At 69.6% G+C, this 54,177-nt stretch carries 58 protein-coding genes and 2 pseudogenes (1 of these 60 only partly in view); 30 read left to right on the forward strand and 30 right to left on the reverse strand.

Going from position 1 to position 54,177, the window contains the following annotated elements:
- Window positions 1-3,501 precede the first annotated feature (3,501 nt).
- Entirely contained in the window at window positions 3,502-3,642 is a 141-nt protein-coding gene (locus tag ABFX55_RS18250) for a hypothetical protein (RefSeq protein WP_346122541.1), read from the reverse strand.
- A gap of 1,976 nt (window positions 3,643-5,618) precedes the next feature.
- Between ABFX55_RS18250 and ABFX55_RS18255 the strand changes: the two genes are divergently transcribed.
- Both ABFX55_RS18255 and ABFX55_RS18260 read left to right on the forward strand, forming a co-directional pair.
- Window positions 5,619-5,741 carry a hypothetical protein gene (locus ABFX55_RS18255; RefSeq protein WP_346122543.1) on the forward strand — a complete coding sequence of 41 codons (123 nt, stop codon included), beginning with the start codon at window positions 5,619-5,621 and terminating at the stop codon, window positions 5,739-5,741.
- Between the two features lie 1,272 nt (window positions 5,742-7,013).
- Complete coding sequence (locus ABFX55_RS18260; RefSeq protein WP_346122545.1) at window positions 7,014-7,193, forward strand: hypothetical protein; 180 nt, start codon at window positions 7,014-7,016, stop codon at window positions 7,191-7,193.
- Window positions 7,194-7,447: 254 nt separating this feature from the next.
- Here the strand turns inward: ABFX55_RS18260 and ABFX55_RS18265 are convergent, their stop codons facing one another.
- From ABFX55_RS18265 to ABFX55_RS18280, 4 genes are all read right to left on the reverse strand, one after another.
- The gene (locus ABFX55_RS18265; RefSeq protein ID WP_346122547.1) at window positions 7,448-7,786 is read right to left on the reverse strand and encodes a hypothetical protein; all 339 of its coding nucleotides are present in this window, start codon (window positions 7,784-7,786) and stop codon (window positions 7,448-7,450) included.
- A gap of 1,214 nt (window positions 7,787-9,000) precedes the next feature.
- The gene (locus ABFX55_RS18270; RefSeq protein ID WP_346122549.1) at window positions 9,001-9,357 is read right to left on the reverse strand and encodes a hypothetical protein; all 357 of its coding nucleotides are present in this window, start codon (window positions 9,355-9,357) and stop codon (window positions 9,001-9,003) included.
- 2,186 nt (window positions 9,358-11,543) lie between these two features.
- Window positions 11,544-11,978: a helix-turn-helix domain-containing protein gene (locus tag ABFX55_RS18275; protein ID WP_346124088.1), complete on the reverse strand. Its 435-nt coding sequence runs from the start codon at window positions 11,976-11,978 to the stop codon at window positions 11,544-11,546.
- Window positions 11,979-13,448: 1,470 nt separating this feature from the next.
- The gene (locus ABFX55_RS18280) at window positions 13,449-13,679 is read right to left on the reverse strand and encodes a hypothetical protein (protein WP_346122551.1); all 231 of its coding nucleotides are present in this window, start codon (window positions 13,677-13,679) and stop codon (window positions 13,449-13,451) included.
- Between the two features lie 381 nt (window positions 13,680-14,060).
- Here ABFX55_RS18280 and ABFX55_RS18285 point away from each other — a divergent pair, with 381 nt between their 5' ends.
- Complete coding sequence (locus ABFX55_RS18285) at window positions 14,061-14,492, forward strand: hypothetical protein (RefSeq protein WP_346122553.1); 432 nt, start codon at window positions 14,061-14,063, stop codon at window positions 14,490-14,492.
- A 22-nt stretch (window positions 14,493-14,514) separates the two neighbouring features.
- Here ABFX55_RS18285 and ABFX55_RS18290 read toward each other — a convergent pair whose 3' ends face one another.
- Both ABFX55_RS18290 and ABFX55_RS18295 read right to left on the reverse strand, forming a co-directional pair.
- Complete coding sequence (locus ABFX55_RS18290; RefSeq protein ID WP_346122555.1) at window positions 14,515-14,856, reverse strand: ArsR/SmtB family transcription factor; 342 nt, start codon at window positions 14,854-14,856, stop codon at window positions 14,515-14,517.
- A 57-nt stretch (window positions 14,857-14,913) separates the two neighbouring features.
- Complete coding sequence (locus ABFX55_RS18295; RefSeq protein WP_346122556.1) at window positions 14,914-15,213, reverse strand: hypothetical protein; 300 nt, start codon at window positions 15,211-15,213, stop codon at window positions 14,914-14,916.
- A gap of 489 nt (window positions 15,214-15,702) precedes the next feature.
- Here ABFX55_RS18295 and ABFX55_RS18300 point away from each other — a divergent pair, with 489 nt between their 5' ends.
- From ABFX55_RS18300 to ABFX55_RS18310, 3 genes are all read left to right on the forward strand, one after another.
- Window positions 15,703-15,948, forward strand: a complete 246-nt coding sequence (locus ABFX55_RS18300; RefSeq protein ID WP_346122558.1) for a nuclear transport factor 2 family protein — start codon at window positions 15,703-15,705, stop codon at window positions 15,946-15,948.
- A 184-nt stretch (window positions 15,949-16,132) separates the two neighbouring features.
- Window positions 16,133-16,240 carry a hypothetical protein gene (locus ABFX55_RS18305; RefSeq protein WP_346122560.1) on the forward strand — a complete coding sequence of 36 codons (108 nt, stop codon included), beginning with the start codon at window positions 16,133-16,135 and terminating at the stop codon, window positions 16,238-16,240.
- 1,054 nt (window positions 16,241-17,294) lie between these two features.
- The gene (locus tag ABFX55_RS18310; RefSeq protein ID WP_346122562.1) at window positions 17,295-17,447 is read left to right on the forward strand and encodes a CPCC family cysteine-rich protein; all 153 of its coding nucleotides are present in this window, start codon (window positions 17,295-17,297) and stop codon (window positions 17,445-17,447) included.
- A gap of 47 nt (window positions 17,448-17,494) precedes the next feature.
- Here ABFX55_RS18310 and ABFX55_RS18315 read toward each other — a convergent pair whose 3' ends face one another.
- The 3 genes from ABFX55_RS18315 to ABFX55_RS18325 form a co-directional block, all read right to left on the reverse strand.
- A complete protein-coding gene (locus ABFX55_RS18315) occupies window positions 17,495-18,067 on the reverse strand; it encodes a tetratricopeptide repeat protein (protein WP_346122564.1) in 573 nt (190 codons plus the stop codon).
- A gap of 638 nt (window positions 18,068-18,705) precedes the next feature.
- Window positions 18,706-18,843 (reverse strand): YibE/F family protein, encoded by a 138-nt coding sequence (locus ABFX55_RS18320; RefSeq protein ID WP_346124089.1) that lies wholly within the window; start codon window positions 18,841-18,843, stop codon window positions 18,706-18,708.
- Between the two features lie 135 nt (window positions 18,844-18,978).
- On the reverse strand, window positions 18,979-19,314 hold the full coding sequence (locus ABFX55_RS18325; RefSeq protein ID WP_346122566.1) for a YibE/F family protein: 336 nt from the start codon (window positions 19,312-19,314) through the stop codon (window positions 18,979-18,981).
- Window positions 19,315-20,679: 1,365 nt separating this feature from the next.
- Between ABFX55_RS18325 and ABFX55_RS18330 the strand changes: the two genes are divergently transcribed.
- The 3 genes from ABFX55_RS18330 (at window position 20,680) to ABFX55_RS18340 (ending at window position 21,897) form a co-directional block, all read left to right on the forward strand.
- Window positions 20,680-21,243, forward strand: a complete 564-nt coding sequence (locus ABFX55_RS18330; protein WP_428834769.1) for a YibE/F family protein — start codon at window positions 20,680-20,682, stop codon at window positions 21,241-21,243.
- A 42-nt stretch (window positions 21,244-21,285) separates the two neighbouring features.
- Entirely contained in the window at window positions 21,286-21,591 is a 306-nt protein-coding gene (locus ABFX55_RS18335) for a hypothetical protein (RefSeq protein ID WP_346116620.1), read from the forward strand.
- 183 nt (window positions 21,592-21,774) lie between these two features.
- Window positions 21,775-21,897, forward strand: coding sequence for a hypothetical protein (locus tag ABFX55_RS18340; RefSeq protein ID WP_346116618.1), 123 nt, complete (start codon window positions 21,775-21,777; stop codon window positions 21,895-21,897).
- A 75-nt stretch (window positions 21,898-21,972) separates the two neighbouring features.
- Here the strand turns inward: ABFX55_RS18340 and ABFX55_RS18345 are convergent, their stop codons facing one another.
- Window positions 21,973-22,356 (reverse strand): CPCC family cysteine-rich protein, encoded by a 384-nt coding sequence (locus ABFX55_RS18345; protein ID WP_346116616.1) that lies wholly within the window; start codon window positions 22,354-22,356, stop codon window positions 21,973-21,975.
- A 162-nt stretch (window positions 22,357-22,518) separates the two neighbouring features.
- Here ABFX55_RS18345 and ABFX55_RS18350 point away from each other — a divergent pair, with 162 nt between their 5' ends.
- Window positions 22,519-23,358 (forward strand): alpha/beta fold hydrolase, encoded by an 840-nt coding sequence (locus ABFX55_RS18350; RefSeq protein ID WP_346122570.1) that lies wholly within the window; start codon window positions 22,519-22,521, stop codon window positions 23,356-23,358.
- A gap of 37 nt (window positions 23,359-23,395) precedes the next feature.
- Here the strand turns inward: ABFX55_RS18350 and ABFX55_RS18355 are convergent, their stop codons facing one another.
- Window positions 23,396-23,605, reverse strand: coding sequence for a heavy-metal-associated domain-containing protein (locus tag ABFX55_RS18355; protein ID WP_346122571.1), 210 nt, complete (start codon window positions 23,603-23,605; stop codon window positions 23,396-23,398).
- On the reverse strand, window positions 23,602-24,033 hold the full coding sequence (locus ABFX55_RS18360) for a nuclear transport factor 2 family protein (protein WP_346122573.1): 432 nt from the start codon (window positions 24,031-24,033) through the stop codon (window positions 23,602-23,604). The genes ABFX55_RS18355 and ABFX55_RS18360 overlap by 4 nt, the downstream gene beginning before the upstream one ends.
- 83 nt (window positions 24,034-24,116) lie before the next feature.
- On the opposite strand from ABFX55_RS18360, the gene ABFX55_RS18365 reads away from it, so the two are divergent.
- On the forward strand, window positions 24,117-24,716 hold the full coding sequence (locus ABFX55_RS18365) for a TetR/AcrR family transcriptional regulator (protein ID WP_346122575.1): 600 nt from the start codon (window positions 24,117-24,119) through the stop codon (window positions 24,714-24,716).
- Between the two features lie 57 nt (window positions 24,717-24,773).
- Entirely contained in the window at window positions 24,774-25,115 is a 342-nt protein-coding gene (locus tag ABFX55_RS18370) for an ArsR/SmtB family transcription factor (RefSeq protein ID WP_346122555.1), read from the forward strand.
- 125 nt (window positions 25,116-25,240) lie between these two features.
- On the opposite strand, the gene ABFX55_RS18375 is transcribed toward ABFX55_RS18370, so the two are convergent.
- Entirely contained in the window at window positions 25,241-25,873 is a 633-nt protein-coding gene (locus ABFX55_RS18375) for a TetR/AcrR family transcriptional regulator (RefSeq protein WP_346122577.1), read from the reverse strand.
- A gap of 74 nt (window positions 25,874-25,947) precedes the next feature.
- On the opposite strand from ABFX55_RS18375, the gene ABFX55_RS18380 reads away from it, so the two are divergent.
- Window positions 25,948-26,355, forward strand: a complete 408-nt coding sequence (locus ABFX55_RS18380) for a RidA family protein (RefSeq protein WP_346122579.1) — start codon at window positions 25,948-25,950, stop codon at window positions 26,353-26,355.
- Here the strand turns inward: ABFX55_RS18380 and ABFX55_RS18385 are convergent, their stop codons facing one another.
- Complete coding sequence (locus ABFX55_RS18385; protein WP_346122581.1) at window positions 26,356-27,078, reverse strand: NIPSNAP family protein; 723 nt, start codon at window positions 27,076-27,078, stop codon at window positions 26,356-26,358. It abuts the gene before it with no gap.
- Window positions 27,079-27,201: 123 nt separating this feature from the next.
- Between ABFX55_RS18385 and ABFX55_RS18390 the strand changes: the two genes are divergently transcribed.
- Window positions 27,202-28,149, forward strand: coding sequence for a helix-turn-helix domain-containing protein (locus ABFX55_RS18390; protein WP_428834770.1), 948 nt, complete (start codon window positions 27,202-27,204; stop codon window positions 28,147-28,149).
- Between the two features lie 84 nt (window positions 28,150-28,233).
- Here ABFX55_RS18390 and ABFX55_RS18395 read toward each other — a convergent pair whose 3' ends face one another.
- Together ABFX55_RS18395 and ABFX55_RS18400 are read right to left on the reverse strand one after the other, a co-directional pair.
- Complete coding sequence (locus ABFX55_RS18395) at window positions 28,234-28,878, reverse strand: LysE family translocator (protein WP_346122585.1); 645 nt, start codon at window positions 28,876-28,878, stop codon at window positions 28,234-28,236.
- Window positions 28,879-28,918: 40 nt separating this feature from the next.
- The gene (locus ABFX55_RS18400) at window positions 28,919-29,119 is read right to left on the reverse strand and encodes a hypothetical protein (protein WP_346122587.1); all 201 of its coding nucleotides are present in this window, start codon (window positions 29,117-29,119) and stop codon (window positions 28,919-28,921) included.
- A 61-nt stretch (window positions 29,120-29,180) separates the two neighbouring features.
- Between ABFX55_RS18400 and ABFX55_RS18405 the strand changes: the two genes are divergently transcribed.
- The 3 genes from ABFX55_RS18405 (at window position 29,181) to ABFX55_RS18415 (ending at window position 32,741) form a co-directional block, all read left to right on the forward strand.
- Window positions 29,181-30,239 (forward strand): LacI family DNA-binding transcriptional regulator, encoded by a 1,059-nt coding sequence (locus tag ABFX55_RS18405; RefSeq protein WP_346122589.1) that lies wholly within the window; start codon window positions 29,181-29,183, stop codon window positions 30,237-30,239.
- A gap of 445 nt (window positions 30,240-30,684) precedes the next feature.
- On the forward strand, window positions 30,685-31,275 hold the full coding sequence (locus ABFX55_RS18410; protein WP_346122591.1) for a TetR/AcrR family transcriptional regulator: 591 nt from the start codon (window positions 30,685-30,687) through the stop codon (window positions 31,273-31,275).
- 185 nt (window positions 31,276-31,460) lie between these two features.
- Complete coding sequence (locus ABFX55_RS18415; RefSeq protein ID WP_346122592.1) at window positions 31,461-32,741, forward strand: MFS transporter; 1,281 nt, start codon at window positions 31,461-31,463, stop codon at window positions 32,739-32,741.
- Window positions 32,742-32,823: 82 nt separating this feature from the next.
- On the opposite strand, the gene ABFX55_RS18420 is transcribed toward ABFX55_RS18415, so the two are convergent.
- Window positions 32,824-32,994 (reverse strand): WCX domain-containing protein, encoded by a 171-nt coding sequence (locus tag ABFX55_RS18420; RefSeq protein WP_446686016.1) that lies wholly within the window; start codon window positions 32,992-32,994, stop codon window positions 32,824-32,826.
- Entirely contained in the window at window positions 32,970-33,182 is a 213-nt protein-coding gene (locus ABFX55_RS49825; RefSeq protein ID WP_379478954.1) for a DUF2795 domain-containing protein, read from the reverse strand. The genes ABFX55_RS18420 and ABFX55_RS49825 overlap by 25 nt, the downstream gene beginning before the upstream one ends.
- A gap of 301 nt (window positions 33,183-33,483) precedes the next feature.
- Here ABFX55_RS49825 and ABFX55_RS18425 point away from each other — a divergent pair, with 301 nt between their 5' ends.
- Entirely contained in the window at window positions 33,484-34,518 is a 1,035-nt protein-coding gene (locus ABFX55_RS18425) for a TerC family protein (protein ID WP_346122596.1), read from the forward strand.
- Between the two features lie 224 nt (window positions 34,519-34,742).
- Window positions 34,743-35,981 (forward strand): NAD(P)/FAD-dependent oxidoreductase, encoded by a 1,239-nt coding sequence (locus ABFX55_RS18430; protein ID WP_346122598.1) that lies wholly within the window; start codon window positions 34,743-34,745, stop codon window positions 35,979-35,981.
- An 18-nt stretch (window positions 35,982-35,999) separates the two neighbouring features.
- On the opposite strand, the pseudogene ABFX55_RS18435 reads toward ABFX55_RS18430, so the two are convergent.
- The 3 genes and pseudogenes from ABFX55_RS18435 to ABFX55_RS18445 form a co-directional block, all read right to left on the reverse strand.
- A pseudogene (locus ABFX55_RS18435) lies at window positions 36,000-36,116 on the reverse strand (ABC transporter substrate-binding protein); the annotation flags it as partial.
- A 278-nt stretch (window positions 36,117-36,394) separates the two neighbouring features.
- A complete protein-coding gene (locus tag ABFX55_RS18440; RefSeq protein ID WP_346122600.1) occupies window positions 36,395-37,363 on the reverse strand; it encodes an aldo/keto reductase in 969 nt (322 codons plus the stop codon).
- Window positions 37,330-38,187 carry an EamA family transporter gene (locus ABFX55_RS18445; protein WP_346122602.1) on the reverse strand — a complete coding sequence of 286 codons (858 nt, stop codon included), beginning with the start codon at window positions 38,185-38,187 and terminating at the stop codon, window positions 37,330-37,332. Before ABFX55_RS18445 ends, ABFX55_RS18440 begins: the two co-directional genes overlap by 34 nt.
- Window positions 38,188-38,221: 34 nt before the next feature.
- On the opposite strand from ABFX55_RS18445, the gene ABFX55_RS18450 reads away from it, so the two are divergent.
- On the forward strand, window positions 38,222-38,728 hold the full coding sequence (locus tag ABFX55_RS18450; RefSeq protein ID WP_346122604.1) for an Lrp/AsnC family transcriptional regulator: 507 nt from the start codon (window positions 38,222-38,224) through the stop codon (window positions 38,726-38,728).
- A gap of 158 nt (window positions 38,729-38,886) precedes the next feature.
- Here ABFX55_RS18450 and ABFX55_RS18455 read toward each other — a convergent pair whose 3' ends face one another.
- Window positions 38,887-39,801 carry a LysR family transcriptional regulator gene (locus tag ABFX55_RS18455; protein WP_346122606.1) on the reverse strand — a complete coding sequence of 305 codons (915 nt, stop codon included), beginning with the start codon at window positions 39,799-39,801 and terminating at the stop codon, window positions 38,887-38,889.
- 190 nt (window positions 39,802-39,991) lie between these two features.
- Here ABFX55_RS18455 and ABFX55_RS18460 point away from each other — a divergent pair, with 190 nt between their 5' ends.
- The 4 genes from ABFX55_RS18460 (at window position 39,992) to ABFX55_RS18475 (ending at window position 43,192) form a co-directional block, all read left to right on the forward strand.
- Window positions 39,992-40,513 (forward strand): SDR family oxidoreductase, encoded by a 522-nt coding sequence (locus ABFX55_RS18460; RefSeq protein WP_346122607.1) that lies wholly within the window; start codon window positions 39,992-39,994, stop codon window positions 40,511-40,513.
- 44 nt (window positions 40,514-40,557) lie between these two features.
- A complete protein-coding gene (locus ABFX55_RS18465) occupies window positions 40,558-41,754 on the forward strand; it encodes an MFS transporter (RefSeq protein ID WP_346122608.1) in 1,197 nt (398 codons plus the stop codon).
- A 129-nt stretch (window positions 41,755-41,883) separates the two neighbouring features.
- Complete coding sequence (locus tag ABFX55_RS18470; RefSeq protein WP_346122610.1) at window positions 41,884-42,444, forward strand: MFS transporter; 561 nt, start codon at window positions 41,884-41,886, stop codon at window positions 42,442-42,444.
- Between the two features lie 241 nt (window positions 42,445-42,685).
- Window positions 42,686-43,192 (forward strand): DUF4142 domain-containing protein, encoded by a 507-nt coding sequence (locus ABFX55_RS18475; protein WP_346122612.1) that lies wholly within the window; start codon window positions 42,686-42,688, stop codon window positions 43,190-43,192.
- 198 nt (window positions 43,193-43,390) lie between these two features.
- Here ABFX55_RS18475 and ABFX55_RS18480 read toward each other — a convergent pair whose 3' ends face one another.
- Window positions 43,391-44,038, reverse strand: coding sequence for a response regulator (locus ABFX55_RS18480; protein WP_346122614.1), 648 nt, complete (start codon window positions 44,036-44,038; stop codon window positions 43,391-43,393).
- Between the two features lie 103 nt (window positions 44,039-44,141).
- Window positions 44,142-45,245 carry a sensor histidine kinase gene (locus ABFX55_RS18485; protein ID WP_346122616.1) on the reverse strand — a complete coding sequence of 368 codons (1,104 nt, stop codon included), beginning with the start codon at window positions 45,243-45,245 and terminating at the stop codon, window positions 44,142-44,144.
- Between the two features lie 86 nt (window positions 45,246-45,331).
- Here ABFX55_RS18485 and ABFX55_RS18490 point away from each other — a divergent pair.
- Window positions 45,332-45,976, forward strand: a pseudogene (locus ABFX55_RS18490) (ABC transporter ATP-binding protein); the annotation flags it as partial.
- Window positions 45,977-46,032: 56 nt separating this feature from the next.
- Complete coding sequence (locus tag ABFX55_RS18495; protein WP_346122617.1) at window positions 46,033-46,779, forward strand: ABC transporter permease; 747 nt, start codon at window positions 46,033-46,035, stop codon at window positions 46,777-46,779.
- Between the two features lie 20 nt (window positions 46,780-46,799).
- On the opposite strand, the gene ABFX55_RS18500 is transcribed toward ABFX55_RS18495, so the two are convergent.
- Window positions 46,800-47,405 (reverse strand): TetR/AcrR family transcriptional regulator, encoded by a 606-nt coding sequence (locus ABFX55_RS18500; protein WP_346122619.1) that lies wholly within the window; start codon window positions 47,403-47,405, stop codon window positions 46,800-46,802.
- 74 nt (window positions 47,406-47,479) lie between these two features.
- On the opposite strand from ABFX55_RS18500, the gene ABFX55_RS18505 reads away from it, so the two are divergent.
- Window positions 47,480-48,328, forward strand: coding sequence for an alpha/beta fold hydrolase (locus ABFX55_RS18505; RefSeq protein ID WP_346122620.1), 849 nt, complete (start codon window positions 47,480-47,482; stop codon window positions 48,326-48,328).
- Window positions 48,329-48,496: 168 nt separating this feature from the next.
- Complete coding sequence (locus tag ABFX55_RS18510; protein WP_346122622.1) at window positions 48,497-49,090, forward strand: hypothetical protein; 594 nt, start codon at window positions 48,497-48,499, stop codon at window positions 49,088-49,090.
- A gap of 42 nt (window positions 49,091-49,132) precedes the next feature.
- Here ABFX55_RS18510 and ABFX55_RS18515 read toward each other — a convergent pair whose 3' ends face one another.
- Window positions 49,133-50,179: a hypothetical protein gene (locus ABFX55_RS18515; RefSeq protein ID WP_346122624.1), complete on the reverse strand. Its 1,047-nt coding sequence runs from the start codon at window positions 50,177-50,179 to the stop codon at window positions 49,133-49,135.
- 407 nt (window positions 50,180-50,586) lie between these two features.
- Between ABFX55_RS18515 and ABFX55_RS18520 the strand changes: the two genes are divergently transcribed.
- Both ABFX55_RS18520 and ABFX55_RS18525 read left to right on the forward strand, forming a co-directional pair.
- On the forward strand, window positions 50,587-50,976 hold the full coding sequence (locus tag ABFX55_RS18520) for a Tn3 family transposase (protein ID WP_346122626.1): 390 nt from the start codon (window positions 50,587-50,589) through the stop codon (window positions 50,974-50,976).
- A gap of 182 nt (window positions 50,977-51,158) precedes the next feature.
- Complete coding sequence (locus ABFX55_RS18525; RefSeq protein ID WP_346122627.1) at window positions 51,159-52,268, forward strand: hypothetical protein; 1,110 nt, start codon at window positions 51,159-51,161, stop codon at window positions 52,266-52,268.
- A 149-nt stretch (window positions 52,269-52,417) separates the two neighbouring features.
- Here ABFX55_RS18525 and ABFX55_RS18530 read toward each other — a convergent pair whose 3' ends face one another.
- The 3 genes from ABFX55_RS18530 to ABFX55_RS18540 form a co-directional block, all read right to left on the reverse strand.
- Window positions 52,418-52,630, reverse strand: a complete 213-nt coding sequence (locus ABFX55_RS18530) for a hypothetical protein (RefSeq protein WP_346122629.1) — start codon at window positions 52,628-52,630, stop codon at window positions 52,418-52,420.
- 132 nt (window positions 52,631-52,762) lie between these two features.
- On the reverse strand, window positions 52,763-53,011 hold the full coding sequence (locus ABFX55_RS18535) for a hypothetical protein (protein ID WP_346122631.1): 249 nt from the start codon (window positions 53,009-53,011) through the stop codon (window positions 52,763-52,765).
- Window positions 53,012-53,807: 796 nt separating this feature from the next.
- Window positions 53,808-54,177, reverse strand: partial view of a MarR family winged helix-turn-helix transcriptional regulator gene (locus ABFX55_RS18540; protein ID WP_346122633.1) — the 3' portion only. The gene runs 95 nt beyond the window's last position; 370 of the gene's 465 nt are visible here — the last part of the coding sequence; its start codon lies beyond the right edge, outside the window; it ends in the stop codon at window positions 53,808-53,810.

A 54,177-nucleotide genomic window follows, 5' to 3' on the forward strand; every position in this document is an offset into this window, starting at 1 on the left:
CATCCGTCCGGACATCTTCCTGCGAGGGGAACCTGTTCTGTGTCACTGGAGGCCGATCCCCGGCCGACGGCACCCGGCCCTTCGTGGCCCCGCCGTACGCAAAGTAGGAGGACTGCCCTGATGATGGGCGCCCGCGGGAAGGGGGTCTGCTGCTGGCCACTGAGACGGCTGGAGTCGCTGGCCAGGTCCCGGGACGAACGTTCGGTGGCCGGCCGGTCCCGACGCTCCCTCGAGCTCGCGCCGTGTGGACGCCCCGAGGCTCCGCAACGCCTCTGGTTCGCACGAATGATAGCGAGGTTCCGCAAGGTTGACCGGCTGGTGAGCGAGAAAACCCAACGACCTGACGGCAGCGCAAGACACACCCCGGGTGCAAGCCGGGTCATGCCGATAGTGGGTGGTGCGACCCCGACAGCCTGCCGCCGTCGCGGCCATCTCCGGGCTGAGGGGCACGCCGGGAAACCGTCGGCCCCGACCAGGCAGGGCCTCGCACCACGATTTGTGCGCCGCTCACATGGCTGTCCGCCTGCCCCTGGCGACGTCCAGGGGCAGGGGACGGATGGGGCACGGGGGCGACTGCAGGAGAGGTGGTCGGTCCTGGCGAACCGTGCGGGTGAAGCGGGCGAGGATGGGTTCGCGATCCTCGACGCTGCCGAAGGTGGGCGATGAAGAAGAAGCAGTCGTCGCCGGTGATCCGATTGTGGCACTCGACGATCTGCGGGATCTCTTCGGCGATCTTGGGGGATGAGGTGCAGCTCGCGCAGGGCGGGACGGGACGCGACTGAGCACGCTGATCGGGAAACCCCAGAGCCCGCTGATCACCGCGGCGTGTCAGCCGACGATCACCCCGTGTCCTCGAGCCGCTGCACCCGTTTCGGCCACGGCAGGGGCCGACATCCCTCCTCCCCCCCCCCCCCCCCTTCTCCCATTTCCTCCTCTCTACCCCCCCCTCCTTCCTCTCGTCGACCCTGCGGGCCCAGCCTGGGCGAGGCTCACCCTGGATATCCCGCTGGAGCTCCATGAGGATCCGAAGGTCGGGCTGTACTGCCGCCTTGGTATTTTTCAGTTGTAGTTTGTTTTCGCGGCCCGGTCTGCCCCTTCTGTTCGTCATTCTCCCAACGTAGGGTTTGCAGGAGGATACGGCCATGGCCTTTCCGCGTGGGTTCTTCGCGGCAGCGCCGTACTTCCACTACCTGGGACCGTCCTTCGCGGTGCTGCCTGGTCGGCCGCCTCGAGGCCCCCCCCCGCTCCGCGGTGGCGGGGTTTGTCGCAATCTGGAGCGCGGCCCTGGGTTCGCGCTGTGGCGCAGGGGACCTGCCTTGAGGCGGATCGACGCGGACCGTTCTTAGCCCTGGGAATGGTCCTGGCGCCTTTTTTATTGAACGTGACGTTCTATCCTGGCCGATCGCGCGACTAGCTCGCTCGCACCGTCGCGCGCGATCGAGTTCCTTGCCGGTGATCGCGCTGCGGCGCTCGGGTGTCAGACGGTCCGCAACCTCGCGGCGCCTCGCGGCGGCGGTGGCGGGGTTCTACCTGCGACCGACGGAGGCTGGCGGGGGAACGCGGGGATCCTGCTCGCCTCGCGAACGCGGGATTCTGTTCGCCCTTACATCGTCCTCGCGCACGGGTGCCGCCCGTCCAGGCGGGCGGCGTGGAAAAAAAAAGGACGCGCTGGCCCACGGCCGATTGCTGGTGGCAGGGCGTGTCGTGATCCCGCGGGCTCTGGCGCAGGGGCGAGCCCGGTACCATGACGGGACCCGGTGGTGCTCGCCGCCGGGCTCGGCGTCGGGATCACCTCCTCGGTCGATCCCGTACGTCTTCGACCAACTCGCCATGGCCCGCATGGCGAGGGCCCACGTACGCCCTGATGACTCCCTGCTGACGGCGACCGCAACGGTCGTCGGAGTGCTCGTGCTCGGCCGCAAAGCTACCCGCGCCGCCGAGGCGGGGGGGTGGCCCTGGTGGATCAATCGGCGTCGCCATCGCAACAGCACACTGCTCCAAGGAGACGACATGGAACAGACGCGTGCACGGATCGTCGGGAATGAAGGTCTCGCGCATCTGCCTCGGAATGATGAGCTACGGAGAGGACCCTGCGAGCTAGGGCGTGGCACCTGGAGTGAGGACGAGGCCGAACCGATCGTCAGGCGGGCGTCGAGGCCGGCGTTGACCTCTTCGACATACCGCCGCATGTACTCGGACGGCGGAGTACGGAGGAGATCACGGGCGGCTGCTCGCCAAGCTGTTCCTGCGGTGCGGCGGAGGACTACCGTGCTTGGCCATCCAAGTATACTTACCGATGGGCCCCGGGGCCCAAACGACAGAGGCCTGTCGCGCAAGCACGTGATGTCCGGCCGTGACGCCGCCCCGCTGCGCGCCGCCTGGGCACGATTTCTCCGTGGATCTGTACCTATGATCCCCCGCTGGGATAAGAGACGCGACGAGGAGACCATGGAGGCGCTGCACGACGTGGTTATCAAGTGTAGGGCAAGGCACGTTTACATTCGGGGCCCTCCAGCCATGTCACGCATGGCAGTTCGCCAAAGGCGCAGCACTGCGCCGCGGACGGAAGTTCTTCGCCATCGCAGAACCATTACAACCTGGTCTACAGGGGAGGAGGAGCGGGAGATGATCCGCTCTGCCTCGACCAGGGGGTGGGCGTCATCCCCATGGAAGCCCCCTGGGAGCGGGGCTGCTCGCGGGCCAACCGCGGGCGCAATGACGGCGCCCGCCGTACGGCTGGGCGGGCAGCGATCACGATGGCGGACGAACATGTACGAGGACAGCCCGACTTCGACGTGTTGGACGCCGGTCCCCGCTGAGTTCGCGCCGAACGTGAAGGTGCCACCGGCCATGGTTCGCCCTCGCCTGGCTGCTGGCAGGCGGGGCCGTGACGCGCCCGATCGTCGCGCGACCTCCCTGCGGCACATTGAAGACGCCTTAATGCGCCGGAGATGACGCTGCCGAGGAGGAGAAGCGAAGGATGGAAGCCCCCTACCGCCAGCATCCTATCCTCGGCCATCCTGACGCATGAATTCTGACAAACCATTCAGCCTTTGCGATGCTCTCGATCAGAGGAGTGCCTAAGCGACCTTCTCCACCAGCACACCGCAGAAAGGCCGGCCCCATGCCTCCGTCGCCACGACGTCGGTGGCGCCTCCTGAGACGCGATGCCCAGGCGCGGGGGATCCCGCCCGCGCGGCGATCTGGCGGCCGGTCTGCGCCGTGCTGGGCGTGGCGCTCCTGGTTTCCGTCGTCGTGGCGGTACGGCTGGGCCGCCTGCGATCCCGCGGGTGAGACCGCCCGCGGTCAATAAGGACAAATTCTTCATCCTCGACATACAAACGAGCGGCATCAGCGGTCGAGCAACGTGACGGCCTGGAGAGTTCGACACCTATCTCCCCCGGTCACCTCGATCGCTGACGAGCACGCCTTCCCTAGACTCACTCGATGACCGGAGGCGGCGCTGCGGCGGGCCGCCGATGTATCGCCACAGGAAGCTGGTCAGCAACGGCGAGCCTGCCCGAGCACCAGCCAAAGATAGGCCACGTGCAGGCCGATCCAGGCCAGCCAGCGCCACCAGGCCGTGGAAGGTCCAGCAGTTTGCAACTGCAGCACGGCCTCGCAGCGGCCGACCGTCGCCATGATAACGGGATCGCGCTACTAGAAGCGGCTCGACAGACGGCCAGCCACGCCGCCGAGACGACTGACGCCCACGTGCAGAACCCATACGGAGGGCGAGCTGATGCGAGGCCGGTGGCGCGTCAGCGGGCCTGCCGAGGTCACCGCGACGAAGATCTCGGGATGGTCCTCAGGTTGAGCGCAAATGCGTACCGACAGATCCAGCCCCCTCGCCCTGCGGCAGGCCACCACTGAGAGACCGACTTTGGAGCGGTGAACTCCAGCGCCCCAGACGGTGACGTCGCTGGGCAGGCGGGTGCCGTCGGCCAGATGGACCGCGTCGGGTGATGTACTTCGCCACCGTAGGCGCCGAGCCGCAGGTGAACGCCACGCTTGCGCAGAGCGCGCGCAGCCTGTCGCGCAGCCTCGCTGTACGCAGAGAGCACGTAGTAGAACCGCTCCGACAAGGGTCGACGCTCGTCTGCTTGGGCGACAGCTCGGGACAAGTCAGCGGGATCGTGCGGCGGACGCCAGCTCGGCCAGAGAGCCCGCATCTCACGCCGTGCGCGCCACCGCCGACCACCCACGACGTGGACGCTGTACGCTCCGCCGGTCGCCAGCCTCCTCCAGACGGCGCCGCAGCAGCTTACGCAGCGCCACCCGCGTCGTGACCGAGTAGATGGGCAGCGCGTTCTGATAGCCCCTCGATGTTAGCCAGTCGTCGTGAAGCGCTGGTCAGCACCATGTAGTCTTAAGTCCGACGTGCTGCCGTCGTCAGCTCCACCCCCGCCTACACCGACGGACCCGTACCCCGCCTCAGCGCGGCTCGCGGGTGCGCACCGTCCGGTACCTGGCGGCGAAGGCTCGGCATGGGGAACGACACGTCACCGGGACCGAGCCCCGCCAGTCGCCACATGGTAGAGCAGGGCCTGCAAAGGTGGTGTACGGGTACGGTCGATCAGGGTGACCCTAACCCCCGCGCGAGCGAGTAGCCGGGTGGCGAAGAGGCCGGCGAAGCCCCACGAACACGACAGAAGTTCGGCCGGACGGAGCGCGAGTGCGTGACGGTCACAGGTGTCCTCGCTGCAAGTGATGCTTCAGTGCATATGGCAAACAGGGAGCCGTCTAAACCCTCATTCCGTACGCGTGAAAGCTTCTTCTTCGGAGAGGGGCGTGATGCCCTGCCCTGCGGCCCTCGCGTGATCTGGCGTTCGACACCGCGTGCGACGGCCTACATGTAGTAGGTCCGAGGCAGGCTCGCCGCCGGTCGGCGAGCCCTGCCTCCGGTCAGTTGCGCGCCGGTCGGCGGGCTCGGTACACGGACGGCTCGGCGGCCTGGCAGGGGCTGTCTGTCGCGCTGGACCTGAGCAGGCTGCCATCCGTCGTGACGGCAGACCCCGGTGACGGATGACGGCCAGCGAGATCCAGTTGTTCGATCTCAGGGATCTCAGGTGACGTGATCGCCGCGTTGCTGAACGCAGCTCGTTCTCGTGCAGGCGTGCAGGACGAGCGTTCACGCGATGAAGCGAGGATATGACGCAGCAGGCCGGTAGGTGAGGTAGACGAGTTCTCACCAGCCCGCGAGCAGGAAGTACAACTGTCGCAGCCCCATCACAGTCCGCGCACGCGTGGCGCGAAGACCAGGTAGGCGTCCTGGCCTTTGGTGATGCCGAAGATCGCGGGGATCGAGCCGACCGCGAGACAGATCGCGCGTCAAGCGATGCGATGATGACGATGAAACCATGGGGTCAGCAGGCGGCTGCCCCACAGCCGTCTTGTTGGATGCGTCAGCGTGAGCCGTGGTAGTCGTCCGGTGACCGACGAACAGCCTGCGCGCCAGCGTACGCCGCCGCCGTGGGGTCGTACTCTCGTCTTTCGTTGCATGTGAGGCGAATTTCCACGCGGTGTAGATGAGGATGCCGCGAAGAGCCAGAACACCCAGCTGAAGCGCTGTACGGCCTGCGCGACCACGCCGAGAGATCCGCGCATCCTTTTTTCTTATGACCAGCGCCATCACGACTCCGATGAGCAGCACGCGAGTGCTGGTGGAGCGCGCCGGCGAAGTTCGCCATGATGAGCATGAAGATGAACAGGTTGTCGCCACGCTCAGCGTGTACCGGTGACTGTAGCCGGTGAGGTAGATTGCCGCCGCTGTGTCATCGCCGCGAAGATCACACGCCTGCGCCGATAGCGACGGCACAACCGATGTACAAGGCGATTCCACCGCGCCGACTCGCCGATACGTGACCTTGTCGGGCGTCTCTGTTGGCGACGATGATCAGATCGAGGAAGATGAGCCCGCAGCAGCGGCGGCGATGGTCGTGCGCTCCCACAGCCAGGCGGCATCGACACTAGTGGGGGCATGAGGCGCTCTCGACTGGCGTTGACACGTCACCCGTGTCGGAGGTCTTCTCTCGCCCGCGGCGCTCGTTCGCGGACGACCGCACCGGCCCGAAGCGGGTCGTGATGACGACGACTGGCCGCGAAGGAGTACTCCACTCCACTTCGCCTGCCGATCATACTTACCGAATGACAGTAGCCCATAATCCCCTCGCAACGTCCAACCCGACAGGCCCGGCGCCACTCGCCGTCACGCCGGACGGATTCCATCGGGCGAGCGCGCGCCCGCCACGCTCCCGCGCGACCCTCGGCACGAGCCGGTTCGACCGAGGGATCGAGCTCGTTGCAGGTGCGGCGGTTCGCAACGAGCTGTACAGGTGCGATCAGCGGAAACACAGCGCGCCTTCCCGACAGACCGCGACACGTCTGATCTGGAACGCGCGCATGCTCCCAGTCGGCCCTGCCGACGGACTGCTCGACGGCGATCCGGTCACTGCCCGATCGCGTCTCTACGACAATCGCGGGCCGCCCGCGCGACACTGGAGGACGAGCCCGAGTGGACGAGCGTGCACCTCACCTACCCACGCCTCGAAGCGTTCGTCACTGCTGCAGTGCGCGCCTCCGTCGAGCCGTGACGGCCACTCCCGAGGCCGCGCGGAGCTGCTCCGCGCCTGCCCGCGAGATCGCCGAGATGTACGGCGCGCTCTGATCCGCGCGGTCTCACAGTGCGGCGTCGTAGAGATCGTGCGGGGCGCTCTGAGCGAAGAACGAGTCGAGCAGACGGGGGCGTTCAGGCAGAGCACCGCTGCTCGGAGGCCGCGTCTGAGCAGGGCGGGCAGGCACAGCACGGTGCCCAGGCGCGACCCACACGAGGCGGACAGGCCGCGAGAGCTCGTCATGCCGGCCGCCGCTGAGGCTGCCCAGCGCGATCGCGCCCCAGCAGCAGGAACTCTGCACCGAGCCGACCCTGACCCATATGCAGCTCGCGGCGCGGCTGCTCATCACGTCTGGCGCAGGGTGATCGAGCGTCGGGCCTGAAGGCGCCTCGCGACGCAGTGGACGATCCGCTGCCCGCCACCAGGCCGATCCGGCGCGACAGCACACCGATCGACGCCCTGAGCGCGGGCATGCTCAACGATGCCGAGCGCGTCACGTGCGTGGCGCCGGCTGTGAGCGTCCTGATGCGCGCCGAGGCGGCGGATCAGGCGCCGACAGCAGGTCTGCCGACCGGGTAGCGCGCCGCCGCCGCGCCGATCACGACGCCGATCCAGCCGGCGACAGGCCCAGGACGTCGCGCGTGTAGAGCTACAGGCTCGTCACTCCACCATGGACAGCGAACAGCACGTAGACCGTGCGCACGCCAGATGGTTATAGGCTGCACGGATCGGGTGACGGCGCGCGCGAAGGCGCAGCGCCGACGGCGATGTCGCGGCGCAGCCAGCCTGGCTGCCGGACGGCGGCAGGCCCATCCGCGGCTCCCTATGCCGGATCAGGGCCAGCGAGACGAAGTGAGGCGGCGAAAGCTGAGCAGCGTGGGCGCCGCACGATGCGCGCCGACCAGGCCGAGCGCGACGATGAGCGGCCCGCGCCATGGGGCCAGCGCTTGGAGGTGGGGACTCCGACAGCGCGAGACGGGCTGTTGTCCGTCGTGCAGCTCGTGGGCGTCGCCGTACAGGCTGGGCAGCGTAGAGTGTAGGCGCACCTGGAGAACACCACCGCGCACCCGCTCGATCAGGATCAGCCCGAACAGCAGGGGGAAGGTCAGCACGCGCCGGTGGCCGCAGACACGCATGATCGCGGCGAACGCGCACGCCTGCACGCGTCGCACACCTATGCATGACGGGTTCATGCGGGGCAACCTGTCGACGATGGCGCCGGCCGGCAGGCCAGCGGCAGGAACGGCTACGAACAGCGCGAACTGCAGCAGCCGCGCTGCGCACGGGGAGGAGCGAGCGGGTCACGGCACGAGGGCAGCGACGCGTGGTCATGGAACTGGGCACCGAAGAGTTATGAGAAGCGACTGGCGCGGCCCAGAGCAGCCGAAGTCGCGCGCCGCACCGACGGCGGGTTCGGCCTGGGGAGCGACCCTGACGGTCGGCGTGCGATGCTGGTCGTCATGAGGCGGACTCCCGCCTGATCGCGCCGGAGCCCGCGGGCGATGCCGCGTGCTGCCCTCGGCGCTCTTGGCGATGACCGTGGTGATGTCGAACACGTCGGCCCATTCCTTCCGCCGACCGGCGCCACGATGACGGCGGCAATACGGACCTCGCACTGGCACCCGATCGACGCGCGCGGTGGGCCGGTTCTATCGGCGATCAGCCGCGGCCGGCTGTCTGATCGCCGTCGGGCAGGATGTCCAGCCAGCCGATCGAGCCGCTCGCTCCTGCCGCGTCAATGACGGCGGGCTCGCGCAGCGTGGCCAGCAGCGATCCTGCCTGGTGTACGCGCTCCTACCAGCTGTCAGGGCGAGCCGTCGGGGTCGTGGCAGACCCCGAGACTCGCTTTTGGGAACTGCGCTCTGGTCCTTAGTCCAGCAGCTAGGCCGGATGACCCTGCCGGCCTCTGGCGTCGATGACCGCCCTCGCGCGTCGCTTGATCCAGCTCGCACGGCCAGCGCTGTCCGTCGGGCAGCCGTAGCGGGCCTTGCGAGGTCGCGCTGGCTGACCCACGCCGTCACACAGTGCCTTGTAGCTGCCTGTCACTCCACTCTCGGGGTCGGCGAGAGATCAAGGCCGCCCGTTGAGCATAACCAGCTGCGGGATCTTCAGTGCTCGCCGAGGGCGGCCGCCACGAGCTCGTCTTGGTCTTGTAGTAGTAGGACTCACATTGCCCACGGGGACGTCGGCCCGCACGCGATGTCGGCGTGTGGTGCAGCGTCGCGCCTGCTGCGTGGACGACCTGGCGGCAGCCTCATCCATACAGCCGCTGCGCTTGGCGTCCCGCGGTCCTCACCCGGATCCTTCGAGTCAGTCACCTGACTAAGCATAGTGCGGTGTGATGCGGTCGAATCTTGCACCGCGTGAGGCGGCCGAGCCCCCTGATCTACTCGACTGCGCGCTCCGGCGAAGCGGAGTGGCGCGCGGCGACGCCGAAGACCTCATCACGACGCCGGCTCTTAGCTTTTTGACGTGCGCGCGCCGGCTTCGCCATCCGATCCTCGACCGGGTCCGTGCTGGTCAGCACCGGCAGGATACGCGGGACCTCGGAGGCGGCCGGCCTCGGACGGCCTTCTTCTCGGGACGGCACGCACTTCTGGCTCGGCACGGCCTTCGACGCGGCGACGGCGAGGTCTGCGGCGGGGAGCCGGTGTCGGACGCGCGGGCTGAGCTTGTGTGTGGGACGCTCAAAACCGCCGGACGACGTCGTCGAGAAAGGCTTCAACAGACCGTCGTCACCCACCGATGCACCTCGGCGGGCGACGGTTCAGTGAGTGGAGGGGCGCGCGTGCGGTGCTCCGCGCACGATCAGCTCGTGCGCTAGGATCAGCCGTTTTCGGGCTCGTTTGCCCCGCGGTGGCAGGCCGTGACAGCAGGTCATGCGGCCCGCGTCTGCCGATGAGCTGACTTGGGCTAGCCTGATCGTCGTGAGATCGGCCTCCTCGGCGCCGACTGTCGGAGAAGTCCGCACCACCTGGACAGGTCCTCGGGGACCTTCACTGCCGCCTCGCCGCCGCGTCGAGCACACCGAGCGACTCACGTCGGTGTTGCACAGGAGTGGCGAGTCGGCCGCGCGCGCGCCAGCAGGGCCCGTCCCCGCTTCCTCGCGACCGGACTCCGGGCGTTGCCGCCACATCGTTGGACGGCACGCTCGCCCAGTCCAGCCCCGCCCTGCTCGCCCGCCAACCGGTAGCCCTCGACCCCTGGTCCGCATCGCCTCGTACTCCGCGCTCCGCTGGCGGCGCAGGTCGGCCCAGCTCGTGCCGGCCGTCCTGGTGCAGGCCCACCAGCGCGAGTCCGAGCCTGCGATGCCCCAGATCCACCACATGCCGTACGGCCTCGCCCGCGGCGGCCAGCTCGTCGATTGCCGATGAAGGGCAGCCCGGACGTACGGCTCGTCGACGAACACGGTGGGGAGCCTGCGCGCCAGCACCGCGTCCAGCGTGGCGTGCCCGTCGGGCAGGGAGAAGACGGCAGAAGGCGTCCACCACGGCGTTGCGCACGATCTCGGGGCGCTGTCACCCCTGGCGGCTGCTGGAGGATCAGCAGACACCGACCGCGGCCTCCTCCGCGGCCACGGCCAGACCCTGCAGGAACCCGATCGAGTAGGGTCGGCGAAGGCGTTACGGCAGCGTCTCGGTGAAGATCAGCCCGAGCGCCCCCGCCCTGCCCAGGCGCAACGAGCGCGCCGTCGGGTTGGGCCTGCGTAGCCGAGCTCGCTGGCCACCCGCAGGATCCGTGCGCGTAGCTCCTCGCTGAGCTGGTCGACGGGAGAAGGCATAGGAGACGTCGCGCGGGACACTCCGACCCGGTCCGACGATGTCTGCAGGGTCACTCGCTCGGCACATGCCCCAACCCTAGCGTTCGCCTCTAATCCATTAAGCTCTTAATTGATTAAGGAGGAACCATGGACGCCATGCAAGTACTCGCCACCGGACGGCGATGGGCTACGAGGACGGCCTCCGCTCGGCGTGCCCGGCGCGCCGAGACGCCGGACCATCCGAAGGCGGCGCAGACCAGGTGCGGCTGGCTCGCGCGCTCCGGCAGGCCGCCGACCGCCTCGACCCTGCGGGAAAAAACCGCCGCCCGGCGGACAGCACTGCTAGCGCGGACAGGTGCTCACTGTCCGGCAGCATTCGGCATGGTCATCGACCCGGCGTCGTCGCGCCTTCTGTCTCGCAGCATTGATCATCTCTCTGGTCCTGGGCCGGACCTGCTCTTCATCACCGCCACCGGTCTGGCCTCAGGGCCGCGGGCGGGGTCCTCGCGGCCGTCGGCATGTCCGCGGGGCTCGCCGTGCACACCGTCGCCGCCGCATCGGTCTCGGCACCTCTTCCAGGCCTTCCCCACGGCCTTCCACGTGCTGCGGGTGGTCGGCGCCTGCTACCTCGTCTACTGGCCGTCACCTCCTTCAGAGCCGCGGCGCGGGCGGACGGCCTCGATCAGGCTCACGCGGCGGCCGAACGCAGGAGCTCGGCCCGCCGCGTCTTCGGCAGGGCGCTGCTGACCAACCTCGCCAACCCAAGGTGATCGCTTCTATACTGGCCTTCTTCCGCAGTCATCGACCCGGCCAGGGGGAGCGTGGACAGCGCAGTCTTCCTGTTCGGAGCGCTGTCATCGTCGTCGGCTGTGCGTCGACGCGAGCGCGGGTGCCTCCTGGCCGACGGCTGGCCGACTTCGTCCGCGGCCGGCCATCCGTCAGCGATGGATGCACGCGTGTCGGGCACCATCTTCGACCGCAGCTCGCCGTCCGCATGGCACCGACCAGCAATAGACACGCCGCCGGACCGAGTTGCGTGTCCGGGGGCCTAACGTTCAGGACGGTGACCACCACCTGATCACGCCTTGGCGTGTGGTCAGGCCGGCGTCGCTCCCCGCGTGTCCCGGCGGAAGGTGTGCGGTAGCCGGTGGGCGTCACGCGAGGTGAGGCTAAGTGCCGGCGCAGGTTGGCGCCGAGCCCAGCCCGCTGTGCTCCGCGACCTGATCGATCGGCAGATCGGTCGACTCGAGCAGCCGTCGCGCACGGATGAGGCGCTGGTTGAGCAGCCACTGCAGCGGCGTGGTGCCGACCGCGGAATGGAAGCGGCGTGCGAACGTCCGCGGGCTCATCCCCGCCCTGCGAGCCAGAGCGTCGACGGTCAAAGCGGCATGGTCGAGACGGGTGCCCGCCCATTGCAGCAGCGGACGAGACTGTCGTCGTCGGTGTCCGGTATGGACAGGTCGACGTACTGCGCCTGGCCGCCGGTGCGTGTGCGCGGGCATCACCATACGGCGGGCGACCTGGTTGGAGACTTCGGCGCCGAGGTCTTTCCGCACCACGTGCAAACACAGATCCAGCGCCGCGCCTCTGCCCGCGCTGGTCATCACGGTCGCCGTCGTCGACGTACAGCACCGACGCGTCCACCCGCACCTGCGGATGCAGCATGGACAGCGTGCCCGCGTACAGCCAGTGAGTGGCCGCCCGCTGCCGTCGAGCAGTCCGGCGGCGGCCAGGGCGAAGGCGGCCGGTGCACAGGGAGATGACACGCGCGCCGGCCGACGCCGCCGCCCTGAGGGCTTCGACCAGCGCCTGGGGAACGGGCAGGCCGGACTGCACGCACGCGTACGGCAGCGCGGGCACGATCACCGTCTCCGCCTCGGCCAGTGCGTCGAGGCCCATGGCGCGTGTGCTGGAGGAAGCCGAACTCGCTCCTGGTGCCCGCCGGTTTCTCCGCGCAGAGCCGGAAGTCGTACCACGGGTCGGCCAGGTCGGTCCGTTCCGGGCCGAACACCTCGCAGGCGATCGCGACCTCGAACAGGGGCATGTCGTCGACCAGAGCCAGGGCGACGGAACCGGCGGCGCACGTCCCCCAGCGTACGGCAGGAATTTTGCGAACAGTGGCACTCCTGCCACTCGCGGCCCCTTCCACGCGTTGGCATCGTTCAGGCGTGAACATCATCGAACTCAGGCAGTACACCTGCGCCCAGGGCAGCGTGACCTTCTCATCGACCTGTTCGACAGGGAGTTCGTGGAGAGCCAGGAGGCCTTGGGGATGCGTGTCGTCGGGCAGTTCCGCGACGAGGACGATCCCGACCGGTTCGTCTGGCTCCGCAGCTTCCCCACCATGCCGGGCCCGGCACGAGGCGCTGACCGCGTTCTACGTCGAGGGAGAAGCTTGGAGGAGGCACGGGCCCGCCGCCAACGCCACGATGGTGGACTCCTCGAACGCCCTCCTGCTGCGTCCCGCGGGCCCGGACTCCGGTTTCCCGAACCGGAGACGCCTCGGCCCCCCGCGGGCGCCACGAGCCTGCCGGGCTCCCGGGTCATGGCGACGATCTACGCCGTGGACGAGCAGGCCGATGGCGACTTCAGCCGGTTCTTCGACGACCGCGTGGCCCCGTTGATGGCTGAGACGGGGGCGCCGCCACTGGCCCGCCTGCGTACCGAGCACGCCGACAACACCTTCCCCCCGCCTGCCCGTCAGAGAGGGGGAGAACCTCTTCATCTGGTTCGCCTCGTTCGCCGACGCCGATCGGCGTCGTGAGCACGTCGAACGGCTGGAGCGCTCGCGGGAGTGGCACGAGAAGGTGCTGCCCGAGCTGGCGGCACGGCTGAGCGCTCCACCCCTGCACCTGAGGCTGGCCCCCGACGGCCAGGTCGCAGCTGCGCTGATTCAGTCGAGGACCGCGGTGTGGCTTCGACCTCGACCAGCAGGTCGGCTCGCCCCAGCGCGGCGACGCCCAACAGGGTGATCGGCTTGACGGGGTCGACCCCAGTTTCTGCGGGCCGCCCTGGCCACGCCCTCGCCCAGCACGGGGGCAGTTTCTCGGAGCTCCAGTCGACGACGTAGACGGTCAGCTTCGCCACGTCGTCGAAGGATCCCACCGACCTCGGCCAGTGCGGGTGCCGATGTTGAGATAGGCCTGCTCGACCTGGGCGGCGAGGTCACCCTCTCCGACCTGCGGCCGTCGGCGTCGCGGCGACCTGACGGCGAGGAACACCAGCCTCGACCCGGTCGCGATCGACAGCTGCCGGTAGACCTCGGGTTGAGGCAGTCCCTTGGGATTGACCAGTGTCACGGCCATGACTCCTCCTTCTCGTCCGAGTCCGCGGATGCGGCGCTCCACCAAAACATAGCAATGCTATGTATTGTGGCGCCATGGCCAGAACGAAGGATCCTGTCGTCCGCTCCCTGCTGATCGATCGGGCCGCGCAGATGCTTCGCACCCGTGAGCCGGTCACGCTCCGCTCGCTCGTGGCCGGCACCGGCGTCTCGACGATGGCCGTCTACACCTACTTCGGCGGCATGGACGGTCTGTGGAAGGCGCTGCGGGCAGGAGGGCTTCAGCCGCCTGGCGGCCAAGCTCGCGGGCGGTCGCGATGTCCGCTGATCCGGTGCGAGACCTCGCCGCCCTGGGCGCCGCCTACCTGTCCAACGCGCTGGAGAGCCCGACCTCTACCGCGTCATGTTCGACGCGGGCTTCGAGCTCGAGGACGCGGCGGCCGCGGACGAAACGCTGTACTGCCTGGTCCGCGCCGCCGAACGGGCCAGGGAGACCGGTCGCTTCCGTGACGACGTCGACCCGATGGAACTGGCGACGCAGAGCTGGGCGATCGGCCACGGGCTCGCCTCGCTCGTCGCCACCGGCCCCCTGCCGCGTCAGGCGCTCGCCCACGGCGTCCCGCTCCTGGCCGCGCTGTTCGTCAGCGCGGGAGACGATCCGGGCCGATGCCGCCGCTCGATCGAGCAGGGATGGAAGGCGGTTTCTCCCGGCCTTGGACGAGCACCCGTGACCTTTGGCCCGCTCGCCGATCGCGCGCGACAGGTGGCCAGACGGCAGCGGGATGCCACGGGAAGATCAACGGAGGCGGACGGCTGCGCCCCGGCGGGACCCTGACGGAACTCTTCGGGGTGCGCGGTCAGACGGTGGACGGGGTGTTCAGCAGGGCGGACAGCTCCGCCAGGGTCTCGGGGACCAGGCGGTAGTAGACCCAGGAGGCGCGGCGCTCGGAGGTGAGCAGGCCGACCTCCTTCAGCACTTTGAGGTGGTGGCTGATGGTCGGCTGCGACAGCTCGAAGGCGCCGGTGATGTCGCACACGCAGACCTCGCCGCCCGCGTGGCTGGCCACGATCGACAGGATGCGCAGCCGTACCGGATCACCCAGCGCCTTGAACACCTGCGCGACCCCCGCCGCCTGCGGGGCGTCCAGTGGCTCGCGGGTGAGCGGCGGGCTGCACTCCAGGATCTCCAGCAGCTCCATCGACCCCTCCAGAGTAGATGTTCGTCGACGTTCTATATTGACATACATCTATGTATTTCACGGCGCCTCGACCGTCGCGCCGTAGAGCCGGAGCAGGCTGAGGCGGAGCGCCGCGTCCGCCTGCTCGCCGGACATGCGGCCGGCGCCGGCCTCGTCGCCCGCGGCGTGTCCGAGGGCGATGGTGGCCACCACCAGCCAGTCGGTCGAGAGCCTGCGGTCGAACTCGCCGGTTTCCTGGCCGCGCAGGATGATCCGCCTCAGGCGATCGGCGACCGGCGCGTGTCGCTCCTGGTCGGCCTGCGGGCTCACGGGCATCGAGCTGATCTGGTGAAGCAGCACGGGGTACCGCTCGCTCATCCGCCGGCTGACCTCGATCAGCCGGCACAGCGCCTCTTGCCGCGGATCCTTCGTCGAGCCCGGCGGCGTCCATCGCCCCGACGGTCTCCTCGGTGACCCGGTCGACGGCGGCCTCCAGCAGCTCTTCGCGTGAGGGGAAATGCGCGTAGACGGTCTGGCGGGTCACTCCCGCGGCCGAGGCGATGACTTCGACGCTGACGTCGGGTCGCTCGTTTCAGCAGCCGGACCGCCGCGTCCAGGATCGCCGCCCTGCTGCGCCGCGCGTCGGCACGGCGACGCTGGGGGACCGGAGGAGAAGTCAACTCATACACCTTGTCAAAGTTGTGCGCCGACACATATCTTACAGCCTGTAAGAGATAGTACTGGAGAGTGCGACAGGAGCACCCATGAGCCCATTCGACGGCGTCAGCCCGGAGCAGTTCATCGCCGACTTCATGACCTCCTTCACCGGACGAGATCGTTCGAGGCGACGAGGATCCGGGGCCGATCGTGGACCGCTACTACACGCCGGACATGATCCAGATCGCCGACGGCATCCGGATCGACCGCGACAGGCTCATCGCGCACATCCGCCCGGTGCGCAAGAACCTCACCCACTACCGCCTCGAGGTGCACGAGGCCCTGGCCAGCGGAATCGCATCGCCGCCAGGTTCACCCTGCACGGGCAGATGCGGAAGAAGGCGGTGGCCACCGAGGTGCACTTCTTCGGAGAGCTGGCTCCTGACGGACGGATGAGCAGGGACCCACCAGCTCACCCGCGCGCTGCCCACCGGTGAGGGTGGGCAGCCGGCCCCCGGCAAGGAGGAGGAGCGGGCGTGAACCAGAGCACCTACACCGTCAGCGGCATGGTCTGCGGGACACTGCGCGGGCTTCGTCACCGAGGGAGATCGAGCGCGTCGCCGGCGTCACCGCCGTGGCGGTGGACGTCGAGAACGGCGTCGTCACCGTCACCAGCGATCGGGACCTCGACGTCGCGGACGTCCGCGCCGCCGTCGAGGAGGCCGGCTACGAGCTCGTGCGGGCATGAAAGACTTGTCCGGCGTTGCGCTGGAGGCGAGCGTGCTTCACCCGAGGAAGGCCGCGGTCGTCGCGCCACGAACCGGCGAGCGTCATCGAGCCACGGGAAATGGCCCGCTCCTGGTTGGACGACGAACTCGGCGTTCGGGAAACAGCTCGGCGAACGCGGCGGCGACGCTCGGAGGCGTGTTCAGGTCGACCTCTCCGGCAAGCAGCAGCAGCACCGGGCGCGTGGAAGGTGGCGAGTGCCGCGCACGTGATGTCCGGGTCGAACACGCCCTCGGCGCCGAAGATCGCTGCTGCTTCCCTGTTCCGGTGGCCGTCCTGGGCCGCCTGGTGGGGCTCGGGCCTGCGCGTCCCATCGGCCGTGGAAGAAGGGGTCGATGGCCTTCCACCTGTCGTCGGTGGCGTCGCCTGCCACGATGGACTCAAGAGCGGTGAAGGCCCGCGGCGAACCAGGGCTCGTTCTCGCGGAGCCTGGCGGTCTCAAGCCGGGATTCACCGGTGGCCGCGATGCCGACGGCCATGGGTGCTCGGAGTGATCAGAGCGAGCCTGCCGACGCGTTTCTGGGTGCCGGGTGACATACAGCGCCGCGAGGTTCGCGCCGGCGGAGTGGGGCGAGCAGCTCCAACCGGTCAAGACCGAGGTGCTCGCGCAGAGCGTCGACATCGCCGACGAGCCGGTCCGCAGCGGTAGGAGGCCGCGTCCCCTGGGATCGCCGACCGGCCGGTGGCCCCGAGGGTCCATCATGATCAACTGCCGATGCGCCGACAGGCCGCCCAGTTCGCCGAGGTAGTCGGAGTCCTGCATCGGGCCGCCGGGCAGGCAGATCACCGGAGGGCCCTCTCCGAACACGTGGTAGGCGAGAGGGGTTCCATCGTGTGCGGAGAAGACAGGCATGGCGGGATCCTGTCAGCGGCATCCAGGCCAGGGCAACCGGCTGTCGTGACCGGCTCCCCTGTGGTCAGGCCTTCCTGGCGGCGTCAGCAGGAGCCGAGGCGTTCTCGCACCCGGGAACACCTGGGCGACGGCGGTCGTGAACCCTTCCGTCAGGATGACCGGCATGATCCTGAAGTATCCCTGCGTATGCTGCGGCCGTCTGACCATGGAGGAGCCGCCCGGCTCCCATCAGATCTGCCCGGTCTGCTTCTGGGAGGACGACGCGGTTCAGCTGCGATGGCCTGACCGGGTCGCAGGGGCCAACCGGATCCCCTGATCGAGGCCCAGCAGCACTTTCAGGACCACGGAGCATGCGACGAGCGATCACTGGGACACGTCCGTCCACCCAGGGACGATGAACCGCTGGACCCGAGCTGGCGCCCCATCGACCCCGAACGCGACCGCTTCGAGCCTCAGGCCGTCCAGCTGGCCGCGTGGCCGGACGACCGCACTGTCCTGTACTGGTGGCGCTATCGCGACACCGGATTCTGGCGTCCCCCCCGGCTGACGCGGTCGACCAGCGACGCCGGCCCGCCGGACGGCTCGCCCGACGAAGATCCCTCGCACGCTTCTCGAACGACCCTCACTCTCCTCGACGGGTTCGTGCCGTCCGTCGAAGTGGACGCGGCCGTCGGCGCGTACCGGTTGTCCGGACGGCAGGCGCGAACCGGGCGACGGCTCGTCGAGGTCCACGACCGCCCAGTCCACCCCGTCGAGCGCTTTCGCGCGGGTCAGCGCGCCCTGGTCCCACGGATCGAGCTCCAGCGCCCGCAGATAGCCGCCCAACGCCCGCTCGTGCGCGCCGCCGCACTCGTGAGCCAGCCCTTCGAGGTAGGCGGCGAGGTTGTTGGTCGGGTCGAGGGACAGCACGTGCCGGGCCGCGCGGACCGCCCTCATCCACGAGAGCGCGCGGCCGGCGCCGTTCGGGCGGGATCCGGGCGATGGGCTTCGAGTCCTCCTCCCACCAGCCCGTGTCCACGCGGTTGACCATGTGGCCGCGGAGCTCGGCGCCGCCCAGCACGGCGAGGCCCACCGCCGCCTCCAGGCTTGCGGGATCCACCCGCTGGACCGCCGTGTACGCCTCGCGAACGGCACGCGCCTTGTCCGCCGGATCCCGCGCGTATTCCGCCTCCTCGGCGACTTCCGCGAGGAGCCTGCCCGCCCCGGCCGGCCCGGCGTCAACGCCTGTGTGCTCCATCATGATCGGGGAACGCTATCGCCGCGGTCCGGGGGACCGCAGCGCGTCACTGATCGCGGGGATCGTCCCAGAAGCCGTGGTCGTGCCGTACAGGCCGGGGCCTGTCATGAGCGGGCTCGAGCACGCCTGGAGATGGCGCGGCCGTCTCCGGCAGGTCGTTCGCGCGTCGCCGGTGCCGGGACGCCGGCGAGGCGTCGCCGGTGGTGGTCGAGGCCGGGACGCCGGGAGCTGACGAGCGCGGTCAGGGCGGTGGTGAGGGGGACGGCGGCGATGAGGCCGAGCGTCCCCGACGACGCTGCGGACGATCTCCTGGGCGATGAGCGGGTTGGTCAGCACTTCACCGAGCGGCTGCTTCGCGACGCTGATGAGCAGCAGCAGCGGGCAGGGAGGCGCCGGAGTAGGCGAGGATGATCGTGTTGATCACCGACGCGATGTGCGCGCGGCCGACCCTGCCTGCGGCCCTGTACAGCTGCAGGAAGCGTAGAGACGGGTTCGCGTGGGCGAGTTCGGTGACCGTGACGGCCTGGTGTGACGGTGACGTCGTCGAGCACGCCGAGGGAGCCGATGAGGATGCTCGCGAGCAGGAGTCCCTGAGCGTCGATGCGGTAGCTCATGTCCAGGTAGAGCGAGCTCTCGTCGGTGATGCCGTTGAGCTGGGGCGAGTCCGATCGCGCCGTAGGACAGCAGCCCGGTGAGGGTCAGGCTGCTGAGGGTGCCCAGGACCGCCATCGAGGTGGTCAGCGTGAACCCGTGGGTGAGATAGAGCACCGCGAGCATGATCGCCGCGGGAGCCGACGATGGCGATCGCCAGTGGCGGCTCGCCCGCGAGGATGGCGGGAATCACGAACAGCAGCAGCAGGGTGAAGGTCACGCCGAGGCCCACGAGCGCCGTCACGCCGCGCCAGCGGCCGAACGCGACCACAGCGAGCGCGAAGGCCGCGCCCATGATCCACAGTGACGTCGACCGGTCGTGGTCCGAGAGCAGGTACGGCGACGGCGTCGAGCGTGCTGTCAGGGGTGTGAACGAGCACGACGTCGTCGCCCTCCCGAAACCGGGGAGGCTGGTGCTGGGCACAGGGGGGGGGGGGGGGGGGGAGGCGGGGGCTGGGGGGGGGGGGAGGGGGGGGGGCAGGTGGGGATCGGGTGGTGGGGGTGGGTGATGGCGGCTGGGAGTGCGGCGCCCGTGCGCGGTATCGGCGACGCCGCTGTGTGGGAGGAGAGACAGCTGGAAATAGATTATACGTGTATAGCTCAGTCGTCTCTCGTGGCGTCACCTAACAAGCACCCGGGGGTGAGATGGGAAAAAGGAGGAAGAGGAGAGGTGAGAAGAGGGGGGATGCTAAAGAGTACGTAATAAGAGAGGGATCTATTTCCAGCTTGACCAAGGGCGGCGTGCAGGACGCGGGAGCCAGGAGTGCGCGATCACCGAAGCCGGCGGACGCATGGGCCGCAGCGGCCGGGGGCTGTAGCACAGGCGGGGTGTGCGCCAGAGAGGCGATCGGGGGACGGTCGGGTGGTGCTCGGGTGGGGTCACGGGGGGGTGGGAGGAACCCTGACAGCACGCTTGCGGACGGAACGCCGTGGTCCCGCCGGTACGCGCCGGGGCCATGCTCAGGGACACGACCGGTTCGGACTCACTAGTGAGGATCATGGGCGCGGCCGGGTTCGCGGGCTGGGGGGGGGGTCAGCTTGGTCGCGGGGGGGGGGTCGGGGGCCGCTGGTGGCGCGGCGTGACGGGCGCTCGTGGGGGCCTGAGGGGCTGCGGGGGGCGGTTGTGACCGTTCACCGATGCGCGGTGGAGAGGGGGCTGCTGGGGAGGTAGCTGCTTGTTGGGTTGGGCGTGGATGTACCCGCGGGCGCCGTCCCGGCGGGCGCCCGCCGGTGGAGTGGCCCTGCGCTCAGCCGACCGGGGTCCTCGCGGGGGCGATGCCGCCGACTGTGGGTGCGAGGTCGCGGCAGCCCAGATGGGGGGGGGCGGGGCTGGGGGGGGTCCGGGCCTCGGGTGGCGGCGAGCATGGGCGTGACGCGGTGGCTGCGTGAGAAGCGATGCACCGGCACGCCAGGCTCGCCACGTGTTCGAAGCTGACCCCGCTGGCCGATTGGCGGTGGCCCGTGGGGCCCCCTCAAGCAGCCTGACCCGGGCGTCACCCAGGGGGTGCGGCGGGCTGAGGGGGAGCACGGGCGGGGGGGGAGAGGGCCGGGGTGGCTGGCTGTCCCTCGGCCTAAGACTACGGAGTGGGAAGAGGAGGGGGCGCGATCGGGACTCGCCCAGCTCAACGGCATCACCGACGAGAGCTCGCTCTACCTGGACATGAGCTACCGCATCGACGCTCAGGGACTCCTGCTCGCGAGCATCCTCATCGGCTCCCTCGGCGTGCTCGACGACGTCACCGTCACCCAGGCCGTCACGGTCACCGAACTCGCCCACGCGAACCCGTCCTACGGCTTCCTGCAGCTGTACAGGGCCGCAGGCAGGGTCGGCCGCGCGCACATCGCGTCGGTGATCAACACGATCATCCTCGCCTACTCCGGCGCCTCCCTGCCGCTGCTGCTGCTCATCAGCGTCGCGAAGCAGCCGCTCGGTGAAGTGCTGACCAACCCGCTCATCGCCCAGGAGATCGTCCGCAGCGTCGTCGGGACGCTCGGCCTCATCGCCGCCGTCCCCCTCACCACCGCCCTGACCGCGCTCGTCAGCTCCCGGCGTCCCGGCCTCGACCACCACGGCGACGCCTCGCCGGCGTCCCGGCACCGGCGACGCGCGAACGACCTGCCGGAGACGGCCGCGCCATCTCCAGGCGTGCTCGAGCCCGCTCATGACAGGCCCCGGCCTGTACGGCACGACCACGGCTTCTGGGACGATCCCCGCGATCAGTGACGCGCTGCGGTCCCCCGGACCGCGGCGATAGCGTTCCCGATCATGATGGAGCACACAGGCGTTGACGCCGGGCCGGCCGGGGCGGGCAGGCTCCTCGCGGAAGTCGCCGAGGAGGCGGAATACGCGCGGGATCCGGCGGACAAGGCGCGTGCCGTTCGCGAGGCGTACACGGCGGTCCAGCGGGTGGATCCCGCAAGCCTGGAGGCGGCGGTGGGCCTCGCCGTGCTGGGCGGCGCCGAGCTCCGCGGCCACATGGTCAACCGCGTGGACACGGGCTGGTGGGAGGAGGACTCGAAGCCCATCGCCCGGATCCCGCCCGAACGGCGCCGGCCGCGCTCTCGTGGATGAGGCGGTCCGCGCGGCCCGGCACGTGCTGTCCCTCGACCCGACCAACAACCTCGCCGCCTACCTCGAAGGGCTGGCTCACGAGTGCGGCGGCGCGCACGAGCGGGCGTTGGGCGGCTATCTGCGGGCGCTGGAGCTCGATCCGTGGGACCAGGGCGCGCTGACCCGCGCGAAAGCGCTCGACGGGTGGACTGGGCGGTCGTGGACCTCGACGAGCCGTCGCCCGGTTCGCGCCTGCCGTCCGGACAACCGGTACGCGCCGACGGCCGCGTCCACTTCGACGGACGGCACGAACCCGTCGAGGAGTGAGGGTCGTTCGAGAAGCGTGCGAGGGATCTTCGTCGGGCGAGCCGTCCGGCGGGCCGGCGTCGCTGGTCGACCGCGTCAGCCGGGGGGACGCCAGAATCCGGTGTCGCGATAGCGCCACCAGTACAGGACAGTGCGGTCGTCCGGCCACGCGGCCAGCTGGACGGCCTGAGGCTCGAAGCGGTCGCGTTCGGGGTCGATGGGGCGCCAGCTCGGGTCCAGCGGTTCATCGTCCCTGGGTGGACGGACGTGTCCCAGTGATCGCTCGTCGCATGCTCCGTGGTCCTGAAAGTGCTGCTGGGCCTCGATCAGGGGGATCCGGTTGGCCCCTGCGACCCGGTCAGGCCATCGCAGCTGAACCGCGTCGTCCTCCCAGAAGCAGACCGGGCAGATCTGATGGGAGCCGGGCGGCTCCTCCATGGTCAGACGGCCGCAGCATACGCAGGGATACTTCAGGATCATGCCGGTCATCCTGACGGAAGGGTTCACGACCGCCGTCGCCCAGGTGTTCCCGGGTGCGAGAACGCCTCGGCTCCTGCTGCGCCGCCAGGAAGGCCTGACCACAGGGGAGCCGGTCACGACAGCCGGTTGCCCTGGCCTGGATGCCGCTGACAGGATCCCGCCATGCCTGTCTTCTCCGCACACGATGGAACCCCTCTCGCCTACCACGTGTTCGGAGAGGGCCCTCCGGTGATCTGCCTGCCCGGCGGCCCGATGCAGGACTCCGACTACCTCGGCGAACTGGGCGGCCTGTCGGCGCATCGGCAGTTGATCATGATGGACCCTCGGGGCACCGGCCGGTCGGCGATCCCAGGGGACGCGGCCTCCTACCGCTGCGACCGGCTCGTCGGCGATGTCGACGCTCTGCGCGAGCACCTCGGTCTTGACCGGTTGGAGCTGCTCGCCCACTCCGCCGGCGCGAACCTCGCGGCGCTGTATGTCACCCGGCACCCAGAACGCGTCGGCAGGCTCGCTCTGATCACTCCGAGCACCATGGCCGTCGGCATCGCGGCCACCGGTGAATCCCGGCTTGAGACCGCCAGGCTCCGCGAGAACGAGCCCTGGTTCGCCGCGGCCTTCACCGCTCTTGAGTCCATCGTGGCAGGCGACGCCACCGACGACAGGTGGAAGGCCATCGACCCCTTCTTCCACGGCCGATGGGACGCGCAGGCCCGAGCCCACCAGGCGGCCCAGGACGGCCACCGGAACAGGGAAGCAGCAGCGATCTTCGGCGCCGAGGGCGTGTTCGACCCGGACATCACGTGCGCGGCACTCGCCACCTTCCACGCGCCGGTGCTGCTGCTTGCCGGAGAGGTCGACCTGAACACGCCTCCGAGCGTCGCCGCCGCGTTCGCCGAGCTGTTCCCGAACGCCGAGTTCGTCGTCCAACCAGGAGCGGGCCATTTCCCGTGGCTCGATGACGCTCGCCGGTTCGTGGCGACGACCGCGGCCTTCCTCGGGTGAAGCACGCTCGCCTCCAGCGCAACGCCGGACAAGTCTTTCATGCCCGCACGAGCTCGTAGCCGGCCTCCTCGACGGCGGCGCGGACGTCCGCGACGTCGAGGTCCCGATCGCTGGTGACGGTGACGACGCCGTTCTCGACGTCCACCGCCACGGCGGTGACGCCGGCGACGCGCTCGATCTCCTCGGTGACGAAGCCCGCGCAGTGTCCGCAGACCATGCCGCTGACGGTGTAGGTGCTCTGGTTCACGCCCGCTCCTCCTCCTTGCCGGGGGCCGGCTGCCCACCCTCACCGGTGGGCAGCGCGCGGGTGAGCTGGTGGGTCCTGCTCATCCGTCCGTCAGGAGCCAGCTCTCCGAAGAAGTGCACCTCGGTGGCCACCGCCTTCTTCCGCATCTGCCCGTGCAGGGTGAACCTGGCGGCGATGCGATTCCCGCTGGCCAGGGCCTCGTGCACCTCGAGGCGGTAGTGGGTGAGGTTCTTGCGCACCGGGCGGATGTGCGCGATGAGCCTGTCGCGGTCGATCCGGATGCCGTCGGCGATCTGGATCATGTCCGGCGTGTAGTAGCGGTCCACGATCGGCCCCGGATCCTCGTCGCCTCGAACGATCTCGTCGGTGAAGGAGGTCATGAAGTCGGCGATGAACTGCTCCGGGCTGACGCCGTCGAATGGGCTCATGGTGCTCCTGTCGCACTCTCCAGTACTATCTCTTACAGGCTGTAAGATATGTGTCGGCGCACAACTTTGACAAGGTGTATGAGTTGACTTCTCCTCCGGTCCCCCAGCGTCGCCGTGCCGACGCGCGGCGCAGCAGGGCGGCGATCCTGGACGCGGCGGTCCGGCTGCTGAACGAGCGACCCGACGTCAGCGTCGAAGTCATCGCCTCGGCCGCGGGAGTGACCCGCCAGACCGTCTACGCGCATTTCCCCTCACGCGAAGAGCTGCTGGAGGCCGCCGTCGACCGGGTCACCGAGGAGACCGTCGGGGCGATGGACGCCGCCGGGCTCGACGAAGGATCCGCGGCAGAGGCGCTGTGCCGGCTGATCGAGGTCAGCCGGCGGATGAGCGAGCGGTACCCCGTGCTGCTTCACCAGATCAGCTCGATGCCCGTGAGCCCGCAGGCCGACCAGGAGCGACACGCGCCGGTCGCCGATCGCCTGAGGCGGATCATCCTGCGCGGCCAGGAAACCGGCGAGTTCGACCGCAGGCTCTCGACCGACTGGCTGGTGGTGGCCACCATCGCCCTCGGACACGCCGCGGGCGACGAGGCCGGCGCCGGCCGCATGTCCGGCGAGCAGGCGGACGCGGCGCTCCGCCTCAGCCTGCTCCGGCTCTACGGCGCGACGGTCGAGGCGCCGTGAAATACATAGATGTATGTCAATATAGAACGTCGACGAACATCTACTCTGGAGGGGTCGATGGAGCTGCTGGAGATCCTGGAGTGCAGCCCGCCGCTCACCCGCGAGCCACTGGACGCCCCGCAGGCGGCGGGGGTCGCGCAGGTGTTCAAGGCGCTGGGTGATCCGGTACGGCTGCGCATCCTGTCGATCGTGGCCAGCCACGCGGGCGGCGAGGTCTGCGTGTGCGACATCACCGGCGCCTTCGAGCTGTCGCAGCCGACCATCAGCCACCACCTCAAAGTGCTGAAGGAGGTCGGCCTGCTCACCTCCGAGCGCCGCGCCTCCTGGGTCTACTACCGCCTGGTCCCCGAGACCCTGGCGGAGCTGTCCGCCCTGCTGAACACCCCGTCCACCGTCTGACCGCGCACCCCGAAGAGTTCCGTCAGGGTCCCGCCGGGGCGCAGCCGTCCGCCTCCGTTGATCTTCCCTGGCATCCCGCTGCCGTCTGGCCACCTGTCGCGCGCGATCGGCGAGCGGGCCAAAGGTCACGGGTGCTCGTCCAAGGCCGGGAGAACCGCCTTCCATCCCTGCTCGATCGAGCGGCGGCATCGGCCCGGATCGTCTCCCGCGCTGACGAACAGCGCGGCCAGGAGCGGGACGCCGTGGGCGAGCGCCTGACGCGGCAGGGGGCCGGTGGCGACGAGCGAGGCGAGCCCGTGGCCGATCGCCCAGCTCTGCGTCGCCAGTTCCATCGGGTCGACGTCGTCACGGAAGCGACCGGTCTCCCTGGCCCGTTCGGCGGCGCGGACCAGGCAGTACAGCGTTTCGTCCGCGGCCGCCGCGTCCTCGAGCTCGAAGCCCGCGTCGAACATGACGCGGTAGAGGTCGGGGCTCTCCAGCGCGTTGGACAGGTAGGCGGCGCCCAGGGCGGCGAGGTCTCGCACCGGATCAGCGGACATCGCGACCGCCGCGAGCTTGGCCGCCAGGCGGCTGAAGCCCTCCTGCCGCAGCGCCTTCCACAGACCGTCCATGCCGCCGAAGTAGGTGTAGACGGCCATCGTCGAGACGCCGGTGCCGGCCACGAGCGAGCGGAGCGTGACCGGCTCACGGGTGCGAAGCATCTGCGCGGCCCGATCGATCAGCAGGGAGCGGACGACAGGATCCTTCGTTCTGGCCATGGCGCCACAATACATAGCATTGCTATGTTTTGGTGGAGCGCCGCATCCGCGGACTCGGACGAGAAGGAGGAGTCATGGCCGTGACACTGGTCAATCCCAAGGGACTGCCTCAACCCGAGGTCTACCGGCAGCTGTCGATCGCGACCGGGTCGAGGCTGGTGTTCCTCGCCGGTCAGGTCGCCCGCGACGCCGACGGCCGCAAGGTCGGAGAGGGTGACCTCGCCGCCCAGGTCGAGCAGGCCTATCTCAACATCGGCACCGCACTGGCCGAGGTCGGTGGATCCTTCGACGACGTGGCGAAGCTGACCGTCTACGTCGTCGACTGGAGCTCCGAGAAACTGCCCCTGCTGGGCGAGGGCGTGGCCAGGGCGGCCGCGAAACTGGGGGTCGACCCCGTCAAGCCGATCACCCTGTTGGGCGTCGCCGCGCTGGGCGAGCCCGACCTGCTGGTCGAGGTCGAAGCCACCGCGGTCCTCGACTGATCAGCGCAGCTGCGACCTGGCCGTCGGGGCCAGCCTCAGGTGCAGGGGTGGAGCGCTCAGCCGTGCCGCCAGCTCGGGCAGCACCTTCTCGTGCCACTCCCGCGAGCGCTCCAGCCGTTCGACGTGCTCACGACGCCGATCGGCGTCGGCGAACGAGGCGAACCAGATGAAGAGGTTCTCCCCCTCTCTGACGGGCAGGCGGGGGAAGGTGTTGTCGGCGTGCTCGGTACGCAGGCGGGCCAGTGGCGGCGCCCCCGTCTCAGCCATCAACGGGGCCACGCGGTCGTCGAAGAACCGGCTGAAGTCGCCATCGGCCTGCTCGTCCACGGCGTAGATCGTCGCCATGACCCGGGAGCCCGGCAGGCTCGTGGCGCCCGCGGGGGGCCGAGGCGTCTCCGGTTCGGGGAAACCGGAGTCCGGGCCCGCGGGACGCAGCAGGAGGGCGTTCGAGGAGTCCACCATCGTGGCGTTGGCGGCGGGCCCGTGCCTCCTCCAAGCTTCTCCCTCGACGTAGAACGCGGTCAGCGCCTCGTGCCGGGCCCGCATGGTGGGGAAGCTGCGGAGCCAGACGAACCGGTCGGGATCGTCCTCGTCGCGGAACTGCCCGACGACACGCATCCCCAAGGCCTCCTGGCTCTCCACGAACTCCCTGTCGAACAGGTCGATGAGAAGGTCACGCTGCCCTGGGCGCAGGGTGTACTGCCTGAGTTCGATGATGTTCACCCCTGAACGATGCCAACGCGTGGAAGGGGCCGCGAGTGGCAGGAGTGCCACTGTTCGCAAAATTCCTGCCGTACGCTGGGGGACGTGCGCGCCGGTTCCGTCGCCCTGGCTCTGGTCGACGACATGCCCCTGTTCGAGGTCGCGATCGCCTGCGAGGTGTTCGGCCCGGAACGGACCGACCTGGCCGACCCGTGGTACGACTTCCGGCTCTGCGCGGAGAAACCGGCGGGCACCAGGAGCGAGTTCGGCTTCCTCCAGCACACGCGCCATGGCCTCGACGCACTGGCCGAGGCGGAGACGGTGATCGTGCCCGCGCTGCCGTACGCGTGCGTGCAGTCCGGCCTGCCCGTTCCCCAGGCGCTGGTCGAAGCCCTCAGGGCGGCGGCGTCGGCCGGCGCGCGTGTCATCTCCCTGTGCACCGGCGCCTTCGCCCTGGCCGCCGCCGGACTGCTCGACGGCAGGCGGGCGGCCACTCACTGGCTGTACGCGGGCACGCTGTCCATGCTGCATCCGCAGGTGCGGGTGGACGCGTCGGTGCTGTACGTCGACGACGGCGACGTGATGACCAGCGCGGGCAGAGGCGCGGCGCTGGATCTGTGTTTGCACGTGGTGCGGAAAGACCTCGGCGCCGAAGTCTCCAACCAGGTCGCCCGCCGTATGGTGATGCCCGCGCACCGCACCGGCGGCCAGGCGCAGTACGTCGACCTGTCCATACCGGACACCGACGACGACAGTCTCGGGCCGCTGCTGCAATGGGCGGGCACCCGTCTCGACCAGCCGCTGACCGTCGACGCTCTGGCTCGCAGGGCGGGGATGAGCCCGCGGACGTTCGCACGCCGCTTCCATTCCGCGGTCGGCACCACGCCGCTGCAGTGGCTGCTCAACCAGCGCCTCATCCGTGCGCGACGGCTGCTCGAGTCGACCGATCTGCCGATCGATCAGGTCGCGGAGCACAGCGGGCTGGGCTCGGCGGCCAACCTGCGCCGGCACTTCAGCCTCCACCTCGGCGTGACGCCCACCGGCTACCGGCACACCTTCCGCCGGGACACGCGGGGAGCGACGCCGGCCTGACCACACGGCCAAGGCGTGATCAGGCTGGTGGTCACCGTCCTGACCGTAGGCCCCCGGACACGCAACTCGGTCCGGGCGGCCGGTCTATCTGCTGTCGGTGGCCAGGCGGACGGCGAGCGCGGCGAAGATGGTGCCCGACACGCGGTGCATCCATCGCTGGACGGATGGCCGGCCGCGGACGAAGTCGGCCAGCCGTCCGGCCAGGAGGCCCGCGCTCGCGTCGACGCACAGGCCGACGACGATGAACAGCGCTCCGAACAGGAAGAACTGCGCTGTCACGCTCCCCCTGGCCGGGTCGATGAACTGCGGGAAGAAGGCCAGATAGAAGGCGATCACCTTGGGGTTGGCGAGGTTGGTCAGCAGCGCCCTGCCGAAGACGCGGCGGGCCGAGCTCCTGCGTTCGGCCGCCGCGTGAGCCTGATCGAGGCCGTCCGCCCGCGCCGCGGCTCTGAAGGAGGTGACGGCCAGGTAGACGAGGTAGCAGGCGCCGACCACCCGCAGCACGTGGAAGGCCGTGGGGAAGGCCTGGAAGAGGGTGCCGAGACCGAGTGCGGCGGCGACGGTGTGCACGGCGAGCCCCGCGGACATGCCGACGGCCGCGAGGACCCCGGCCCGCGGCCCTGAGGCCAGACCGGTGGCGGTGATGAAGAGCAGGTCCGGCCCAGGGACCAGAGAGATGATCAATGCTGCGAGACAGAAGGCGGCGACGACGCCCGGGTCGATGACCATGCCGGAATGCTACGCCGGACAGGTGAGCACCTGTCCGGCGCTAGCAGTGCTGTCCGGCCGGGCGGCGGTTTCCCGCAGGGTCGAGGCGGTCGGCGGCCTGCCGGAGCGCGCGAGCCAGCCGCACCCTGGTCTGCGCCGCCTTCGGATGGTCCGGGCGTCTCGGCGCGCCGGGCAGCGCCGAGCGGAGGCCGTCCTCGTAGCCCATCGCCGTCCGGTGGGCGAGTACTTGCATGGCGTCCATGGTTCCTCCTTAATCAATTAAGAGCTTAATGGATTAAGAAGGCGAACGCTAGGGTTGGGGCATGGCCGAGCGAGTGACCCTGCAGACGATCGCGGACCGGGTCGGAGTGTCCCGCGCGACCGTCTCCTATGCCTTCTCCCGTCCCGACCAGCTCAGCGAGGAGCTACGCGCACGGATCCTGCGGGTGGCCAGCGAGCTCGGCTACGCAGGCCCCAACCCGACGGCGCGCTCGTTGCGCCTGGGCAGGGCGGGGGCGCTCGGGCTGATCTTCACCGAGACGCTGCCGTACGCCTTCGCCGACCCCTACTCGATCGGGTTCCTGCAGGGTCTGGCCGTGGCCGCGGAGGAGGCCGCGGTCGGTCTGCTGATCCTCCAGCAGCCGCCAGGGGTGCAGCGCCCCGAGATCGTGCGCAACGCCGTGGTGGACGCCTTCTGCGTCTTCTCCCTGCCCGACGGGCACGCCACGCTGGACGCGGTGCTGGCGCGCAGGCTCCCCACCGTGTTCGTCGACGAGCCGTACGTCCCGGGGCTGCCCTTCATCGGCATCGACGAGCTGGCCGCCGCGGGCGAGGCCGTACGGCATGTGGTGGATCTGGGGCATCGCAGGCTCGGACTCGCGCTGGTGGGCCTGCACCAGGACGGCCGGCACGGCTGGGCCGACCTGCGCCGCCAGCGGAGCGCGGAGTACGAGGCGATGCGGACCAGGGTCGAGGGCTACCGGGTGGCGGGCGAGCAGGCGGGGCTGGACTGGGCGAGCGTGCCGGTCTACGAGGTGGCGGGCAACGCCCGGGAGTCCGGTCGCGAGGCGGGACGGGCCCTGCTGGCGCGCGCCCCCCGGCCGACCGCCATCCTGTGCAACACCGACGTGATGGCGCTCGGTGTGCTCGACGCGGCGGCGGAGGCGGGGTTGAAGGTCCCCGAGGACCTGTCGGTGGTCGGCTTCTCCGACAGCGGCGCCGAGGAGGCCGATCTCACGACGATCAGGCAGCCCAAGCAGCTCATCGGGCAGACGGCGGGCCGCATGCTGCTGTCCGGCCTGCCACCCGAGCCCGAACGGCTGATCCTGCCGCACGAGCTGATCGTGCGCGGGAGCACCGCACGCGCGCCCCTCCACTCCTGAACCGTCGCCCGCCGAGGTGCTCGGGTGGGTGACGACGGTCGTTGAAGCCTTTCTCGACGACGTCGTCCGGCGGTTTTGAGGCGTCCTCCCCCTCGCTCAGCCCGCGCCCGCCGGCTCCCCGCCGCAGGCCTCGCCGTCGCCCGCGAAGGCCGTGCCGAGCCAGAAGGCCGTGCCGTCCGAGAAGGCCGTCGAGGCCGCCGCCTTCGAGGTGCCCGCCGATCCCTGCCGGGTGCTGACCGCACGGACCCGGTCGAGGATCGGGATGGCGAAGCCGGGCGCGGCGCACGCCGGCGTCGGTGATGAGGGTCCGCGCGGCCGGCCACTCCGCCTTCGCCGCGCGCAGCGAGTAGATCAGGGGGCTCGGCCGCCTCCACGGCGGTGGCAAGATTCGAACGCATCACACCGCACTATGCTTAGTCAGGTGACTGACTCGAAAGGATCCCGGGTGAGGACCGCGACCGCCAAGCGGCAGCGGCTGATGGAAGCCGCCGCCAGGGTCGTCCACCAGCAGGGCGCCGAGCGCACCACCATCGCCGACATCGCCCGTGCGGCCGACGTCCCCGTGGGCAATGTGTACTACTACTACAAGACCAAGGACGAGCTCGTGGCGGCCGCCCTCGGCGAGCACGCCCGGCAGCTGGGTATGCTCACGGGCGGCCTTGATCTCCTCGCCGACCCGAGGGAGCGGCTCAAGGGCCTGGTGAAGGCGTGGGTCAGCCAGCGCGACCTCGCGGCCCGCTACGGCTGCCCGACGGGAACGCTGGCCGTCGAGCTGGACAAGCGCGCCGAGGGCGGTCTCGACGCCGAGGCCGGCAGGGTCATCCGGCTGCTGCTGGACTGGACCGAGCGCCAGTTCCGCGAGCTCGGGCTGCCCGACCCCGACGGGCTCGCCCTGACGCTGGTGGGCGCGTACCAGGGCATGTCGCTGCTGGCCAACGCCCTGCGCGAGCCCGCCGTCATGACGCGGCAGGGCGAGCGGCTGATCGGCTGGCTGGACTCCCTGCCCGACGGCGATCAGACACCGGCCGGCGGCTGACCCGATAGAACCGGCCCCCGGCGCGCGATCGGGCCAGTGCGAGGTCCGATTGCCGCCGTCATCGTGGCGCCGTCGGCGGAAGGATGGGCCGACGTGTTCACCCATCACCACGGTCATCGCCAAGAGCGCCGAGGGCACGCGGCATCGCCCGCGGGCTCCGGCGCGATCAGGCGGGAGTCCGCCTCATGACGACCAGCATCGGCACGCCGCCGTCCAGCGGTCCTCCCCCAGGCCCGAACCCGCCGTCGGTGCGCCGCGACTTCGGCCTGCTCTGGGCCGGCCAGTCGCTCTCACTCTTCGGTGACCAGTTCATGACCCTCGCGCTGCCCCTCGTGGCCGTGACCCTGCTCGGCTCCTCTCCCGCGCAGGCGGCGCTGCTGCCGTTCGCGCTGTTCGTGCCGTTCCTGCCGCTGGGCCTGCCGGCCGGCGCCATCGTCGACAGGTTGCCCCGCAGGACCGTCATGCTGGTGTGCGACGGCGTGCAGGCGGTCGCGTTCGCCGCGATCTGCGTGCTGGCGGCCACCGGCGCGCTGACCTTCCCCCTGCTGTTCGGGCTGATCCTGATCAGCGGGTGCGCGGTGGTGTTCTTCCAGGTCGCCTACACCTCCTACCTGCCCAGCCTGTACGGCGACGCCCACGAGCTGCACCGCGGCAACACCCGTCTCGCGCTGTCGGAGTCCACCTCCAAGGCGCTGGGCCCCATGGCGGCGGGGCCGCTCATCGGCGCGCTCGGCCTGGTCGGCGCGCTCGCGGCCAACGCGCTCAGCTTCGCCGCCTCCTTCGTCTCGCTGGCCCTGATCCGGCATAGGGAGCCGAGGAGGGCCGCCGCCGTCAGGCAGCCAGGCTGGCTGCGCCGCGACATCGCCGTCGGCCTGCGCTTCGCCCTCCGTCACCCGATCCTGCAGCCCATCCTGGCGTGCGGCACCGTCTACGTGCTGTTCCTGTCCATGGTGGAGACGAGCCTGGTGCTCTACTGCCGCGACGTCCTGGGCCTGTCGCCCGGCTGGATCGGCGTCGTGATCGGCGCGGCGGCGGCCGGCTACCCGGTCGGCAACCTGCTGTCGGCCCGCCTGATCCGCCGCCTCGGCGCGCCCAGGACGCTCACGGCCGCCGCCACGGTCTCCGTGCTCGGCATCGTGAGCATGCCCGCGCTCGGCGCGATCGGTGGCGTCGCGGGCACGATCGGCCTGGTGGCGGGCAGCGTCGTCCACTGCGTCGGCGAGGGCGCCTTCAGCCCGACCTCGATCACCCTGCGCCAGACGGAGGCCCCCGCGGAGCTGCTGGGCAGGGTCGGCTCGGTGCAGAGGTTCCTGCTCTGGGGCGCGATCGCGCTGGGCAGCCTCGCGGCGGCCGGCATGACGGCTCTCGCGGGCCTGTCCGCCTCGGTGTGGGTCGGCGCCCTGGGCACCGTGCTGTGCCTGCCCGCCCTGCTCAGACGCGGCATCCGAGCAGCGGTGCTCGCCTGAACGCCCCCGGCTGCTCGACTCGTTCTTCGCTCAGGCCCCCGGCACGATCTCTACGACGCCGCACTGTGAGACCGCGGGCGGATCAGGCGGCGCCGTACATCTCGGCGATCTCGGCGGAGGCGCGGAGCAGCTCCGCGCGGGCCTCGGGAGGGCCGGTCACCTCGACGGAGGCGCCGAACTGCAGCAGGTGACGAACGGCTTCGAGGACGGGGTAGGTGAGGTGCACGCTCATCCACTCGGGCTCGTCCTCCAGTGGCGCGGGCGGCCCCGCGAATTGTCGTAGACGCGATCGGGCAGTGACCGGATCGCCGCGAGCACTCCGTCGGGCGCCGACTGGGAGCGCGCGCGTTCCAGCAACGTGTCGCGGTCGGCGGGGAAGGCGCGCGTTCCGCTGATCCACCGGGACAGCTCGTTGCGACCGCCCACCTGCCACGAGCTCATCCCCTCGGGCGAACCGGGCTCGTGCCGAGGGTCGGCGCGGGAGCGTGGCGGGCGCGCGCTCGCCCGATCCGTCCGGCGTGACGGGCGAGTGGCGCCGGCCCTGGTCCGGGGTTGGGACGTGCGAGGGGATATGGGCTACTGCATTCGGTATGTATGATCGCAGGCGAAGTGGAGGGGAGTACTCCTTCGCGGCCGCGTCGTCATCACGGACCCGCCTCGGGGCCCGGTGCGGTCGGTCCGCGACGCCGCGGGCGGAGAAGACCTCCGACGGACGTGTCAACGCCAAGTCGGAGGAGCGCTCATGCCCCCACCTATGTCCGTGCCCGCCTGGCTGTGGGCGGCCACCATCGCCGCCCTGCTCGGGCTCATCCTCCTCGATCTGATCATCGTCAACAGGAGACCCCACAAGGTCACGATCGCCGAGTCGGCGCGGTGGATCGCCTTGTACATCGGTTGTGCCGTCGCTTTCGGCGCAGGCGTGTGGATCTTCGGCGGCGATGACCACGCGGCCTCCTACCTCACCGGCTACATCACCGAGTACACGCTGAGCGTCGACAACCTGTTCATCTTCATGCTCATCATGGCGAACTTCGCCGTGCCCGCGATCCACCAGCACCGCGTGCTGCTCATCGGGATCGTGATGGCGCTGGTCATGCGCGGGATCTTCATCGGCGTGGGCGCGCAGGCCGTACAGCGCTTCAGCTGGGTGTTCTGGCTCTTCGGCGGCATCCTCATCTACACCGCGTGGAAATTCGCCTTCAACAGCAACGAAGACGAGGAGTACGACCCCAACGGCGGCGTCGTACGGCTGGCGCGCAGGCTGTTCCCGGTCACCGACGACTACCACGGCTCACGGCTGACCATCAAACAAGACGGCCGCCGCCTGCTGACCCCCATGTTCATCGTCATCATCGCCATCGGCGGCGCGGATCTGGTCTTCGCGGTCGACTCGATCCCCGCGATCTTCGGCATCACCCAGGACGCCTACCTGGTCTTCGCGGCCAACGCGTTCGCGCTGATGGGGCTGCGACAGTTGTACTTCCTGCTCGGCGGGCTGGTGGAGAAACTCGTCTACCTCACCTACGGCCTGGCGGTCATCCTCGGCTTCATCGGCGTGAAGCTCGTCCTGCACGCCCTGCACGAGAACGAGCTGCCGTTCATCAACGGCGGCGAGCACGTCACCTGGGTCCCTGAGATCAACAACTGGATCTCGCTGGCCGTCATCGTCACCGTGCTGGCCGTCACGACGGTGGCCAGCCTGCTCAGGTCCAGGCGCGACACCCGCCAGGCCGCCGAGCCGTCCGTGTCCGAGCCCGCCGACCAGGCGCGCAACTGACCAGGAGGCAGGCTCGCCGACCGGCGGCGAGCCTGCCTCGGACCTACGACAGGTAGGCCGTCGCACGCGGTGTCGAACCGCCAGATCACGCGAGGCCGCAGGGCAGGGCATCAGCGCCGCCTCTCCGAAGAAGAAGCTTTCAGCCCGTACGGGAGATGAGGGTTTAGACGGCTCCCTGTGTGCCATATGCACCTGAAGCAGCACTCGCAGCGGAGGGACAGCCTGTGACCGTCACGCACTCGCGCTCCACCGGCCCGCACGTCGTCGTGGTCGGGGCCGGCTTCGCCGGCCTCGCCGCCACCCGGCGACTCGCTCGCGCGGGGGTTAGGGTCACCCTGATCGACCGTAACCCCTACACCACCTTCCAGCCCCTGCTCTACCAGGTGGCGACGGCGGGGCTCGGTCCCGGTGACGTGTCGTTCCCCATCCGCGCCTTCGCCGCCAGGTACCGGACGGTGCGCACCCGGCGAGCCGCGCTGAGCGGGGTACGGGCCGGCGAGCGGCGGGTGGAGCTGGACGACGGCAGCAGCGTCGACTACGACTACCTGGTGCTGACCAGCGGCGTCACGACGAACTGGCTGAACATCGAGGGGGCGGAGCAGAACGCGCTGCCCATCTACTCGGTCCACGACGCGGTGACGCTGCGTAAGCTGCTGCAGCGCCGTCTGGAGGAGGCGGCGACCGGCGAGCGCGACAGCGTCCACGTCGTGGTGGTCGGCGGCGGCGCCACCGGCGTGGAGATGGCGGGCACGCTGGCCGAGCTGCGCCGCCGCACGATCCCGCTGACCTTTCCCGAGCTGTCGCCCAAGCAGACGAGCGTCACCCTGGTCGAGCGGTTCGACTACGTGCTCTCGCCGTACAAGCCGAGGCTGCGCGACCAGGCCGCGCGCGCTCTGCGCAAGCGTGGCGTTCACCTGCGGCTCGGCGCCACGGTGGCCGAAGTACAGCCCGACGCGGTCATCCTGGCCGACGGCACCCGCCTGCCCAGCGACGTCACCGTCTGGGCGCTGGGAGTCACCGCTCCAAAGTCGGTCGCTCAGTGGGGCCTGCCGCAGGGCCGAGGGGGCAGGATCTCGGTCACGCAGGCGCTCAACCTCGAGGACCATCCCGAGATCTTCGTCGCGGGTGACCTCGCAGGCCCGCCTGACGCGCCACCGCAGCTCGCGCAGCCCGCCCTCCAGATGGGCGCGCACGTGGGCCGTCAGATCGTCGCGGCGGCGCTGGGCCGCCGGGTCGAGCCCTTCAAGTACCGCGACCCCGGCATCATGGCGACGGTCGGCCGCGGCGAGGCCGTGCTGCAGTTGCAGAACGGCTGGACCTTCCACGGCCTGGTGGCCTGGCTGGCCTGGATCGGCCTGCACGTGGCCTATCTGCTGGGCGGGCGCAACAGGCTCGCCGTGCTGACCAGCTTCCTGTGGCGATACATCGGCCCCCGCCGCAGCGCCGCCTCCGTCATCGAGTGAGCAGGGAAGGCGTGCTCGTCAGCGATCGAGGGACCGCAGATAGGTGGCGAACCTCTCCAGGCCGTCCACGTTGCGCGGACCGCTGATGCCCTCGTTGTAGTCGAGGATGAAGAAGTTGTCCTTCTTGACCGCGGGCGGTCTCACCCGGCGGGATCGCAGCCGGGCCCAGGCCGACCGCCACGACGACGGAAACCAGGAGCGCCACGCCCAGCACGGCGCAGACCGCCGCCAGAGCGCCGCGCGCGGCGAGCCCACCGCGCCTGGGCATCGCGGTCTCAGGAGGCGCCACCGACGTCGTGGCGAGCGGAGGCATGGGGCGGCCTTTCTGCGGGGGTGCGGGTGGAGAAGGTCGCTAGGCACTCCTCTGATCGAGAGCATCGCAAAGGCTGAAAATGGTTGTCAAATTCATGCCGTCAGGAATGGCCGAGGATCGGATGCGGGCGGTAGGGGGCTTCCAGCCTTCGCTTCTCCTCCTCGGTCAGCGTCAGCTCCGCCGCCATGACGGCGTCGTCAACGTGCCGCAGGGAGGTCGCGCCGACGATCGGCGCCGTCACGCCCCGCCTGCCGAGCAGCCAGGCGAGGGCGACCCTGGCCGGTGGCACCTCACGTTCGGCCGCGACCGCGAGGACCGCGTCCACCACGTCGAAGTCGGCCTCCTCGTACATGTCGTCCGCCAGCGGATCGCTGCCCGCCCGAGGCGTACGGCGGGCGCCGTCACGCCCGCGGTTGCCCGCGAGCAGCCCCCGCGCCAGGGGGCTCCATGGGATGACGCCCACCCCCTGGTCGAGGCAGAGCGGGATCATCTCCCGCTCCTCCTCCCTGTAGACCAGGTTGTAATGGTTCTGCATGGCGACGAACTTCGTCGCGGCGCAGTGCTGCGCCTTGGCGAACTGCCATGCGTACATGCTGGAGGCCCCGATGTAACGGGCCTTGCCCGCCTTTACCACGTCGTGCAGCGCCTCCATGGTCTCCTCGATCGGCGTCTCGTGATCCCAGCGGTGGATCTGGTACAGATCCACGTAGTCGGTGCCCAGGCGGCGCAGCGAGGCGTCGACGGCCGACATCACGTGCTTGCGCGACAGGCCTCTGTCGTTGGGCCCCGGGCCCATCGGGAAGTAGACCTTGGTGGCCAGCACGTAGTCCTCGCGCCGCAGGAACAGCTTGGCGAGCAGCCGCCCGGTGATCTCCTCCGTCCGGCCGTCCGAGTACATGTCGGCGGTGTCGAAGAAGGTCACGCCGGCCTCGACGGCCCGCCTGACGATCGGTTCGGCCTCGTCCTCCTCCAGGTGCCACGCCCTGCTCGCAGGGTCTCCGTAGCTCATCATTCCGAGGCAGATGCGCGAGACCTTCAGTCCCGACGATCCGAGCCGCGTCTGTTCCATGTCGTCTCCTTGGAGGCAGTGTGCTGGTGCGATGCGACGCCGATGATCACCAGGGCCACCCCCGCCGCCTCGGCGGGCGCGGGTAGCTGCCGGAGCACGAGCACGCCGACGACCGTTGCGGTCGCCGGCAGCAGGGAGGTCATCAGGGCGTACGTGGCCCTCGCCATGCGGGCCATGGCGAGTTGGTCGAAGACGTACGGGATCACCGAGGAGGTGATCCCGACGCCGAGCCCGGCGGCGAGCACCACCGGGTCCGTCATGGCCGGGCTCGCCTGCGCCAGAGCCGGCGGGATCACGAACACGCCTGCCACCAGCATCGCCGTGGCCAGCGCGTCCACGCCGCCGCCTGGACGGGCGGCGACCCGGTGCGCGAGGACGATGTAGAGGGCGAACAGTCCCGCGTTCGCGAAGGCGAGCAGGATCCCCAGCGGTTCCCCCGCCAGCCTCGCGTCGGTCAGCAGGTAGACCCCTGCCACCGCCGCCGCGAGCGCCGCGAGGTTGCGGACCGTCCTGACACCGAGCGCCGCCAGCGCGATGACCGGCAGGAACTCGATCGCCGCGACGGTGCCGAGCGGCAGTCGCGCGATCGCCAGGTAGAACGTCACGTTCATGGCGGCCAGGACCAGTCCCAGGGCGAGGACGGTCGCGTCGATCCGCCTCAGAGCAGGTCTGCGCCACAGCGCGAACACCAGGGCCGCGCTCCAGATGCGCAACCCCGCCACCGCGAGCGGCTCGAGGCGGCCGAACAGCAGCACCGCGAAGGCCGGTCCCAGGTAGTGGAAGACGGCGCTGCCGGCGAAGAAACCCCACGGCGGAAAGGCCATGGCCGTATCCTCCGGCAACGCCTACGTTGGGAGAATGACGAACAGAAGGGGCAGACCGGGCCGCGCCTACGAATCCAAGGCGGCAGACAGCACCGACCTTCGGATCCTCATGGAGCTCCAGCGGGATGCCAGGGTGAGCCTCGCCGAGCTGGGCCGCAGGGTCGGACTGTCGGCCCCTGCCGTGGCCGAACGGGTGCAGCGGCTCGAGGACACGGGGGTGATCGTCGGCTATCACGCCGCGGTGGATCAGCGGGCTCTGGGGTTCCCGATCAGCGTGCTCGTCCGCGTCCGTCCCGCCCTGCGCGAGCTGCACCTCATCCCCAAGATCGCCGAAGAGATCCCGCAGATCGTCGAGTGCCATCGGATCACCGGCGACGACTGCTTCTTCTTCATCGCCCACCTGCGCAGCGTCGAGGAGCTCGAACCCATCCTCGACCGCTTCACCCCGCACGCCAGGACGACCACCTCGATCCTGCAGTCGGCCCCCGTGCCCCGCCGTCCCCTGCCCCTGGACGAGCAGGGGCAGGCGACGGCCATGTGAGCGGCGGCCTCAGTGGTGCGAGGCCCTGCCTGGTCGGGGCCGACGGTTCCCGCGTTGCCCCAGCAGCCCGAGATGGCCGCGACGGCGGCAGGCTGCTCGGGGTCGCACCACCCACTCGGCCATGACCGGCTGTGCACCCGGGGTGTCTGCCGGCGACGTCAGGTCAGTGGGTTCTCGCTCCAGCCGGTCACCTTGCGGACCTCGGCGATCATTCGTGCGACCAGGCGTTGCGGAGCTCGGGCGGTCCACACGAGCGCGAGCTCGGAGGGAACGGCGTCGGAGACCGGCCGCCAACGAACGTTCGTCACGGGGACCCAGCGACTCAGCGGCTCAGGGGCCAGCCAGACCCCCTTCCCGCGGGCGACCATCATCAGGCAGTCCTCGACTTTGCGTACGGCGGGGCCACGAAGGGCCGGGGTGCCGTCAGGCCGGGGATCGGCCATCCAGTGACACAGGTTCTCCTCGGACAGGAAGATGTCCGGACGGATGACCGGTTCGTCGGCCAGATCGGCCAAGGTCACCGAGTCACGCTCCGCCAGGCGGTGTCCCACCGGCAGGGCGACCGCGCGACGGTCGATGCGTACGGATGCGTGGTGGAGCCGGCTGTCCCCGACCGGCAGCCACATGAAAGCGGCGTCGACCTCGCCGGAGACGAGCAGCGCACGTTCCTCTGGCGGGGTGAGCACGCTGGTCAGCTCGACCTCGAGACCCGGAACCGCGGCTTCCATCGCGTCTGCGACCTCGGTGGCGAACAGGGCCGTGGCGTACGGGCAGCAGGCCAGCCGCAGCACGCCGAGTCGCCCCTGGTCTGCGGCTCGTACGCGCTCGGTGAGGTCACCGAGGTCGGAGACCACGGCGCTCCCACCGCGTTCCAGTTCGTCGCCCGCGGGTGTGAGCAGCACACCTCGAGACGTACGGACCAGGAGCGTCGCTCCCATCGCCCGTTCGAGCTGCTGGATCTGGGCCGACAGCGTCTGCTGGCTGATGTGCAGTCGAGCAGAGGCACGAGTGATGTTCAGCTCCTGGGCCACGACCAGGAACGACTGCAGCTGCCGGATATCCACGTCGATCACGCGGTAACCGTACACGGAGTGTGATTCCGGGCTGCCACAGAGGACGCCGGTGACGGCTACCGGGAACGTCTGTTTCCGCTCGCGGGGTCGGTCACAGGAGGCTGGAGGCACCTCCAACGGCTTCACGAAAGGGACGTTCCCGATGACCCCTGCGCACCCAACACGCGATCTTGAGGGCAAGGTCGCCTTGGTGGTCGGTGGCAGCCGGGGGCAGGGGGCGGCCTGCGCCGAGCTCCTCGCGACGCGCGGAGCCACGACGGTGATCAGCTACGCCCATGGCGAGCACGCCGCGGCGCGGACTCTGACGGCGCTGGAGCTGACCGACCTCAACACCCGCAGTGCGTTCAACACGCTGCGCGCCGCCGCCCGGCATCTCGCAGACCACGGCCGGTATGTGGCCCTGACCAGCTCGTGCGCCATCACGCCCGGCGGGTGCGGGCTGTATGCGGCGGCGAAGTCCGCGGTGGAAAGGCTGGTGGGGGCGGCCGCCAGGGAGCTGACCGTACGGGAGATCACCGTCAACGCGGTCGCCCCCGGCCCGGTCAGCGACTCCATCTACCTCGGTACGGATTCCTCGGAGCTCTGGCCCCGGCACCCGCGGGGCCGCCTCGGCCAACCCGAGGACACCGCCCTGGTAGTCGCCTGGCTGGTCAGCGAAGCCGCCGGCTGGATCTCCGGACAGACGATCAGGGCCGACGGCGGCCTGTCCTGACCCGAACAGACCCATTTCTTCATTTTCTTTGAGGAGTGATCGACATGGCGAGCGTCGCCGACTCTGTGACTGCTGCCTCCCCCTCTGCCCAGGTGCCGCTCAGGAGGTGGATCGCCGTCGCGGCCGTGGCTGTGGGGACCTTCTCCGTGGTGACCGCCGAGCAGTTGCCCGTGGGCCTGCTCACCTCGGTCGGCGGAGCGCTGGGGGTCTCCGAGGGAACGGCCGGCCTGATGGTGACGGTGCCCGGTCTGGTCGCCTCTGCCACCGCACCCGTACTCCCGGTGGCGATCGGACGCCTGGATCGGCGCATCGTCCTGCTCGGCCTGATCACCTTGATGGTCGCGGCCAATGTGATGTCGGCCATCGCCCCGAACTTCGCCGTACTCCTCGCCTCCCGGTTCCTGGTGGGGATCAGCATCGGCGGTTTCTGGGCGCTCGCCGCCGGCATCGCCGTTCGCATGGTGCCCGAGAGGTACGTCCCGCAGGCCACCGCCATCGCCTTCGGCGGGGCCACGGCCGCCAACGTGCTCGGCGTACCGGCAGGGACACTGATCGGCGAGCTCACCGACTGGCGCATCGCGTTCGGGATCCTGGGCGGACTCGGCCTTCTGGTGGTCGTCTCCCTGCTCCTGCTGCTGCCTCAGATGCCGGCCACCCAGCCCGTACGGCTGCGCACCCTGGCCGAGCAGTTCCGCAACCCCGTCGTCCGAGCCGGCGTGCTCGCTACGTTCCTGCTGGTGAGCGGCCACTTCGCCGCTTTCACCTTCGTCAGCCCGATCCTGCGGACCATCTCAGGGATCGACCAGAGCATGATCGGCCCCGTCCTCCTCGTCTTCGGCATCGCCGGCATCGTCGGCAACTTCATCACCGGGGCCGCTGCGACACGCGACATCCGAGCGACCGTCATCGCCATCAGCGTCCTGCTCGCCGCGGTCCTGGCCCTCTTCCCTGTCGCCGGCGGCAACCCGATCGGTGGCGTGGCCCTGCTGATCGGCTGGGGCCTGGCCTTCGGCGGGGTGCCAGTAGGCGTCCAGACCTGGATTCTCAAGGCCGCACCGAACAGCGCCGAGGCCGCCACCGCCCTGAACACCTCCATGTTCAACCTGGCCATCGCTCTGGGAGCGCTGTTCGGCGGCCTCATCGCCGACAACGTGGTGATCGCCGCCGCGCTGTGGTTCGGGGCGGCCCTCAGCATCCTTACCTCCGTGGTGGTCTGGAACACGCGACCGGCCCGGCGCTGATCGGTACCTCCGCCGCCTCACCAACCCTCCCGAAGAAGATTCCCGTGTCCGACAGCAAGACGACCTCCGTGGTCATCCGTGCCTTCTGCGATTCAAGTGATCGTCAAGCGGTCCGCCTACGGTCTTGGCATGATCAGACGTTGGTTGATGCTCATTTCCTTCACCCTTGCCGCCTTCCTGTTCGCGACGAACCTGACCGTCTTGAACGTGATCCACGAGCACATCTCGCGTGACCACGAACTCGCTCCGGCCGCGGTCGCATGGGCGTCGAACGCCTTCTTCGTCGTGCTTGTCGGTGCTCTCGTGCCGTTCAAGGCGCGCAGGAGCGTGTTCGTCTCGGCGGTCGCGGTCTTCGGCCTGGCCTCACTCCTGGGCGCCTTCTTCGTCGAGGCGGCCGTGTTGATCGCAGTGAGGGGTGTGCAGGGTCTGGCGGCGGGGGTGGCGATCAGGGCGGGATTCGTTCTCGTGGTCGCCGCTTTCCGTGGCGCCAGGGTGTGGCCCATGGTCGTGATGCTGTCGGTGGCCGGCGCGTTGGGTCTCGTCGGCGGGCCGACAGTAGGCGTCGTGATCAACGAAGTGTCCGCCTTCACCTCGATCCTGCTGGCCGACGTGGTGCTGGCCATTCTGGTAGCGGCGTCCTTCCCGCCCCTTCCCGCGACGTCTGACGTCAGTGGTGGACGTATCCGCTGAACCAGTGGTGTGTGCCCACATGCCGTCGCCTGCCGCGCCCGGGGGCCTGCATTGGAGCGCCGATGCCTGACCCCGCGCCGGTGGTCACCAGCAGTCGGCTGACATCGTCGAGCACGCCACGCCCTCCGTTAACGTGCCTGAGTGCCGGGTAGTGGTCGACCCCTGGAGCCGATTTCGGCCATGACCAATCGGGGGAATCATGACGAATCCGCTATCACGGCTGATGGTCGGGTGGCTGGCGGTGCTGGCCGCCGTCCTGGTGCTGCTGCCGGCGGCGAGCGCGGCCGCTGTTCGAGGGCCGCAGGACGAGGAGTATCTCCGGATGGCGCACCAGGGCAACCTGGCTGAGATCGCGTCCGGCCGTGCCGCGCAGGAGAAGGCGTCCAGCGAGGACGTCCGGACGATGGGTGAACAGCTCGTCACCGACCACACCAAGCTGGACACGGACCTGAAGAAGGTGGCCGAACAGCTGGAGATCAGCCTGCCCACCGATCCCGATCCTCAGATGGCCGCCGAGCTGCGCAAGGTGTCGGAGCTGTCCGGCCAGGCTTTCGACGCGGCCTGGGTCGACATGCAGATCAAGGGCCACGAGAAGACGCTGCGACTCGGGCAGGACGAGCAGAGCACCGGCACCGAGACTGCGGTCAAGCAACTGGCCGTTGACGCCGCCCCAGTGATCGAGAAGCATCTGCGGATGATGCAGGAGCTCCACCGCACCATGTCCCCCGACGACGCACCCACCGGCTGAGGCCGGCCGCGAACATCGCCCGGGGCCCGTGGTATCGGCCGAGAGGTCCTCCGCCGGGCAGGCCGTACCCGGCCATCCGGATGGTCTGGGCAGGCGGCGACTCGGCGGCCTTGGCGCCGGCGAACACCTCGACCGTGGCGTCCTTACCCAGACGCTGACCCCGACTGGAACGGCTCGGTCCCTGTTCGCCGCCTCGCGCTAGCGGACGATCCCCGCCTCGTAGGCGGCGATGACCAGGTGGACGCGGGTGCGGGCGTCGAGCTTGGTCAGCAGATGGCTGACATGCGTCTTCACCGTGCCGAGGCTGACGTACAACCGCTCGGCGATCTCCGCGTTGGACAGGCCCCTGGCCACCAGGACGAGCACCTCGCGCTCGCGCTCCGTGATGGGCGGGCCGCTGGCCGGGGGCGCCGGGCTCACGTACCGCTCGATCAGCCGCCGCGTGACGGTGGGCGCCAGGAGCGACTCGCCTGAGGCGATCACCTCGACGGCTCTGAGCAGGTCGGCCGGCGGGGTGTCCTTGAGCAGGAAGCCCGCGGCGCCCGCCTGCAACGCTCCGTAGACGTACTCGTCGAGGTCGAAGGTGGTCACGATGAGCACGCGCGTGCCCGGGCGGCCCGCGCAGATGCGGCGCGTGGCCTCGATGCCGTTCATCACCGGCATGCGCACGTCCATGAGGACCAGGGCGGGACGGTCGCGAGCGGCCAGTCGCACCGCCTCCTCGCCCGTCGCGGCCTCGCCGATCGTGACGAACCCCGGCGCGCTGTCGACCAGCAGGCGGAAGCTCTCCCTGATGAGCGGCTGGTCGTCAGCCACCAGCACCCTGGTCACCGCGCCATCCGTCACAGCGCCACCCCGGCCACAGCGCCCAGCCCGGTCACAGCACCATCCGTGATCACGGCGTCCGGCCCGATCACAGCACCATCCGTGATCACAGCGTCCAGCCCGGTCACAGCGGCAGCCTGGCCTTGACGCGGAAGCCGCGCAGAGGGCGCGCGCCCGCCTCGAACTGGCCGCCGAAGGCGCGCACCCGCTCGCGCAGCCCCGTCAGGCCGTGCCCGTACGGCCGCTCCTGTCCGCGGGTGCCGTCATCGGTCACCTCCACGACCAGCCCGTCCCGCTGCCGCTCGACCCGCACGCGGACATGGCGGGCTCCCGCGTGCTTGAGCACGTTGGTCAGCGCCTCCTGCACGATCCTGTAGACGGTCAGCTCCAGTTCCTCCCCCACCTCGCCGTCGATCGCCAGCTCCACCTCCAGCCCCGCCGCCCTGGTCCGCTCGACCAGCGCGGCGAGATCGGCCAGCCCAGGAGCCGGGGCGAACTCGGCCTCGCCGTCCTCGCGCAGCACGCCGAGCAGCCGCCTGGTCTCGCGCAGCGCCGACCTGCTGGTCTCCTCGATCGAGGCTAGCGTGCGGCTCATCTGCTCCGCCCTGCCCACGTGGCCCGCCACCCCCGCCTGCACGGCGATCGTGCTGAGACTGTGGCCGATGACGTCGTGAAGCTCCCTGGCGATGCGCAGCCGCTCCTCCGCGGCCTCCGCCCGCGCCCGTTCCTCCGCGTGGACGGCGAGCCGCTCGGTGTAGAGCCTGCGCTGCCGCACCGCCGTACCGACCGCCCATGCGGCGATCAGGATCGCCAGCACCAGCCCGAGCCGCTCGTGCACGATCCCCGTGAAGGGCGACTCCACCACGCCCTGTGCCCCCACCGCGGCGGCCGCGAGCAGCGCGACGACGGCGCTCCTGCGGGTGGCCAGCGTGTACAGCGCGAGCGGCAGGCAGAGCAGGTCGGCGTGCGGGAGGAGGAACTCCTGCATGCCGAGCCCGCCGATCAGGACGATCATGAACACGGCGCGCGGCCAGAACCGCCTGATCGCGATGGGAAGACTCGTGGCCAGAGCCGCCGCGTAGTCGACCAGATCGGGCGGCACGTCGTTCCTCGTGGTGGCGAGCCCGACGAAAGCCGCCGCGAAGAAGGCGGCGATCCCGGCGTCGACCGTCACCCACGTCCAGGTCGGCACCCGGCTCAGCAGCGGGGGACGGATCTCTTCGCGCACGCCTCGAACCTAACCGCGCGCCCTGTCGCCCGCATCTGTCCCAGGACTGATGCGGGAGGGGCCGTGTCCGGCCGATCGTGGAACGCATGATCGAAGTAACCGGGCTCACCAAACGTTTCGGGCCGGCCCCTGCCGTGGACGACCTCTCCTTCCAGGTGCCGCCTGGCAGGATCACCGGCTTCCTCGGACCGAACGGCGCGGGCAAGACCACGACCATGCGGCTGATCCTCGGCCTCGAACGGCCCACCGCAGGGCACGCCCTCGTCGGCGGCGTGCCGTACCGGAGCATGAGACGACCGCTCACCCACGTCGGCGCGCTGCTGGACGCGACCGCGGTGCAGGGCGGCCGCCGCGCCGAGCAGCATCTGCGGTGGCTGGCGCGCTCCAACGGGATCTCGCCGCGCTCCATCGGCGCGCTGCTCGAACTCGTCGGGCTCGGCGACGTCGGCCGCAAGCGGATCGGCGGCTTCTCGCTCGGCATGAAGCAGCGGCTGGGAATGGCCGCGGCGCTGCTCGGCGATCCCGAGGTGCTCCTGCTCGACGAGCCGACCAACGGGCTCGATCCCGAGGGCATCCGCTGGACGCGCGGGCTGCTGAAGTCGCTGGCCGCCGAGGGGCGGACGGTCCTGGTGTCGAGCCATCTGATGAGCGAGATGGCGCTCATGGCCGACCACCTGATCGTCCTCGCGCGAGGCAGGCTGCTGGCCGACGCGGGCGTCGCCGACCTGGTGAGGCCAGGCGTCTCGCTGGAGGACGCCTTCATGGAGGTCATCTCGGACGGTGAGCGGTGAACGCGATCGCGGCCGAGTGGATCAAGCTCCGCACGCTGCGGTCGACCTGGTGGGCGCTGGGCGCAGGGGTGGTCGTCTCGCTCGCGCTCACCGTGCTCGGCGCCGCCACGGTCATCTCACGCTGGGATCCGGGCCGCACGCCCGACCAGGCCGCCATGGGGATCGTCGTCGCCGTCTATGTGGGGGTGATCCTGGCGCAGCTCCCCCTCGGGATGCTGGGCACGATGACGATCACCGGCGAGCACGCGTCGGGCATGCTCGACACGACGTTCGTGGCCACACCGTCCAGGACGCGGGTCCTGCTGGCCAAGGCGGTGGTGCTGAGCGGGGCCGCGCTCGTCTGCTCGCTGCTCATCGCGGTACCCGGCTATCTCTACGGGCGTCTCGTGGCCGCGCGGTTCCACCCGTCGGCGCTGCCCGCGGAGGCCTGGCAGGTGATCGCCGGAGGGACGCTCATGATCGTGACCACCACGATGCTCGGACTGGCGCTCGGCGCGATCCTGCGCAACGGGGCCGTGGCGACCGCCGCGCTGGTCGCGATCCTGCTCCTGCTGCCGTTCGTCACCCGCGTGCTGCCGTGGGGTGAGGCGATCAACCGGTTCCTGCCCACCTATCCCGCGCTCCAGTTGATCGAGCAGGCGCCCGACATCATGCCGTCCTGGACGGCGTTCGCGGTGCTCGCGGGCTGGGCGGTGCTCCCACTGGCGGTCGCGGTGGCCCGCGCAGGGGTCAGGTCGTCGTAGGAGCGTCATGCTCTTCCAGGTCAGAGGCCGCGAGCCGCGTCTGAGCCCAGGCCCGGCCGTTCGCCGTCGAGCAGGCGGGTGAGGAAGTCCTCGACCGCCCTCTCCGCCTGCTCCGTCTGCCCTGTCCTCGCCACCAGCAGCGCGATCTCGTTGATCGCCGCCAGCAGCATGTGGGCGTGGATGTCCAGGTACTCCTCACGCACGGCTCGCGTGGCCCTGAGCGTGCGCTTGAGCATGCCGAAGGCGTGCCGCGCCTCCAGCTCGCGCCACTTCTCCCAACCGAGCACCGAGGGGGCGTCGATCAGCACGATCCGCCGGATGACCCTGTCACCCGCCAGCCTGATCCAGGCCAGGCTGCCCTCACGCAGCGCCTGTTCGGCGCTCGCGCCGCTCGTCACGGTCGCGGCGATCTCGCGGCCGATCCTCGTCTCCACGGCCTCGAAGACCGCCTCGAACAGCGCGTCCTTGCCCGCGAAGTGGTGGTAGAGCGCGCCTCTGCTCAGGGCCGACTCGTGCAGGACCATCTCGATCGAGGTGCCGTCGTAGCCGTGCTCGGAGAACAGGCGGGTGGCGATGCCGAGGACCCTGTCGCGGGTGGCGGCGCCCCGCTCGGCCTTGAGATTCATGCGACCACTCTAGACATACCGACTATCAGTCGGTAATTTTCTAGACCGACAGTCGGTTTGTAATGGAGGCATCAATGAGAACGCACCACGGCATCTCCTACGTCGACGAGGGACACGGGCCCGTCGCCCTGTTCGTGCACGGCGCGGGCACCGGCTCGGGCCTGTGGGCCAATGTCATCGCCGCGCTCCGGGAGGAGCGCAGGTGTGTCGCCCTCGACCTGCCGGTCCACGGGCAGAGCGAGGCCAGGGAGGACCTCTCGCTCCCCGCGCTCGCCGAGGTGATCGAGGAGTTCTGCGCCGACCTCGGCCTCGACCGCGTGGACCTCGTCGCCAACGACAGCGGCGGCGCCATCGCGCAGGTCTTCGCGGTCAGGCACCCCGAGCGGCTGCGCACGCTCACCCTGACCAACTGCGACGTGCACGACAACCTGCCGCCCGAGCCGTTCAGGCCCACGGTCGAGCTCGCGGCGCAGGGCAGGCTCGCGCCGCTCACCGCGAAGCTGCTCGAGCAGCCCTCGCTGCTGGTGCAGGGCGTGTTCGCGGCGAGCTACGAGCGCATCGACGACCCCGAAGGGCTGGTCGAGCGGTTCGTCAGGCCGATCTTCGGCGACCCTGAACGCGGACGCGCCTTCGAGCGCTTCCTGGTCGGCCTGCGGGCCGATGACCTCGTCGCGATCGAGCGGGAACTTGCCGGGCTGGCCGTGCCCACGCTGGTGGTGTGGGGCACCGACGACCCGTTCTTCGAGCTTCGCTGGGCCGGGTGGCTGCGCGACACCATTCCGGGCGTGCGCAGGGTCGTCGAGATCGAGGGCGGCAGGCTGTTCTTCGTGGACGAGCGCGCTGGCGAGCTCGTGCCGCACCTGCGCGAGCACTTCGCCTTCGGCCTGACGGCGTCCGCGACCGGCGGCCGCGACCGACCTTGAGCCGAGATCAGGCGACCATGATCTGATTCCGCCGCGCAAGGAGCTCCCGCGGCGTCACGTGGCGTCGAGGTCCTTCTTGAGCGAGACAATCGCCTCAGGGGCGCGGCCGGTCGTCTTCGCCCACCGGTCGGGAACCGGCCGGGTGAGCTCCTCGGATAGGGTCCACGGGTGAACGACGCCCCTGTCATCCTGCTCGGCGGCGCTTCGGGGACCGGCAAGAGCCAGGTGTCCTATCCCCTGGCGCGCCGCCTGGCGTCACCGATCGTCGAGATCGACGACATCGTCGAGGCGCTGCAGGCCATGACCACGCCGGAGCAGCTGCCCGCCCTGCACTACTGGCGGGCCAACCCCGAGGCCGTCCACCTGCCGCCCGAGCGGATCGTGGAGATGCAGATCTCCGTGGCGCGCGCGCTCGTCCCCGCGGTGCGGGCGGTGGTCGCCAACCATCTCGAGACCATGACGCCCGTGGTCGTCGAGGGCGACTACCTGTTGCCGTCCACGGCCGCGGAGCTGGACGGCGTGCGCGCGGTCTTCCTGCACGAGAGCGACGAGGAGCAGATCGCCGAGAACTACCTGCTTCGCGAGCCCGCGGCAGGGGCGCAGCACGGGCGGGCCATGGTGAGCCGCCTGTACGGCGACTGGCTGGCGTCGCAGGCCGAAGCGGCTGGAGTGCCTGTCGTTCCCGCCCGCCCCTGGGACGATGTGCTCGAACGGGTGGCACGGGCGCTCGACCTCGCGCCCCTCGCGCCGCCCTCCGTCTGATCCTGCCACCGGGTCGGGCCGACACGCGGCGCGCCGATCCGTTCACGTGTACGTCCAGCGGAAGAGGGTGTCGCCTTCGGCGGTGAGCCAGGTGCCGTCCCCGAGCGGGTACGCGGATTCGTGCGCGGGCATGGGGTAGCGCACCTCGCCGCGCACCTGCCCGCTGAGAGCGTCGATCATGATGTGCCTGGCGTCCTGCGGCGTTTCGGCGTAGAGCGTCGCGGTGGCGATCACGGTGTCCGCGTCAACGTAGCCGCCTCCGTCCCAGTAGGCCTCGCCCGAGGCCGGACGCCATCCGTCAGCGGCCTCGAGTCTGCGCATGATGAGCCCGCCGGGGAAGGAGTGCCAGGCGATCTCGTCCGGCGGGGCGTAGCTGAGATAGGACAGCCCGCTGGGATGGACGTCGAGCAGGATGCGGTAGTCGTCCTCGTGCTTCCACACGCGCAGGCCGTCCTCCTCCAGCCGGCCCCAGTACACGTGCAGGCCGTCCTGGCCCTCCCCGACACCCAGGCCCATGTGCCGCCCGTCGGCGTGTGACAGGTGCCGGCCGCCGACGGCGGCGCAGCCCAGGGTCTCCCGCGCCACGACCCTTCCGGTGCCGGCCGCCAGCACGAGCCACTCGTCGCCCTGGTAGGGGGTTCCGTCGAATTCGCCGTCGTCACGCCACACCCCCGAGCTCGGCGGGCCCGGCAGCATCGCCCAGACGTGCCGGCCGTCGTCGCTGACCCGGCACGAGGAGCGGTTCTCCTTCCGGGAGTGGCGTCGGTGACCGCGATGCTCCCACAGCACCGCGCCGGTGGAGGTGACAGCTCGGACGGCCTCGTCGTTGCAGAACACACCGACGTCGCCGTCGGGGCTGACCGCCGCCTCCCACGACTCCTCGTCCGGCCACGGCACCGCGAACGTGCTGATCAACGAGGGTCCCGCGCCGAAGAACGCGTCCAGGTCGTGCACCTGGAGACTCGTGCCCTCTCTGAGCAGCATCCTCGGCGGCCCTGGCCGTCCGATTTCGACCGCCCACGGCGAGCCCACGACACGGGCCGCGTTCCTGAGGTGTGCCCGGCCGGCGGGCACCGCCTTGATCTCCATGGCCCGAGTGTGCCAGGGCACCGCCCCCGGCCAAGGCGACACAGTGCTGCCGCTGCCTACCGCCGCCGAAGTGCTCGGGCGTCCACCCGAGGCTGAGACGGTGTCGCTGCGAGTCTGGCCTGCTCCAGGCGTGCTCGCGATCTTCCGGCTCATGTCGGAGACCGAGATCGACTTCGACGTCGACCTTCGTGAACTGCAAGGTCAAGAAGGGGTCGATACGCTCTGCGACTTCCTGCGGGCGATCGGGAGCGAACTCGGCAAGCCGGTGCTGATGACCCCGGAAGGCGGAAGCCAAGAGCACCCGTCCTCGGCTTCGATCCCGTTGTCAGCAAGGTCGTCCTGCTCGGAGATCCGGCACCCAACTGACCGCGACCGTCGACGCGGCTTGACAAAACAGATTCCACATAATGCTGCGGTACGTCTCCGACGCCACGCTACGGGAGAACATCACCCGGGCCACCAACATGGTCGAGTCCTACAACAACTTCTCCAAGTGGATCGGGTTCGGCAACAACGGGGTGATCGCCGAGAACGACCCGGAGGAACAGGAAAAGGCGATCAAGTTCAACACCCTGGTCGCCGACCTGGTCATGTACCAGACCACCCTAGACATGTCGCTGGTGCTCAACCAGCTGTGCGGCGAGGGCGAAACGGTTCATCGCGCGGACGTGGCCATCATGTCGCCCTACCAGGAGGACAATGTACGCCGCTTTGGCGACTACATCTACGACCTGAACGCGCCGCTGGAGGGCATGGAAGTGCATCTCGACCTCGGGGAGGGCGCCGACGCGGCCTGAAAGCACGGCATGATCGGCGCGAGACGACCTGAGCGGATGCGGGCTACTTCAGCCGTCGGAACGCTCAATGGGGCGTTTGAGAACGAGCGTCGTGGGACGGCGGAGGCCGGCTCCGCCTAGAAAACAGTTCCCTGACTGGCTAGGTTTTACCGCGAACTTTTCCTGAAGATGGAGGTTTATCCGTGGACCTGACCACGGCGTACACCGACGCCTGGCACCGGCAGCCCGACCCGGTGGAGCGCATGGGCGACCGTCGGTCAACGAACGAGCAATGGGTGATGATCGCGGCGGTGTGGTTGCTGGCGATGTGGTCGTCGGAACAGGTACCCGGCTGGGCGTCCATCTTGGTGCCCGGAAGGACCAAGTCACGTGAGGATCGGCAGTGGCAGGAGCCGCCACCGCTACCGGAACTCGCGGATGCCAGCGACCTCCCGGAAGTCACCAGCGCGTCGGTGCTGACCAGCCGGGTGTCAACCGGTCCGGGCCAGCCGTACAAGCCGGCTCGCACCGATGAGGTGGTGACGGCCGAACTTGCGACTTTGATCTCGGACGTGGTTGCGGTGCGCGAGCAGCGCGAGGTAGCGCTGGTGCGATTCCTCGCTGGCCACTTGGCTGGCCCGTATTCCGACGTGCTCCGGCTGACCACGGGAGCCGAAGATCCCAACGGGGCGAGCCATGTGGAACCGCTGCATCTACTGCACCGCGATACCTGGGGCAGCACGCTGCGTGTCTCCTTGACCCCGGCGCTGAAGATCCAGCAGCCGCCAGCCTTCGCCTCCGACGGCCAAGACGGCCCGCTGCGCACCAGGATCGCCAGCATCATGACGATGCTGAGCGACCTGCTATGGGTGAACAACAACAACCCGGTCGACTTCCGGTTCCGGATTGGCCAGCTCGATCAAAGTGAGGGTGACCGTGTTGCCGAGGCAGCCCGCTGGTGGGCAGAGAACCGCGAGGACGCGGACGAGCACGACGACGAGGAGTTTCGCGCCATCTCGGCGACCGATCTTCGTACTGGCCTCCGCAACGTGGCGCGGCTGTGTCTGGAGGAGCTATGGGACGGGGAGAGCGATATCGACGAGGTGCCGGAATTACCGGTCAACCACCTCGTAACGTTTCTCAGCAACGACCTGATCGACCTCATCCTGGCACGCATGAGTAACAACACGCAGATCGTATGCGCGGGCTTCCTGCCGGTGACCTGGCCGCCCGACGGCGAAGAGGAGCAGACCACTGTGCTGCTGATCGCCAGCCACGAGGTCGCGGTCCTGGAAGTCGACCTCACCTGCTGAGGCCACACAAGCCGCCGGCGACTCGCCCAGGCCCAAGCCTTTGATCCCGGTCTTCCTCAAGGGCCCCACTCGGGTCCGTGTGACCAGCCCCAAATTAACTCTCTGCAATAAGAGTTTACGTTCCATCCCCGCGCCACTCTTTCAGGGCGTTAGTTCAACGGGTAGCCGAAGTCGTCGTCTCGTTGCTCGGGGGTGATGTGGACGGGGGCGTTGCGTCCAGTTGGTGAGTACACGGACACGGCCCCGTCAGCGGCGGCGAGGAGTTCGGCGGCGGCGTCGCCGTCGAGGTCTATCAGGGACACGGCCTGGCCGAATCCCGCCTTGTTGGGGTCGGAGATGCCGACGGTCTCGGGGACGAGCACCTGGGCATCCCGGGCCGACAGGCCGCCGCGTCGGCCACGCAGAGGGAAAAGAGAAAAAGGTTCGGAGGTGAGTCCACCATGGCGACCAGATCGCGGAGGACGGGGTTACAACCTTCCAGGTCGAGACCCGGATCAGGGTCGATGTTCCTGGCGCAGATTCGCACCTCGCCGAAGTCCGGCGAGTTCGAGCCTGCCGAGGTGCAGGTGATGATTCCCAAAGCAGGCGGCAAGCTTCGCAAGCATCCCCACCATCGCCGACCGAGTGGTCCAGGCCAGCCTCAAGGCGGCGCTGGAGCCCATCTTCGAGGCGGATTTTCTGCCGTCCTCGTATGGTTTCGCCCCAACCGGCGAGCGCACGACGCCGTTGCCGAGATCCACCATACGTCGCCGCCTCGCCAGGAAGCGGGCCCGGCAACCAGGTGGTCGAGATCAGTGTCCAGTACAACTCCGTTTCGGCTTGGCCCGACACCTACCACAACTCGTGCGAGTGGCTGTCGCGTGGTCGAGGCACCTGTGACTGCAGGGCTGACTACGCGTGGCCTCAGGAGAGACGGCTCCCGTTGAAAGCCGCCGCCTGCGAGCTCCACGAGGAGAACAGGCGGGTCAACAGAGCTGAGGAGAATGCCATCCGGGAGGCCGAACTGGCCGAACTGGAGGCGAGACCGCCCGGATGCGCGGGCCCGGCCGGATCATCGTCGGCGGCCACTCACAGGGTGGATCATCTGGGAGCACGGATCGGGTGGCCGCTGGTGCAACACCCGTCAGATCATTCCCGGCAACATCCTGCATGATCTCTGCAGCAAGTTCACTTTATGTCCGCCGCTTCCCTCAGCGATCCTCGACCCGAACGACCAATCGGAGGGAGGACATCGAGTACCGCCATGTGAGGACACGCCGGTGGCTTACCCAAGCGCTGGCTGCCTTGCTTCTGGGGAGGCACTGGTCGGGGCAGGCTCGGCCAAGGTCGGTGAGTGCCTCCTGTTCGGCCGTATCGACGGTCAGCTGCCATCGGATTTTTTAACCCTCTTCAAGGAGAAGGGATCGTTTTGTGAAGCGCCTCGCCGCCAGATTGATGGCGCGTGCCGCAGCGTCGGATTATCGACCGTCACTGTGATCGGGGTAAGTCCGGCGCATGCCGCTGTGTACAACTGCGTGAAGAGAGCGCCCGCTCCATCGGTCAGGCGTCGTCGCTCGCGAGGTTGCTCAGCACGATGTCGGAGATGTCGCCCAAGGCGTCGAGTTGTTCGTCGGTCAGCAGGTCGATCAGGTGCCGGCGCACGGATTCGACATGGAGAGGGGCGGCCTCCTGGATGGCGCGCCAGCCGCCCTCGCTCAGGACGATGACCGCGCCCCTGCCGTCGGTCGCGCACTCCTCCCTGGACACCAGGCCGCGCTCCTCCATCCGGCCGATGTGCCTGGACAGGCGGCTCTTGGACCACAGCATGCGATCGGCCAGCTCCTGCAGCCTCCAGCGCCTGTCCTCCCTGGCGGTCAGGGCGGACAGGACGTCGTAGTCGGCGTCCGACAGCCCGGAGTCGCGGTGGAGG

The sequence above is a fragment of the Nonomuraea roseola genome, from assembly GCF_039535395.1.
Classification (GTDB): domain Bacteria; phylum Actinomycetota; class Actinomycetes; order Streptosporangiales; family Streptosporangiaceae; genus Nonomuraea; species Nonomuraea roseola.

What these genes read in the sequence shown, in the direction of transcription:
- ABFX55_RS18250 (WP_346122541.1), bottom strand. Translation starts at nt 3,642, where the DNA reads ATGGCGACGGTCGGCCGCTGCGAGGCCGTGCTGCAGTTGCAAACTGCT.
- ABFX55_RS18255 (WP_346122543.1), top strand. Translation starts at nt 5,619, where the DNA reads ATGACCAGCGCCATCACGACTCCGATGAGCAGCACGCGAGTGCTGGTG.
- ABFX55_RS18275 (WP_346124088.1), bottom strand. Translation starts at nt 11,978, where the DNA reads ATGACCAGCGCGGGCAGAGGCGCGGCGCTGGATCTGTGTTTGCACGTG.
- ABFX55_RS18280 (WP_346122551.1), bottom strand. Translation starts at nt 13,679, where the DNA reads ATGGCCGTGACACTGGTCAATCCCAAGGGACTGCCTCAACCCGAGGTC.
- ABFX55_RS18285 (WP_346122553.1), top strand. Translation starts at nt 14,061, where the DNA reads ATGTTCGACGCGGGCTTCGAGCTCGAGGACGCGGCGGCCGCGGACGAA.
- ABFX55_RS18290 (WP_346122555.1), bottom strand. Translation starts at nt 14,856, where the DNA reads ATGGAGCTGCTGGAGATCCTGGAGTGCAGCCCGCCGCTCACCCGCGAG.
- ABFX55_RS18295 (WP_346122556.1), bottom strand. Translation starts at nt 15,213, where the DNA reads ATGAGCGAGCGGTACCCCGTGCTGCTTCACCAGATCAGCTCGATGCCC.
- ABFX55_RS18310 (WP_346122562.1), top strand. Translation starts at nt 17,295, where the DNA reads ATGATCCTGAAGTATCCCTGCGTATGCTGCGGCCGTCTGACCATGGAG.
- ABFX55_RS18315 (WP_346122564.1), bottom strand. Translation starts at nt 18,067, where the DNA reads ATGAGGGCGGTCCGCGCGGCCCGGCACGTGCTGTCCCTCGACCCGACC.
- ABFX55_RS18325 (WP_346122566.1), bottom strand. Translation starts at nt 19,314, where the DNA reads ATGGGCGCGGCCTTCGCGCTCGCTGTGGTCGCGTTCGGCCGCTGGCGC.
- ABFX55_RS18330 (WP_428834769.1), top strand. Translation starts at nt 20,680, where the DNA reads ATGAGCTACCGCATCGACGCTCAGGGACTCCTGCTCGCGAGCATCCTC.
- ABFX55_RS18335 (WP_346116620.1), top strand. Translation starts at nt 21,286, where the DNA reads ATGATGGAGCACACAGGCGTTGACGCCGGGCCGGCCGGGGCGGGCAGG.
- ABFX55_RS18345 (WP_346116616.1), bottom strand. Translation starts at nt 22,356, where the DNA reads ATGATCCTGAAGTATCCCTGCGTATGCTGCGGCCGTCTGACCATGGAG.
- ABFX55_RS18350 (WP_346122570.1), top strand. Translation starts at nt 22,519, where the DNA reads ATGCCTGTCTTCTCCGCACACGATGGAACCCCTCTCGCCTACCACGTG.
- ABFX55_RS18360 (WP_346122573.1), bottom strand. Translation starts at nt 24,033, where the DNA reads ATGAGCCCATTCGACGGCGTCAGCCCGGAGCAGTTCATCGCCGACTTC.
- ABFX55_RS18370 (WP_346122555.1), top strand. Translation starts at nt 24,774, where the DNA reads ATGGAGCTGCTGGAGATCCTGGAGTGCAGCCCGCCGCTCACCCGCGAG.
- ABFX55_RS18375 (WP_346122577.1), bottom strand. Translation starts at nt 25,873, where the DNA reads ATGGCCAGAACGAAGGATCCTGTCGTCCGCTCCCTGCTGATCGATCGG.
- ABFX55_RS18380 (WP_346122579.1), top strand. Translation starts at nt 25,948, where the DNA reads ATGGCCGTGACACTGGTCAATCCCAAGGGACTGCCTCAACCCGAGGTC.
- ABFX55_RS18390 (WP_428834770.1), top strand. Translation starts at nt 27,202, where the DNA reads ATGCCCCTGTTCGAGGTCGCGATCGCCTGCGAGGTGTTCGGCCCGGAA.
- ABFX55_RS18395 (WP_346122585.1), bottom strand. Translation starts at nt 28,878, where the DNA reads ATGGTCATCGACCCGGGCGTCGTCGCCGCCTTCTGTCTCGCAGCATTG.
- ABFX55_RS18400 (WP_346122587.1), bottom strand. Translation starts at nt 29,119, where the DNA reads ATGGACGCCATGCAAGTACTCGCCCACCGGACGGCGATGGGCTACGAG.
- ABFX55_RS18405 (WP_346122589.1), top strand. Translation starts at nt 29,181, where the DNA reads ATGGCCGAGCGAGTGACCCTGCAGACGATCGCGGACCGGGTCGGAGTG.
- ABFX55_RS18415 (WP_346122592.1), top strand. Translation starts at nt 31,461, where the DNA reads ATGACGACCAGCATCGGCACGCCGCCGTCCAGCGGTCCTCCCCCAGGC.
- ABFX55_RS49825 (WP_379478954.1), bottom strand. Translation starts at nt 33,182, where the DNA reads ATGAGCTCGTGGCAGGTGGGCGGTCGCAACGAGCTGTCCCGGTGGATC.
- ABFX55_RS18425 (WP_346122596.1), top strand. Translation starts at nt 33,484, where the DNA reads ATGCCCCCACCTATGTCCGTGCCCGCCTGGCTGTGGGCGGCCACCATC.
- ABFX55_RS18440 (WP_346122600.1), bottom strand. Translation starts at nt 37,363, where the DNA reads ATGGAACAGACGCGGCTCGGATCGTCGGGACTGAAGGTCTCGCGCATC.
- ABFX55_RS18445 (WP_346122602.1), bottom strand. Translation starts at nt 38,187, where the DNA reads ATGGCCTTTCCGCCGTGGGGTTTCTTCGCCGGCAGCGCCGTCTTCCAC.
- ABFX55_RS18450 (WP_346122604.1), top strand. Translation starts at nt 38,222, where the DNA reads ATGACGAACAGAAGGGGCAGACCGGGCCGCGCCTACGAATCCAAGGCG.
- ABFX55_RS18465 (WP_346122608.1), top strand. Translation starts at nt 40,558, where the DNA reads ATGGCGAGCGTCGCCGACTCTGTGACTGCTGCCTCCCCCTCTGCCCAG.
- ABFX55_RS18470 (WP_346122610.1), top strand. Translation starts at nt 41,884, where the DNA reads ATGATCAGACGTTGGTTGATGCTCATTTCCTTCACCCTTGCCGCCTTC.
- ABFX55_RS18500 (WP_346122619.1), bottom strand. Translation starts at nt 47,405, where the DNA reads ATGAATCTCAAGGCCGAGCGGGGCGCCGCCACCCGCGACAGGGTCCTC.
- ABFX55_RS18505 (WP_346122620.1), top strand. Translation starts at nt 47,480, where the DNA reads ATGAGAACGCACCACGGCATCTCCTACGTCGACGAGGGACACGGGCCC.
- ABFX55_RS18515 (WP_346122624.1), bottom strand. Translation starts at nt 50,179, where the DNA reads ATGGAGATCAAGGCGGTGCCCGCCGGCCGGGCACACCTCAGGAACGCG.
- ABFX55_RS18520 (WP_346122626.1), top strand. Translation starts at nt 50,587, where the DNA reads ATGCTGCGGTACGTCTCCGACGCCACGCTACGGGAGAACATCACCCGG.
- ABFX55_RS18535 (WP_346122631.1), bottom strand. Translation starts at nt 53,011, where the DNA reads ATGGTGGATCTCGGCAACGGCGTCGTGCGCTCGCCGGTTGGGGCGAAA.